The following is a 57,527-nucleotide window of genomic DNA, read 5'->3' on the forward strand; positions in this document are numbered from 1 at the left end:
CCGGGGCGGTCAGAAGAGCGGACGCAGCCAGCGAAGCATTGGCCCGAGCATCAGGGACTCGGCAGTCCGCCCACCCATCAGCCGTGCGGTTTGCCTTCGTCGGCGATGCTGCGACTGCGCAGTGTCCTTTCGACGGTGAAGCCGAGTTTCTCGGCGGCGGCACACGAGCCGGTGTTGCCGGCCATGGCCCACCGCTCGATGCGGTGCACGTCGAGCGCTCGTGTGCCTGTCTGTGATGTCAACGTGCACACTGACGGTTTCCCGTTCGACCGAAGGACTGAGCCGTGCCCGACCGACCTGAGATTGTGTGCATCTGCGGCTCTACCCGGTTCGTGGACGAGATGCGTGCGGCGAACCGTGCTCTGACCTTCGCAGGTGTCATCGTCGTCGCGCCAGGCGAAGCAGACGAGTTGATCACCAACGAGCAGAAGACCGCGCTGGACGCCCTCCACCTGCGCAAGATCGACCTGGCTGACCGGGTTCTGGTCGTCAACCCCGGCGGGTATATCGGCGAGTCCACGACCAGGGAGATCGCATATGCCCACGCCACCGGCAAGCCGATCTCGTTCACCGATCCCGTCTGACCAGTAGACGCTTCGCGGTCCTCGGCGCCAACATTCCGCTTCACCACGATCATGGCCGCAGGCCGCCGGCGCGGTGCCGGGCGGCCTGCTTCTGGGGATGTTCCCGAACCTGGTGCTGATTCCGCTGCTGGCCGGGATCCTGCTCGTCTCCGCGGTCAAGCTCGCCCGTCACGACTGACATCGGGCGGTAGCACAGCACCGCATTGCGCAACTTCTGATAGCCGGAACTACCAGCAGCGCTTTGGACGCCGTTTGCCGAACCGGCAACGGGAGTGGCATGACCGGGACGCGGTGGGCGACGGTTGGCGGATGAGCAACGACATCGCAGCGGGATCGCCCGCGTCCGGCTTCCCCTTGCCTGCCGACGGATATGTAGGAGACCCCGAGGTGCGGGCGGAATGGGACAGCCGGTACTCCGACCGGCACCAGTTGTGGAGCGGCCGGCCCAACGGAGCGCTCGTGGCCGAGGTCGCCGGGCTCACTCCAGGGCGGGTGCTCGACGTCGGCTGTGGCGAGGGTGCGGATGCCGTCTGGCTCGCGGGCAGCGGCTGGGAGGTGACCGCGCTCGAGGTCTCGGGCGTGGCGCTGGAGCGGGCGGCCGGGCACGCGCGGGACGCCGGCGTCGCCGTTCGCTGGGTGCACGCCGCACTCACCGAGGCGGTGCTTCCGCCGGCCTCCTTCGATCTGGTTTCCGCGCAGTACCCAGCGCTGCTGCGCACCCCGGGCGCCGCGGCCGAGCGGGCGCTGCTCGCGGCCGTCGCGCCTGGTGGGGTGCTGCTGCTGGTTCACCACGCGGGGATGGACACTCAGCACCCGCACGACGGCGGCTTCGACCCGGCTGACTACGTCTGGCCCTCGATGGTCGCCGATCTGCTCAACGACGACTGGGAGGTGGAGGTGGACGAGCAGCGACCACGGGTGGCACCCGACGGTGGCGCGGGCGCGCACCATACCGACGACGTGGTGCTGCGCGTGCGTCGGCTGCGCTGAGGTCCTTCGGCTCGCGGTAGGCCCGGCAACCGGGCAGGCTCGATGACCGCTCCATTGACAACGGGCTGCGGTGGTGACGGCTGGCCGGCACAGGTTACGTACGCGCCGGTGGGCGTCGCCGCTGGAGAGCCCGGTGGGGTGGTGCGTGAGGATGACGAGGACCTGGGCGGCGTTGCCGGACCGGCGCGGGTGCCGCTGGGGGCCGCGCCGGTCCGCGCTATCACGGCCGGGCTGCGGGAGGCGATGGACGAGGCCCGCCGTACGGGCGCCGTCCTCGCCGCCCGGGGCCGCGACGCCCGCACGGCCCGGGTCTGGACACCGCTCGGCCACCGGGGTGGGGAAGCGTGTCGAGTTATCGCTGTTATCGCTGTTGTCGCTTCGCCTTTTGGCTTGCACCGGTTGTGGTCAAGACTCGCCGGGTTACGGGTCTGTCCCAGCCGGCGGCGACCGCGTACAGGTGCGCAACGGTGACGGGAACCACCCTCCCGGCCCGTCGGCGGCGCAGTGCGTCGGGGCCGGTTTTGCGCACGGGACGGCGGCAAGGGAGGGGCTCGGCCGGGGTGCGGGAGGGGCGATGGGGGAGGGGCGTTGCCCGGTGGTGGTGGCAGTTGTGCCTGAACCTCCGTGTAACAGGGGTGTATTGGACGGCAGTTGGACACAACGGCTCGCCCGGCCGGGAGGCTCCTAGTGATCGAACCGCCCGCCTGTACCGACTCGTACAAAGCAGCCGGTACCCCCATCGATCCTGAGGAAGAAACGATGCGCGTTCACAAGCTCACCTCCGCTGCACTGGCCGTCGCCGCCGGTCTCTCGCTCGCGGCCTGCCAGAACGACGACGCCGGCACGAAACAGAGCGACCCGTCGTCCCCGTCCAGCGCGTCGTCCTCGGCCGGTGGTTCGGGCTCGGGCGGTTCGGGGGGCGGCGCGAAGAACTCCGCCGGGGCGGGCTCCGGCGCAGCCAGTTCCGGCGGGACGGGTTCGGCTGCCAAGCCCGGCTCCGGCGCGCACGCCAAGGTCGGCAAGTGCCGCACCGACGGGCTGGAGATCACGGCGAAGAACAACACCATCGACGGCGACCCCGACGCCACCGTCGTGGTCGAGCTGACCAACCACAGCGGCGGGGACTGCACCCTCTCCGGGTACGCGGGCGTCGACCTGAAGACCAGCGCGGGGGTGCTGTCCGCGAGGCGCACCGGCCAGCAGGCCGACTCGGCCGTCCTCAAGAACGGGAAGTCGACGTACTTCCCCATCAACTACCCGTTCAACAAGTCGGGCGGCTCCGGTGTCCGTGTCACCGGGCTGGTGGTGACCCCGCCGAACGAGACGAAGTCGGTCACCCTCAACTGGCCGGGTGCCGCCACGCTGCCCGTCACGGACGGCTCCGGCTCCCCGGTGAAGGTCGGCCCGGTCGGAAGCGCCGGCCAGGGCGGCTGACCCGCACGTCCCGGAATGCTCATGCCGTACCCGGACGGTGGGCCGGTTGAGCAGTTCCAGCGAGACGATGCTGGCGCCGTCCTTGGGCAGCAGGGCCACCGCGACGAGCGCGATGAGCGCCCCGAGGAACACCATGGTCAGCATGGTCCAGCGCGCCAGTTCAGGCCGCTGGTGATGAGGCCGCCGCCGACTGGCGCCTGCCCCCACCAGGTGCAGGAACCCGCAGCGCGTCATCCCTGGCTGGAGCGGAGTTTTCCAGCGGCCCCGGCACAGGTCATCAGGCGGTGTGCATCGAGACGCTCGTGGTCGTGGCCAGGACGACCGCCACCCCGATGGGGCAGATCGTCGAACGCATCGAGAGCTTGCAGACCGAGCGCGGCCGGGCCGATTCCGAGTAGCGGCCGAGAGGAGACTCAGTGCCCTGGCGGTGGCTTCAGTCGTTACGGGTGACCGGCTCGGGATCGGCGTCGAGCGCATCGAGCACTGCGTCGCCGTTCGCTCTCGCCCACTCGGTCAGCATGTGGATCGGATCGATCAGCGTCGCCCCGAGCGGGGTGAGTTCGTACTCGACGCGGGGCGGCACCTCGGCGTAGGCGTGGCGGCGGATGAGTCCGTGCGCCTCGAGTCGTCGGAGTGTCTGGGTGAGCACCTTGCGGGAGATGCCGCCGATCAGCTCGATCAGCTCGCCATGGCGCACCGGGCCCTTGCTGAGGCCGTAGAGCACAACCGCCGTCCATTTGTCGGCGATCAACTCGACCGTCAGACGCGCCGGACAGTCGGCGAGAAAGGAGTCGCCGGGACCGAAACCGCTCATGGCGCCTACGGTACCTGCTGGTTCCTATCGGAAGCCTAGCCTGGGTTCTCTCCCCCCTTCCCAAGCCAGGAGAGTCATGCGAGTCATCACCCAGCAGTCGCTCGGCGGTCCCGAGGTGCTCACCATCGTGGACGCGCCCGAGCCCCGGCCCCTCCCGACCGAGGTTCTCGTCCGAGTCAAGGCGATCGGGCTGAACCCGCTGGAGGCGCGCCTGCGCGCCGGCGAGTTCCCGCTGCTCGGTCGGCCACCATTCGTCCTCGGCTGGGACATCAGCGGTGTGGTCGAACAGGCGCCGCAGACGTGGCGGTTCAGGCCCGGCGACGAGGTGTTCGGCATGCCGTTGTTCCCGCGGGCGGCGAGCGCGTACGCCGAGGTCGTGGCGGCGCCGGCGTTGCACCTGGCACGCAAGCCGGCTTCGCTCTCGCACGTCGAGGCGGCGGCGCTGCCGATCGTCGGGCTGACGGCGTGGCAGGGCCTCGTCGACCTCGGCGGCGTGAGCGAGGGCGACCGCGTCCTGGTCCACGGCGGAGGTGGCGGGGTCGGCCACGTCGCGATCCAGATCGCGAAGGCGCTCGGCGCGCACGTGATCGCGACCGCCGGCGGGAGCAAGCGGAAGTTCGTCGAGGGGTTCGGCGCCGACGAGGTGATCGACTACACGGCGGTCGACTTCACCGAGGCGGTCCGCGACATCGACGTCGTGCTCGACACGATCGGTGGCGACACCGTCGAGCGGTCGCTCGAAGTGCTCCGCCCCGGCGGTCATTTGGTGACGGCGGTGGCCGAGGAGGATGCGGAGCTCGTCGCCAAGTACGCGGCGGCGGGCATGCGCTTCAGCGGCATCGGGGTCGACCCTGACCCGGTCGCCCTGCGAGGCCTCGTCGAACTCGTCGAACAGGGCAGACTCCGGGTCCACGTGCAGGAGACCTTCCCGTTCGAACGCGTCGCCGACGCGCACCGGCTACTCGACGGCGGTCACCTCCAGGGCAAGCTCGTCCTCACCGTCTGATCCCGTCATTGGGGCCTCGTGTGAGCGAGGCCCCAATGAGACCCCAGCGAAGGGAAAACTGCACGTCGCGGCTCAGGTCACGATCGATCATGGCGTCGTGGTGGAGATGCGCGACGTACTCCGGCAGATGCACGGTGACAGGGCCCTCTGCCTGTGGAGAGGAGTCCGGCTCCAGGTCTTGAGTGGGGGCCACCCATCACCATGCACTGCTCTTTGCTATCAGGTCTGAGCATTGCTCCTGCCGGGCCGTATGGGTGGTGGTTGGGGTGGTCAGAGGGGAAACGGAGTCGGTCTGTCCATCTTGGGGGACGGCGGGTCTTTCCGTGCCAGCCCGGTCCACTGCGCGGCAAGTAGTGCCAGGTAGTGCGGATTGAGAAGGAGGTACCGCCGCCACAGCCGACCCGGTTCCAGCGCCAGCCGCCCCAGCCACTCCAGTCCGTGCTTCTGCATCCAGACGGGTGGCCTGCGCAGGATTCCGGCGTGGAAGTCGAACGCGGCACCGACCGCGAGCAGAGGCATCGGCAGCAGCGGACGCATGGCGTGCACGAAGACTTCCTGGCGTGGGCAGCCCAGTCCGACCAGGACGATCCGTGCCCCGGATGCGGTGATCCGGGCGGCAAGTTCCGCGTCCTCGTCGGGGCGGGCGGCGCGGAACTTGGACGCTTCGTGACCGGCGATCTTCAGGGCCGGCAGTGTGTTGTGCAGGTTCAACATCAGGCGGTCCAGCGTCTGCTGGGTCGAGCCGTACAAATACACCGACAGGCCCTCTTCGGCCGCTGCGCGCAGGACGTGCTGGGTCAAGGTCGGGCCGCACACCCGGTCGGTGAGGGCTGCGCGGTGCAGCACGTTCAGCGCCCAGCGCACGGGTTGTCCGTCAGGAGTCACCAGGTCGAAGGAGTTGAGGCGGGCGCCGTGCTCGCGGTCCAGTACGCCCGTCATCACGCCGTGGACGGCCAGGGCGGTCACGGCGAACGGGCGACGTTCCCGGGCTGCGGCGAGCACGTCGTCCACCGCCCCGGCGTAGCTTGTGACGTCGACGAGGACTCCGAGAACGTTCCTCTTCACCGGGTGGGGATCCATCTGTCCACGTTGGCCTCGTAGGTCTCATGCATGATCATTGGCACGTCGTACGTCAACTGCCACTCCGGATAGTGCTGCTCGAAACGGGCGTTGGAGCTGATCCACCAGACGTGGTCGCCGGTCCGGGGAGTGTCGACGTGCTCGACGAGCATCTCGTTTCCGGAGATCTTCTCTGCCAGCGCGATTGCTTCGAGATTGGAGGCGTTGGAGTGCCGGCCACCGCCCAGGTTGTACACCTCGCCGCTGCGTGGGTTGCGGAAGAAGGCTTCGAACGCGGTGACCACGTCATGACTGTGGATGGCGTCCCGCACCTGCTTGCCTTTGTACCCGATGAGTTTGTACGTGCGCCGCTCCATGGCGCAGCGCATCACGTAGGCGAGGAAGCCGTGCAGTTCTGTGGCGGAGTGGCCCGGGCCGGTGAGAGTGCCGCCGCGGAAGCAGGCTGTCCTGAGTCCGAAATAGCGGCCGTACTCCTGGACCATGACGTCCGCAGCCACCTTCGAGGCGCCGAAGACCGAGTGCAGGCAGGCGTCGATGGACATGTCCTCGCCGATGCCTGCGGCGTAGCGGTGCCCTGGGGCGATCTCCCAGCGCGTCTCCTGCTCCACCATCGGCAGGGAATTGGGGCGGTCGCCGTACACCTTGTTGGTGGAGCAGTGGATCAGAGGGGCCTCGATGCAGTGCTCACGAACGTTCTGCAGCACATTGAGCGTTCCTGCGGCGTTGATGTCGAAATCCAGGAACGGGTCGCGTGCCGCCCAGTCGTGGGACGGTTGCGCCGCTGTGTGGATGACGACCGCGATGTCCCGGCCGTAGCTCCGGAACAGGGGTGCCAGCGCGCCCCGGTCGCGAATGTCCACGTCATGGTGCACATAGGACGTGCCGAGGTCCACGGACAGACGTTCCACGTTCCATGCGGTCGACGCCTCCGGTCCGAAGAACTGCGAGCGCATGTCGTTGTCGATGCCGACGACGTCGAGTCCCAAGTCGGCGAAGTGCCGTACCGCCTGGGACCCGATCAGACCGGCCGACCCGGTGACCACCGCGACACTCATACCATCGCCTCCTGAGGAGAGTTGACCTTGACTTGTCGAGGGCTTGGAGCCCGACGCGAGCGTTCGCCCGCGAGCAGGATTCCGGCCGCCCAGTAGAAGGGAGCGGCGCCGAATGGTGATTCGAGGATGACGCCCAGCATGGCGACGACAAGAAGAGCGATCACCAGCAGCACACACAATGACGTCAGTTCGTCGGGCGGTCCTCTGCGGATTGTCCGGGCCGCCGCGGTCAGAAGAGTGACCAGCAGGCCGACGACAATGGTGAGGCCGACGAAGCCCAGTCGGGCAAACGAGGTGATCAGGTAGTTGTGGGGTGAACGCACCCCCATTCCGCGACCGATGGGAAGGTCGCCATTGGACAGTTGAAGAAAGTCCGGTCCGAAGCCCACGCCGACGGCCGAGCGCACCGGATCGTCCAGGGTGTACGTCACGACCCGCTCCCACGCGATCAACCGTGCGCGCTTGGTGCCCTGAGCGTTTTCCACGAGTTCCGAAGAGGCTGTCCCAGGCGCATTGAGCGCAAGGAGACGTTGGCCGGCCGGAGACATCGGAAGCACCACGAGCACGGCAAGGACCGCGACTGCTCCGAGCAGTACCGCGCGAAGGGTGAGACGGCCGTTACTGCCCGCCCGGAACATGACGGCCAGCAGCACGCAGGCACAACAGGCGATGATGCCGGCTCTGTTCACCTGTGCCAGAGCCGTCACGAGCGCGGCGCTTGCCACCGACGCGTGAAGCCAGGTCCTTCCTCGCCTGAAGCGCAGGACCGACATGCCTGCCAGCACGCCGAGGACCGCCACGTCGAAATCGGTCCTGATCTCGAAGATGCGCGTACTGCCCACCTCGGGCAGCGTCGCGGTGAATTCCGGTGCGAGTGTCGCCACCACCATCCATCCCAGGTGCAACAGCAGCCCGCCGTGGATCAACCGGACCGTTCGCTCTCTGCCGCGATCACTCACCTTCTGGTAGCTGCCCGCAGACAGATAGGCGATGGCGGCATAGGCGAAGGGAGCTGCGTCGCGGGCGGCAGTGTGCACATCGTCCCGCACGGCGAGCAGTCGGAACCCCGTCAGGAGCAGCAGCAGTCCGACCAGGATTCCCGGCCCGTAGAGGCGAGCGTGCCGTTTGGCGGAGAGCGCGCTTTTCCAGATGGCCAACAGGAAAGCCGCACCCAGCAGGGCATCGCCGATGTAGAGCGGCCCCGCCTGCATGTGCGAAATCCAGCGGCCTCCGGTGAGCAGAACGGCGACCGCCACCACTCCGGCGATCATCCGGTGGTCACCGGCGGGTTTCCCACCGGGCGGACGGCGGCCCATGTTCGCGCCCACGGCCATCTCGTTCCTGTGCCATCTCGTTTCCACGAATCACTCGCCCTTCCAAGCCGTCGCGCCGAGCCGCCCTTCCTACGTCGGCACCTCGACGTGGTTGCCTGCGACGCGTGTCGCCTCCTCGTACGCCCTGGCAATGCGGGTGATCCAGGACCGCTCCGTGAAGTGGTCGGCGTACACCTGTCGGCAGTGGTCGCGGAGCGACGGGAAGCGGGTGGCCGCCTCTGCCACAACCGGGGCGAGCGGCTTGCTCCACTGCGTGACCAGGCCGGTGCCGTGTTCCCGCACCGAGTCGGCCACCGACGAACCCTCGAACGCCAGGGTCGGAAGCCCGGCCGCCAGAGCCTCGATCTGCACGCAGGGCTGGACCTCGTACCAGCGACTGGGGAAGATCAGGCCGCGCCAGGAAGCCATCCGCCGGCACAGTTCGGCCCGGTCGAGTTGGCCGAGGAAGCGGACCGAGGAAGGGGCGGCTGCCTTGCAGTCGGCGAGGAGCTCGCCGCCGCCGACGACGTCCAGCGGTTCGTGAGCCGGCCACTGACGCAGCAGTTCCAGGACGCCCTTCTCGGCCGAGAGGCGCCCGGCGACGAGCCAACGGCCCGTGTCGTGTCCCGGCGTCTGGTCGGACTGGGGGGCGTCGACGAAATTGGGTACGAGCATCAGGCGCTCGGCCGGGACACCGGCACGCCGGTACGTCCGCTCGGACAGCCCGGAGTTCACGACGATCCGGTCCGCGCGGGCCAGCAGCGGGTCCCGAGCAGGGCCGTGGCGTCCGGCCCACGCCAGTGGCAGCGTCGCGGCCCGGGAGCCGCGGTAGCAGCCGTATCGCAGGGCCGCCCAGGGGTCGCCGTCCGGGCAGCTGGTGCACACGGCGCCCGCACGGTAGAGCGTCGCCGCAGCGCACATGGGCCGGTAGTTGTGCAGGGTCGCCACGAGCGGGCCGACCCAGTGCCTCACCCAGGAACGCCCGAAGTTGGGAAAGAGGTTGTGGACATGCACCACGTCGGGGGCGAACTCACGCAGCCGGGCGAGCGGGCTGTTGCCCCGGCCGGACGCCACGCGCGCTGCTGCCCGCAGCGGGTAGAGCGGATCCCGTGCCAGTTCATCGGTGTGGGCGGCGAACAGCTCCACCGTGTGGCCCGCCGCTCCCAGCGCACGCACCTGGTCTCGTACGAGCGCGTTCTCTCCGCTGGGCTTGCCGGCGGTGTAGAAGCTGTGTACTACCGCGATCTTCATGACAGGTCGCCCTTGGTCGTCGTCAGCCGCAGCCCGCACGCTCCACGGGCAAGAGCTAAATTCGCGCAACCGGCGACCCCTGCCGGTGCTTTGGGGAGGGCGGTGCCGTAAGCCCACCCGTCTGGCGCAGCGACGGGCGTCATCTGGACCGCATTGGGCGAAGAACGGTGCGTTTCTGACCGGTTCTGCTCATTGGGTGAGAGTTCCGCGCGGTTGAGCGTCGCGACCCGACCCATCGAGCACACGTCGGACACACTCGATTGCGTCCCCAGCCTGCCGCACCCCGAGTGATGACCTGATCATGACGAATACCCTTCGTCGGCTTCATCCCGCGGACAGGTGCACGGACCCACAGTGATCCTTGGAGCCGGTTGGAGATGACCGTGACCATTCGGGAAGACGTCCCCCATGTGCCGCTGACAGGGCGTACACGGAGGCAGCCCGACCGGGCTTCGCCCCGCACCAGACGAAGACGCCACCACAAGCCCGCCTGGTATCTGCCGACCGCGGTGGCCGTTGACACCGCGGGCTCGGCCGTGCCGGTGTACACGGCCTTCCGACTGGCAGGGGAAGCACACGCGGTGTGGTACGCGGTCGTGGTGGCCTCGATCTGGGTGCTCATGCGGGCCACGCGCACCCGGTACGCATGGCGCAACCTGGGAGAGAGCGGCAATGCCGACCTCCTGCTGCGGGACTGGCTGATTCTGCTGGGGCTGCTGATCGTGCTCCGAGCGGTCAGCGATGAGGATTCCGTCCTTCCTCTCGCGTTGACCGGCCTGGTCGCGTGCCTCCCGAGCACCGTGGTCTGTCAAGGGCTGACGCACCGTCACCTGTTGGCCCGGCGCCGTGACGGACGAGCCGTCAGCCGGGCACTGGTGATCGGCGAGGCATCCGCTGTCGACGGTCTGGTGAGCCGACTCGCGCGCCGTACCGACCACGAGTTCGTGGTGGTCGGGGTATGCCCGATCGGCGAGGGCAACCCCGACCCGGTGGCCCCGGTCGCGGCACGGCTGGACGAGCAGGGCCCGGCGAACCTGTCCGGTGACGCCTTGCCGGCGCTGGCGGCGGCTCGAAGGCTGGACGTGGACCTGGTCCTCGTCATCTGCGGGCCGAGCATGGCGGGTGAGCGCCTGCGACGGCTGTCCTGGGCCGTGCACGAGGACGGGCGTCCGCTGGTCGTCGTGCCCGGTCTGACCGAGGTGACGCAACGCCGGGTCAGGGTTTCGTCCGCGGCCGGTGTGACGATGCTGCGCGTGGCCCCGCCCCTGCGCCGTGGCACTGCCGTGCTGCTGAAGGCGGTGACGGACCGGGTGGGCGCCGCGTTGCTGCTGATGGTGTTGGCCCCCGTATTCGTCGCGTTGGCGATCGCCGTACGGTGGGATTCGCCGGGAGCGGTCCTGCACTGCCAGATCCGCGTCGGCCAGGGCGGCCGCCAGTTCAACCTGGCGAAGTTCCGCACCATGGTCGCCAACGCCGAGCAGTTGAAGAGCCGGCTTGCCCGGACCAACGAGCACGACGGGCTGATGTTCAAGATCCGCAGCGATCCCCGGATCACGCGCGTGGGCCGGGTGCTGCGCCGCTTCTCGCTGGACGAGCTTCCCCAGCTGTTCAACGTGCTGATGGGGCACATGTCCCTGGTGGGTCCGAGGCCGCCGCTGCCCGAGGAGGTGGCGAGGTACAACGACGTCGAGCTGCGACGACTGAGCGTCAAGCCGGGGCTCACCGGTTTGTGGCAGGTCAGCGGGCGCTCCGACCTGTCCTGGGACGAGACCGTCGCACTGGACCTGCGCTACGTCGACAACTGGTCTCCCTCAGTCGACTTCGGCATCCTGCGCCGCACACTGCGGGCCGTCGTCGAGGGCAACGGTGCCTACTGACTGCTGATACGCCGGCGGCCGCCGGGCGGTCGGCGAAGCAAGCGGGTCAGCACGCCTCTTTGAGATCCTGGCGGGACAGCTTCCCGGGCAGCAGGCCGCGTTCCCGAGCGACCCGCACACCGTGCAGACCCGCCCCGTAGCGCAGGCAGCCCAGCACCAGCGCACCCGCGGTCGCCGCCTTGGCCGCGAGGACCAACGCCACGGGGCATCCGCCCTCGAGCGCTCCCTGAACGGACCACAGAGCCACCCAGATCAGCACGGTGAGACCGGCAGCCTGTGCGTACGCCTCCGCGACCGGCCGCCGCGTGGCCGGGAAGAGCCGGTTCAGCCACGCATGGAACAGAGCCTGTTTGACGAGCTGACTGGCAAGCACCACCACCATCAGCCCGTGAACCCCGCAGCCGAGGAACAGCGCAAGGGCCGTTCCGGCGACGAGAACCAACAGCTGCACCACGGAGATGACCAGCTTGCGCCCCACCGCGCCGATGGCTTCCACCAGCGTGCCCGAGAACTGCGTCACCAGACTGAGCGCGCTGACCAGGCCCAGGATCGGGACCAGCTCCGCGCTGCCTCGCCACTGGCTGCCGAGGAGCAGTGCGACCAGCTGCTCGCTGCTCGCGCCGATCACCGCCCACAACGGAAAGAGGACCAGCGTGGTCAGTGCGGCGCAGTCGGCATAGGAGGCGCTCAGCCGGTTGCTCTCGTTCTGGATGCGGCTGAAGGCGGGAAGGAGAACCTTGCCCGCCGCCGCTTGGATCTGTTGCAGTGGAAGCGACGCCAGGAGTGCGGCGCGGTCGTAGAGCCCGGCGGCGGTGACACCCACGTAGCGGCCGATGACGAGCTTGCCGAAGTCCTCCGTCAGGTATTCCAGGAAGCCGTTGACCGACACCTTGCCGCCGAACCGCATGACCTCATGCATGGCACGCACGTCGAACAGGGGAAGCAGCGAGTGCCGGACCATGAGATAGGGCAGCAGCGCCTGCAGCAGGTACCAGCCGAGCGTGCCGTAGACGAGACTCCACACGCCCGCGCCCAGCAGGGCGGAGGAGATGCCGATGACGCAGTAGCCGACGACGAAGGAGAAGAAGTCGGTGAAGGCGATGGCTCGGTAGCGCATGCCACGGCTGAGCAGTCCGGTTGCGGGGGCGCCCAGGGCCATGAACACCAGAATCAGCGCGGCCGTCCGGATCAGGCTGGTCAATTCAGCGGGGCCGCGCAGCAGTTCGGTGGCGCACGGCGCGATCAACCAGATCACCGCGAAGGAGCAGCTGCCGGCGGTGAGAGCCAGCGCGAAGATCACCCGCACGTCGCGGCCGGTGAGGGACGGGCGCTGTACCACCGCGGAACGCAGACCACCCTGGGCGAAGTTGTGGGCGAAACGCAGCACCAGGTGAGCCAGTGCCATCAGCCCGAAGTCCGCGGGGGTGAGCAACCGGGCCATCGCTGCCGCGTAGGGAATCTGGACGGCGATACCGGCCGCGCCAGCGAGATAGGTCCAGCGCACGCCTTTGACGGTGACGGAGGTCAGCTGCGTCACGGGTGTACCTCGGTGGGGGTTTCCATGGGGCTCCTCGTGTCCGCCTCATGCGGTTCAGGCGAGGACCTTCTCACGGTGCTCAAGAGCCGCCCTGGCAGGCACGCGAGGGCCGCGGCGAAGTAGCCCCAGAGGCCTAGCGGCGCGCGGCGCGCGAAGTGCCGAATTCACACGTACGAGTGATCGGTTCGTACGTGGTGGCGACCGTTCTTCACCGTATTACCGAATTCCCGGCTCCCCTGCCGTACCGCCAAACAGTGCACCGCTCCAGTTGTGCATGAAAAGTGAAGCAGGCGTGCGCTCATATCATTTTCGGTGTTTTGGAGAAACTTCTCCACCTTCCTGTTGAATTCATGGAGAAAGTCATGCGTGTTGCCGTGACCGGTGGGGGCGGTTTTCTGGGTTCGCACCTGTGCGAGGCATTGCTGCGGCGTGGAGACGCCGTCGTATGTCTGGACAACTTCAGTACGGGCCGACCGAAGAACATCGCACACCTGCGGAATTACCCTGCGTTCGAACTCATCCACACCGACGTGAGCGTGACCGCGGACGTTCCCGGTCCGGTCCACGCCGTCGCCCATCTCGCAAGTCCCGCGTCGCCGCCGGACTATCTGCGTCTGCCCCTGCAGACCCTCGCCGTGGGCAGCAGGGGCACCGAGAACGCCCTGGAACTGGCCCGGGTCAACAACGCCCGTTTCCTGCTCGCCTCGACGAGCGAGGTCTACGGCGATCCGCTCGTGCACCCTCAGGACGAGGAGTACTGGGGAAACGTCAATCCGGTCGGACCGCGCAGCGTGTACGACGAAGCCAAGCGGTACGCGGAGGCCGTCTCCCTGGCCTATCGGCGCAGCCTCGGCGTCGACGTGGGAATCGTCCGGATCTTCAACACATACGGCCCGCGCATGCGCAAGCACGACGGCCGGGTCGTGTCGAGCTTCATCGCCCAAGCCCTGGACGGCGAACCGCTGACCATCTACGGCGACGGAAAGCAGACCCGCAGTTTCTGCTACGCGGACGACCTGGTCCGCGGCCTGGTCGCGATGCTGGACTCGTCCGAGACCGGGCCGTTCAACATCGGGAACCCGGAAGAGTGGACCGTGTCCGATCTCGCCGAACTCGTCCTCGACATCACGGGTTCGGATTCGCAGATCCAGTACCACCCACTCCCCACGGACGACCCGGTCCGCCGTCGCCCGGTCATCACTCGTGCCCGTGAACACCTCGGCTGGTACCCGGAAGTTCCGGTGGCGGACGGAGTGCGCCGGACCGTGGAGTGGTTCAGGAGCCGGCCGCAGGATGACGCCGCCCAGACCGGCCCGATCGCGGCGGCTCAGAGCGACACCTCCCACCTCCCCCCGCCGCACGGCGACAGGCCGCTCCCGACCCCCACGGACTTCGCGGTCTGACACGTATTCGAGAAGGACGGGAGGTACCCCATGCCGGATCGCACCACCGTGCTGGTGACCGGCGGCGCCGGTTTCATCGGCAGCCACACCTGTGTCGAACTCCTCGGGCACGGCTATGACGTCGTGGTCGTCGACGACTACTCCAACAGCTCGCCCGGCGCGCTGGAGCGCGTTGCGAAAATCGCCGACCGCCCGCCGATCGCCGTCCACGAGATCGACGTCCTCGACCGGCGCGCCCTCTCCCGGGTGTTCGACCAGCACGATGTCGACGCGGTCATCCACTTTGCCGCGAAGAAGGCCGTCGGGGAGTCCGTCGAACTGCCCGTCGAGTACTACGACAGCAACGTCGGCGGCACCACGGCACTGCTGCGCGTCATGCGCGACCACGGCGTCCACCGCCTGGTGTTCTCCTCGTCCTGTTCGGTGTACGGCAACGCGACCAGGGTGCCGCTCACCGAGCAGGACCCGGTAGGCCCTACCAACCCCTACGCTGCGTCGAAGTGGCTGTGCGAGCAGGTGCTCGCCGACATCTGCCGTCATCTGCCGGAGTTCTCCGTCCTGGCTCTGCGCTACTTCAACCCGGTCGGCGCGCACCCCGGCGGACTGCTCGGCGAAGTCCCCCGGGGTGCGCCCAACAACGTGATGCCGTACCTCGCCCAGGTCGCCGCCGGGCGGCTTGCGAAGCTCAGCGTCTTCGGTGACGACTACCCCACGGCCGACGGCACGGGCGTGCGTGACTACATCCATGTGATGGACGTCGCCGAAGGCCACCGCGTGGCGCTGGAGCACCTCGACGACGAGAACGGCATGCGCGTCTTCAATCTCGGTACGGGGCAGGGCACTTCGGTGCTGGACCTCGTCGCCGCCTTCCAGCGCGCCTGCGGTACGCCGATCCCGTACGAGATCACCAGCCGCCGCCCCGGCGACGTGGCCGCCCTAGTCGCGGACCCGGGCGCCGTGGCCCAGGCCTGGAACTGGACCACGAGCAGAGACCTCACCGCGATGTGCGAGGACGCATGGCGGTTCCAGGAACTCAACCTGTCCGGTTATCCGGACTGACACGGAATTGGGGCGAGCAAGATGCGGCTGACCGTCATCGGAACGGGGTATCTCGGCGCTGTGCACGCTGCGTGCATGGCAGACATCGGACACGAGGTGCTCGGCGTCGACATCGACGCCGAGAAGATCGCGGCGCTCAACGAAGGCAGAGTCCCCTTCTACGAACCAGGGTTGCAGGACGTGCTCGGCAGAGCCGTCGGTTCGGGGAAACTGCGCTTCACCACCTGCCTCGGCGAGGCAGCCGAGTTCGGCGATGTGCACTTCGTCTGTGTGAACACCCCGCAGAGCCGGGACTCGTCGGCCGCCGACCTGCGGGCGGTCGACACCGTCATCGACGCGCTGGCGCCCCGGCTGCGCCGCCGCTGCCTGATCGTGGGCAAGTCCACGGTTCCCGCGGGAACGACGGCCCGACTCGCCGCGCGCGTCCAGGAGGCTGCCCCGCAGGGCACGGCCGTCGAGGTCGCCTGGAATCCGGAGTTCCTCCGGGAGGGCTTCGCCGTCCAGGACACGCTCCGCCCGGAACGGCTGGTGGCCGGCGTTCTGTCGCAGCGAGCGGACCAGATTCTGCGCCAGGTCTACGCACCGATGCTGCGCGCAGGTGTGCCCTACATCAGCACGAACCCGGCAACCGCCGAGCTGGTGAAGGTCGCCGCGAACTCCTTCCTCGCCACGAAGATCTCGTTCATCAACGCGATGGCCGAGGTCTGCGATGCAACAGGCGCCGACGTGACGACCCTGGCTGACGCCCTGGGCTACGACACCCGAATCGGCCGCCGCTTCCTGCGCGCAGGACTCGGCTTCGGGGGCGGATGCCTGCCCAAGGACATCAGGGCGTTCACGGCGCGCGCCGACGAACTCGGCGTCGGCAGCGCTGTGTCGTTTCTCCGCGAGATCGACGAGATCAACGCACGGCAGCGACGGCGCACCGTCGACATCGCCCGGGACATGGTGGGCGGAGAGTTCACCGGCCGCCGCATCGCCGTCCTCGGTGCCACGTTCAAGCCCGACAGCGACGATGTGCGCGACTCGCCCGCTCTCGCCGTTGCCGTCGCGCTCCACCGCGAGGGTGCGGACGTACAGCTGCACGACCCGCAGGGAATCGACAACGCCCGGGCCGCTTGGCCCATGCTCGGATACGCCCCCGACGTGGACAAGGCTTGCCTGGGCGCCGATCTCGTCCTGCATGCGACCGAGTGGAGCCTCTATCGCCGGATCGACCCCGTCGCGCTCGCCGCCGTGACACCCGCGCGAAGGATCCTTGACGCGCGCAACGCCCTCGACGCGTCGCAGTGGCGGGCCGCCGGATGGACTCTGCGGGCGCTGGGTCGGCCCACGCCGCCCGCCCTGCCGAGCCAGCAGGCGGCCGCCGACCACGTGCTGTCCGCCGACCTGGGCTGAACCCCGCGGCCCGGCTGAGGCCACGGGACCGAGGGGCTCCCCGAATCGGTCCCTGGTCACAGCAGGGCACCCTCACCTCTCCCCGGGCAGAATGGCGTGGTAAAGCCTTTCGGCGATTTCCGCTTTCGCCGTCCATGTGTGCTTGCGAGCCCACGACAGCGCGGCTCGTTCCATGCAATGGCGTGTCTGTCGCTCCGTGAGCACACCGCTCAGTGCCCATGCAATGCGCTGGGGCAGATCTGCAGGGTTACCGAGCGGCACGGAGATCGCACCGCCCGGCGCCGAGAAGTCACTGATGCCGTGGTGGCCGAGATGGACGACGGGAAGACCTCGGGCCCACGCTTCCAATGTCTGCGTGCTGGAGGAGTCCCGCAGGCTGGTCATCAAAAACGCATCGGCGTCGTCGCAGGCCCGAAAAACCTCTTCCCGGGGCAACAGGCCACGGAATTCCACTGATTCACTTACGCCCAGGCGGTGAGCGAGTCGTTCCAGAGGCAGTCGCAGCGGCCCGTCGCCGAGGATCACGAGGCGGGCCTCCGGAATTTCCGACCGCAGATGTGCGACCGCCCGCAGCGCCAGTTCGGGAGTCTTGCGCGGGTGCAGTCTGCCGACCCACAAGACGGTGGGCGGACGGACGGGGCGGGTCTGCTGGTCCTGCGCCGGCTCTCGGATCAGTGACTCCTGGATGCCGTCGGCCAGCATCAGATGAGTGACAGCACGGCTCAGACGGCGGGCCAGTCGCTCGGTGTCCCGGTTGGTGGCCAGGACCACCGCAGCCTTGCGCAGAGTGCTACGACACGACGGCCGACGGCTGAGGCAGCGAACCCACACCAGCGTTCGCAGCGCCTCCTGCCAGTACGCGGCGCCCATGAAGCGCCGATGACTGTGCGGTGCGGTCTGGCCGCCGCCGACGGGGCCGAACACCAACGGCGGACCCAGGCGACGCAACGCACTGCCGCCCTGCAAAGATCCGTAGGAGACGTGGTGCACAAGGTCGGCCGCATCGAGCCCGTGACTGCGGGCGTAGGCCAGAGCCCGACGCTGCCAGCCGTCATAGCACTTGACCTCCTGGGCCATGCCGCGCAGGAAGCCCGGCAGCAGCCCGGTCCACGCAGGGGCGGCCGGCGGCGGGACAACGTGCACCTTGATGCGTTCGCCCACCGCCCCCAGGTCCTCCACTCGGCGCGTGATGTGCAGCACGTTGTCGAACTCGTGGTGCGTCAGGACCTCCACCGTGTGCCCGTGTCTCGCAAGCGTTTCGGCCCAGCCCCAGCCGATGGCCGGCTCGCTGCCACGCGTTGGATCGCAGGCGAACGCGACCAGCACGATACGCAGTTTGCGTGCCGTCTTTTCAGACCCAGGGTCGGCTTCACCTACGGTCTTCGTACGCATAGAACCCCTACCTCATTCGCCGTGCCGTCCTGCCGCCAGGCATATTGCTTCGGCTGGGGTGGGAATTCATTGATGAAACGTTTCTCTCGATGCGTTTTCGTGGCCATTTTCCCCCGAACGGCTCACGAATTCCCAGTCCTGGTATACCCGCGCTGTCGTGGCTACCGGATACAGGGAACCGTGGCACCTATTCTGTGCGGGGCATTCACCGCCGAATAAATTGGATGGGGCATCTTCTGCCCTGTGAGGGGTGCACGTTGGACCTTCGTGGATATCTGAAAGTACTGGCCAGACGCTGGCCCACCATCCTGATCTGCCTTGTACTCGGTATCGGCACTGCCGAGACGGTGATCGCCCTGAGCACGCCGGTCTACGCGGCCCGCACCCAGCTTTTCGTAGCCACCCGCTCCGGTGTGGACACCGCCGAACTGAACCAGGGGCAGTCCTTCTCCCAGGCGCGTGTCCAGTCGTATGCGGCCATCGTCGCCACCCGCCAGGTGACCGAGCCCGTGGTGCGCGAGCTACGGCTGAAGTACACGCCGGAGCAACTCGCCACCCGCATCACCGCCGAGGCTCCGCTCAACACCGTGCTCATCAACATCACGGTTCGTGACACGGTTCCGGCGCGCGCGGCGCGTATCGCCGACGCCGTCGCGGAGCACTTCGCCGCTGTGGTCGAGGAGTTGGAGACGCCGAAGAAGGCCGCCGCCTCACCGAAAAAGGCATCCGGCCACCCCGCCTCGCCCGTCTCGCTCGGTGTCACCGAGCAGGCGAACGTCCCGAAGCGTCCCATGTCACCGAACAAGCTGCTCGACCTCGCGGCCGGAGTGCTCGGCGGACTGCTGCTCGCCGCCGCACTCGTCGCGCTGCGCGAGGCGCTCGACACCACGATCAAGACGAGCGACGGCCTGGCGGAGCTCACCTCGTTGCCGGTCCTCGGTTCCATCCCGTTCGACAAGGGCGCGGCACAGCGGCGGGTTGCGATGGACACCGCCAGCACCTCCGCGCGCGCCGAGGCCTTCCGCAAACTGCGCGCCAACCTGCAGTTCACCCAGGTCGACGACAGGCCGACGGTGATCGTCGTGACAAGCCCGGTGCCCGGCGAAGGAAAGACCACCACTTCCGTCAACCTGGCGCTCTCGCTCGCCGACGCGGGAATGCGGACCTGTCTGATCGACGCCGACCTGCGCCGCCCCTCCGTCGCCCCCACCTTCGGGCTGGTCGAGGCGGCCGGACTGACCACCGTGCTCATCGGCCAGGCCCGGGTCGAGGACGTGACGCAGCAGGCCGGCGGACGGCTGGCGGTGCTCACGAGCGGTCCGGTGCCTCCCAACCCGACCGAGCTGCTCTCCTGCGGCCGGATGGCCGAGGTGTTGCGGGAACTCGCCGAAAGCTACGACGTGGTCATCGTGGACAGCGCTCCTCTGCTGCCGGTCGCCGACACCATCGGCCTCGCCCCGTTCGCCGACGGCGTGCTGCTCGTCGTACGCGCCTCCAAGACCGGCCGAGACCAGATCCGCGACGCCGCCGAGTCGCTGAGCCGGACCGGCGTACGCATCCTCGGCGCCGTCTTCAGCATGTCCACCGCCTTCAAGAACAAGGGGTACGGCTACGGCTACGCGCCGGCCGAAGTGCCCCTGCCCCGTCCGCCGGCCGGCGGCGAGGAGCCCGTCGAGGCGACCCTGCGATCTCCCGCCGACGAGCAGTGAGCAGTCCTGCACCGAACGGCCTTCGGGGCCGGATGCATGGAGAAGCCCCATGAGTACCGACAGGCTCCGCCGCCACCGCGAAGAGGGCCCGGCGACTGCCTTCAAAGTGCTGTTCGTCTGCACCGGCAACCTGCATCGGTCGCCGGTGGCGGAACGGTTTCTGGGCGCAGTACTGCCGGAGCCAGATTTCAGGGTCCGCAGCGCGGGCACCGCTGCCCGGCCGGCACCGCTGGACGCCGTGACGCGCACAATCCTCGGCGAAATGGGCGGTGACGTACGGGAGTTCACGGCCCGACGGCTGGACGTCGGCCACATCGAACGGGCCGACCTGGTGCTGGGCCTGGAGCGGTGCCACCGGGAGGCTGCCGTACGGCTCTGCCCGTTGGCACTGCGCCGCTGTTTCACCCTCCGGGAGTTCGTCCGGCTCGCGGAGGGGACCAGCGCCGACACACCACGCGAGACGGTCCGGCTGGCAGCGTCCCGGCGCGGTGTGGTGGTTCCCCCGCCGGGCGAGTCCGACGGCATCGCCGACCCTTACGGCGCCTCCCCGGGTGTGCACAAGGCGCGGGCCCTGGAGGTCCGCGATGCGGTGTTGACGCTCGCCGGGATCCTGGCCCCCTGACGCCACCGCCTCAACCGAGACCCGGAGGTGGTCCGGATGACGAGGCAGCCGCTGCCGCCGCTCCCGTACACCTGGCGCGGCGGCAGCGACCGCTCCGCCGGCTGTTCACGGGGCAGCCGCTGCGCCGATTGCTCAGCGATGACAGGCAGCCGCGGGGCGCACCGTCGACCGCAGCGGTGTCACCAGGGCCTGCCGCCAGATGGTCGGGGCACGGTCGGCCTCCGGTTCGCGCAGGTGCAGCACAAGCGTGCGGCTGGACTGCCGGGGAAGCTCCAGGTCGACGGTGTACGCCGGATGGCCGCGTTCTGCGCCGGGGATCATCTCGACCGGGTGGCCGTCCAGGGTGGCCCGGGTCAGGCTCGCTCCCGTGCCGGCGTAGTACGTCACGAGCAGCCGGTTGTCGCCCGGGTGGGTCCGGTAGGGCGGGGTGTCGACCCGTTGGGTGACGTAGTGGGGGAGGCCGGAGGACGGTGCGCGGTTGGTGAGGGTCACGGTCGCGGTGACCGATCGGCCGTCGTCCGTGCAGGCACCCGGCGCCCAGATGATGCTGCGATCGAGGTAGTAGTCCAGCTTGGTGCCGGCCGCGTTGTTCACGACGAGCCCCGCGAAGGGGCCAGGAGAATCGGGGAGCGCGCCTGAGAAGGGTCGCGACTCCAGCAGCCGCTGCTCGCCCTTGTGCGCGCTCCACACCTGCAGCCGGCCTTCCCGTTGCACCTCGTGCACGGCACCCAGCAACGCGGGGATCAGGTGCGGGTCGTCGGTCGCCTGCATCAGCCGTCCGGCGGCGGCGCGGGCGGCCTCCGCGAAGTACGCCTTGCGCTGGGCGACGTCGTCGTACTTCGCATACGCGGCCCGCTCGGTGACGTCCACGGCGTTGTCGGCCGTCAGCGAGGTGCCGTCGGGCAGCCGGGCGGGGCCGGCAGCGCGCAGCAGCAGGCCGAGCGCACCGGGGTCGATGGCGATCGCGCCGTCGAGGCGCTGACCGCTGTGACTGTGCCAGTCCGCGGTCCAGATGCGGGCCGCATACGGAAAATGGGGACTCATGTTGGAGTTGGCCCACAGACTCTGGGGTCCGTTGTTGCCGTATTGGGCTCTGAACTCGGCTCCGAGGTCGATGTCCGCGTGGCTGCCGTCCATCTCGATGTTGTTGCCGAAGTGCTCGAAGGACAGGCGGCCACGGTCGGCCCGCAGTACGGCGAAGGCCCCTGGGAGGCCTCCGGTGCCCCGGGCCTCGGCCGTGTTCTGGAAAGCGAGGATGTAGCGCCGTTGCCCATGCGACCCGAGCATGGACGGCACCACACGGGCCGCGACGGCGACGTCTCGGGTCTGTGGGACGAGGCGGTCCAGCCGATCCGTCAGCTGCGCTTCGGCGCGGTCGGCGGCCGGCAGCCACGTGGACTCGGGGAGGTGGTGGACATCGTCCCGTACCTCGGCCGCGATGTGCGCGGCCCGGGTGAACGCGGACGCCTGGCCCTCCAGCTCGGTGAGAACGTGCGGGATGCCGCCCGCGCGAGCGCCAGCCGAGAAGCGGGGGACGGCCCGCACGAGCGGCGGCAGCACATCGCCGGCCAGTCTGTCCGATGCCGCTGCGATGCCGCGCACGGTCTCCAGGGGGCTGCCGGCGAAGGGTAGGTGGGCGGCGGTGTACCAGGCCGGTCCGGTGGTCAGGCTGTGTGCTTTCGCCGCGTGTTCGGCTGCGGAACGCACCAGTCGCTCCGGCTTGGATTCTGCCGGGGCCCCCGCGGCAACGGCCTCGGTGGGATGGGACCCGGCCGAGGCCGCGACCGATTCCCGCAGCGCGTTGAGGTCGGCCTGGGCGGCGAGGAGTTCGCGGTGGGCGAGCACGCCGGTGCCACCGATCCAGGCGGCCGCCGCCGCTGGAACAGCGGCGGCGGCAAGCAGCACGCTCCTGGCCACAGGGCCGTGAACGCGTCGGCGTACCCCGCGGACGTCCCGGGCAGACCCGGGACGCCGCAGAGGGAAGGACAGACGTGCTTTGGGCACCGTCATGAGTTGTTGCGACGACGCATGACCAGCATGGTGCCGGCACCCGCCGCGACCAGAGCGGCCGCAACACCACCCAGCACGATTTCCTTGGTGTGGTCGTCGGAACCGGTGTCCGCGAGGTGGCCGTGGCCCTGGTCATGGCCCTGGTCATGGCCATGCTCGTGGTCGTGAGGGTGGTGCGGCTTCGGTGGGTAGGGCGGGTAGGGGGTGTGCGACGGTTGTGGGGGGTAGGGCGTGTGCGACGGATGCGCGGGATACGGGTTGGTCTGGGCGTGGGCGGCAGCAACGCCTGCCAGGGGTGCTGCGAACAGCGCAGCAGCCACGGCGGCCGACCCCACAACAGATCGCCATCTCGGCGATGTCGTCATCTCTTCCACTCTCCTCGACTTGATTAGGCCCGTGCGGCGAGGGCAGCGCTCAGGACCCGGATAGTGGAATGAATAGGACATTGCGGTCGTAAATAACATCATCTAGCGCATTAATCACCGGATGGTGTAGCGGCATCAGGACGCAGCCGCAGCCGCAGCCGCGCCGCCCGGAAGCGTCGGCGTGCCGCGTAGGGCCGGTTACTTCACCGGCACGATCGCGGGAAGTCCTGTGCGTTGCGGGCAGTGAGCCTTTTCCGTCCTCAGCTTGAGCTGGCCAGATGGAGGGTGGGGACGGCTTGGGCGAGGCTGGTGATTTGGGTTGTCGAGCAGCGGAGCTTGCGGAGGATCCGCCAGGACTGGCGGAGGATCCGCCAGGACTTGAGGGTGGCGATGGCCTGTTCGACCTGGGCCCGGACCTTTGCCTGGGATCGGTTGACGGCCTGGTGATCGGCGGAGAGGCGGTCCCACCGGCCGGGGTGCGGGAGGCGGACCGTGCTGCCTGCGCACTGGTAGCCCTTGTCCGCCCAGCAGGTGATGCCGGTCTCGGCGAGAGCGTCGATGATGCCGTGCTCGCGGGGTGAACCTACGTATTCGATTACGTAGTTCTACTGGCCCCTCCGGAAGGCAGCGTTGGGAGACTCGCCCCATGAGCTTCCTGGCGGGGCCGTGGTGTCACGCCGGGGAGCTTGCTGCCTCCCTGCTGGGCAACCGTCGCCGGCGGTCCGACGGGGAGCGAACGCTGTCCAGTCAATAGAGCCCAGCTGAACGTTGGAGAGTCCTCCGTTGGTTTCCAAGATTCGTGTCCTTCTGGGCATGCTCGTGCTCCTGGCGCTGGCCATCGGCGCCATCGCCCTGCTCGCGGCCATGAAAGCCGGTGCCGTCTGGTTCACGATCGTTCCTCTCGGCATCCTCTTTGTCGGCGCGTCCGTCGTCCGGTCGCTCGGATGGTTCGACAAGAAGGCCGGTGGCTGACCGGGCGGCTCGCAGGTGAGGGTGGATGGTCTCCGAGTGGATGACCACGCGGTGGCTGGATCTTGAATCGTGTGGGGAGCGCGGGGGCGTGGGGAGTGAGAGCGCGGTTTCCGTTGGCTGGATGAGCTCGGGGGAAGAATGATCACGCGCGTGTAGCGTCCCTGCCACGAGTGATGACTGGCGGATGGACCGGATCGGAAGCGCACTGCGAGGAGAGAATCCCGCCGTGCTCAGGCGTCTCGAATCGGCTTTCGCGGTGATCGGAGACGTTCAGTTCCTGCCGGGCTATTCAGTGCTCCTGGCGGATGACGCGAGTGTGCAGCGGCTGTCGGACCTGCCGAGGGCGAGGCGATGGGCGTTCTTGTCCGACATGGATCAGCTGGGCGAAGCAGTCGAGCGCGCGTGCAGGCGGTTGGATCCGGCATTCCGGCGGGTGAACCTGGAGATTCTCGGGAATTCCGATGGCTTTCTGCATGCGCACGTGTGGCCGCGGTTTGAGTGGGAGCCGGCGGAACTCGTGGGTAGGCCGTTGTGGCCGTATCCGCGCGAGAGGTGGAGCGACGAGCGGTTCGCGCTCAGTCCGCAGCACGATGTGCTGCGGGAGGCGATCGGCGAGGAACTGGACCAGTTGCAGTTGCGCGCTAACGGAGCGGTGCGGATCAGGTGTCGGCGGTGAGCTGTGCGGGCCTGTGCTTGGTTTGCCGCCGCGGCGCCTCCGCCAGGTCATCGATGTCCTCGGCGGTGCGGCCCGGGCTGGTGGCGGGCCGGGGGAGTGGTCGAGCAGGCCGTTCTCGCCGTGCGCGCGCCAGCGGGCGTACCACTGGCCGGGCGGCGGCGCGATGGTCCGGCCTCGGCAGCAACGTGCGTGATCGGCCGGCCGGCGTCGATCCGCAGGCACGACCGCAGACGTCGCTCGGGGGTCAGCGATGCGTTCCGGTGCCCCCTGCTGTTGGCGCTCCTGACTCGGCGGACGCGTTCATCGGAGCCCTGGGATCTCTGGGCTCCCGCGTGAGTGACTGTGCCTGGCGTCAGCGTGCGAACTTTTCGATGGCCGCCGGGGTGGCGGGGGTGAAGAAGTTGACAAGGTTGCCGTCGGGGTCGCGGAACAGCAGCGACCGATTGCCCCAGGGCATCGTGGTGGGTTCGTTGACGAAGTCGGTGACGAAGCCGGTCAGGTTCTCGTGAAGGCGGTCCACGTCGTCGACGCGGAACTCGGTGATCACGCTGTGATTGTCCGCCGGGCGGGCAGAGCCCGGGGCGAACAGCGGGACGGTGCGGGTGCCGGCGATCGCAAGGGTGGCGCCCGCGGTCTTGAGTTCGGCGAAGTCCTCGGTGGCCCACGTCGCCTGCACTCCTGTGGCTCGCTCGTAGAACTCGACGAGGCGCGCGACGTCGCTGGTGATGATGCGGATCGAGACGAAGTCCATGGGAATCTCCTTGGCTGCGGGGAGGCGTGCACGTCGCAGGCTAGAAGAAATAGTGGACAGAATCGGTCCTGTATTCACGTTAGGCTGCGGACATGCCTCGACCCACCGGCCGCGTGCTGACACTGCTGGAGCTGCTGCAGTCGGGCGGCACCCGGACGGCGGCCGAACTCGCCGACCGGCTCGGCGTTGAGGGGCGCACCGTGCGGCGGTATGTGGATCATCTGATCGACCTTGACGTGCCCGTGGAGTCGGTGCGTGGCCGCTACGGCGGGTACCGACTCGCCCCCGGGTACCGTTTGCCCCCGCTCATGCTCAGCGATGACGAGGCGCTGGCCGTGCTGCTCGGCTTGGTCGCCGGCCGCCGAGCAGGGTTGACGACGGCGGAGCGCACGGCGAGCGAGACGGTATCGGCGAAGATCCGGCGGGTGCTGCCCAAGCATGTCGCCCGCCGGCTCGCCACACTCCTGGAAGCTCTCGCCTTCACGGATCAGCCCGGCGAGTTCGCCACCCCGGACGCTGGGGTCTTGCTCACCATCGCCGATGCGGTGCGCCACCGCCGACCGGTCTCGATCCGTTACACCGACCGCGACGGCCGGCGCAGCGAACGCACGCTGCACGCGTACGGGATCATCGCCCATTCAGGCCGGTGGTACGTCACGGGCACGGACCCCGAGATCGGCGAGGCCCGAACCTTCCGGCTCGATCGCATCGCAGACGCGAGGACCCTGCCCGGCTCATTCGAGGCGCCCGTGGGTCCCGGTCCGGCACAGCGCGTGTTGTCAGGGTTCGCCACGGCTGAGTACCGGCATGAGGTGACCTTGCGGATCCACGGGACCGTTGAGCAGATCCGCGCGCACCTTCCCGCCAGCGTCGCGAGCCTGGAGGAGCACGCGCCCACGGCAGGCAAGGACCGGGCGACCGAGCGCTGGGTGCGCGTCGAACTACGGGCGGAGCGGCTTGACTGGTTGCCTCCGGTACTCGCCTCACTCGACCGGCCGTTCGTCATCGAGCGCCCCGATGAACTGCGCGACCTCGTCATCTCGCTAGCCGATCGCCTCGCGTCCTACGCCCGCCAGGCCTGACAGCGAGGAACCAATGTCATGAGATGGCACACCTGGCCTTCAGTCCGCCTGCCGTGCCCGCTGCGGGTACGCACGCAGGTTGTCCTGCATGCGGCACACGGACGTTCCCACGCGCGTATCGCTCAGTTATTCGATGTTGACTCCGTGGGCGCGGGCGAGTGCGTCGAGTCCCTCTGCCCAGCCTTGGCCGAGGGCGCGGAGTTTCCAGATGGGCTGGCCGGCTTGGGTGTGCCGGTACAGCTCGGCGATGACCATGGCTTTGATGTGGGGGTCGGCGGGCGGCTCAAACGTCCACGCGTCCCCTGAGAGGCAGTTGATGTCCAGGGCGGCGTGGGTGAGGGATGCGCAGGTAAGGCCGGTGTCGACGTCCATGTTGATGGCGATGGTCAGGCGCCGTACCCGTTCGGGCAGGGCGGACAGGTGGACGGTGGCGCGTTCGACGGTGTGCGGTCCTTCCTGCTGTTTGCCCAGCAGGAGTGCGGCGCCGTCGGCGGTGGCGGGCTGGTTGTAGAAGACGAAGTCGGCGTCGCCGGCCACTCGGCCGTCGTCGGCGGTGAGGAAGAGAGTGAGGTCGGCGTCCGCGCCGGCGAAGCGGAAGGAGATGCCCAGCCCCTGCCAGGCCTCCTCGGGCAGGGGGAGGGTCTGCCCCGCCACCAGCACGGCCGCAGCGGCCGGCGGGGGCACAGGTGCAGGCGACGGCGCATTGAGGTGGGTGTGCTTCCACGCGGCGAACGGGGTGATGCGGTAGGGGGCGCCAGCCGGGGCCCCGTTGTCGGGCGGGGTGTTGGCGCCGAGGGTGCGGTCGAGGTCGGCGAGGGAGGGTTCGCCGGCGTCGGGTTCGTCCTGGGCATGGTCCAGCAGGTCCTGCAGGCCGGGCACTCGGCTCGCGTCGAGGGGTTTGATCGTGCTGGAGAGGTTGCCCGAGGCGGTGGTGGTGACGGAGCAGGCGACGTCCTGCCCGATGTCCAAGAAACGCAGCGCGTCCTCGTTCTCGCGCCAGGGGGTGGACTCGGTCGCCTGGCGTGTCCAGCGGCCGTAGGCGACGAAGCCCAGGCGCTGGGTGTCGGGCAGGCGCGTGATGACGGCGAGGTCGATGGCGGTGATGCCGGGGGCGGTGGCGAAGCCCTCTTTGAGCGTGGCGACGAGGTGGGAGCCCAGGGAGGTCAGCCACCACAGGATCCGGTCGCGCCTGGTCAGGTTCTTTAGCGTCGGGCGACCGCTGGAGGTCAGGCCGGGGGTCTGGGTGGGCATCGCGTCGAGGTCCTGTTGCCGCATCAGCACGGACAGCACTGAGCCGTCCACGCCGACGGCGCAGCCGGCGGCCGGATTGTCGGAGAAGGCGGTGTTCACGGCCTCGCAGACGGTGTCCTCGTCGTTGGCCAGCAGGGCCTGCCACCACTGCGTGGCCTCGCCGGCCATCCGGTCGTGGATCGCGTGAAGCCGCATTGTTTCTGCCGCCAGGTAGGCAGGAGCGTCCTCTTCGGCCCGCCGTTTGGCGGCGGTCCGTTCCGCACGGGCCAGCTGGCTCACACCCTGGAGGTGGAAGGTCCGGGCTTCGGCGAGCGCCCAGGGCAGACTCAAGTCCGGGGGCTGCGGGATCACGGGCAGATGCGCGGCGGGGAACGACTGCAGATGGACACTGGTCATCTGCTGCCGCAACTCGCGCAGTTGGGCGATCGCGGCATCGCGTTCGGCTTCTTGCTGGGCTCTTTCCGCCTGACGGCGTGCCCGATCCAGCTGCGTGGCCGACGGCGCGACGGCTCGGGGCCGCGGATTTCGACGGGTGCTGGTCCGCCGCCGGCCGCCGCCGAGGGAATTCGACGCATAGAACGGGCCGAGCCCGGACGAGACCCGGGCGCCGCCGCTGCCGACACTGATCCGCGCCGCACGCGGACCGACCGAGGTACGCACCCCGCGCGTCGAGACCCGCACACTCATCCCCGGAACACCCACACGGAAACCGAACCCCATGCAGCCCACCCCTTTCTCCGGGAAAAGTGTGACACCGACATCCATCCCGGGAGCCGCTGTCCGAGATATTCACCGGGGGAGCGCGCGGGCAACGCGTGGAGAGCCTGACGGGCTGCCTGGGCACGTGGCGCAAGATCGTGCGTGCAGCTCGTCGCCAGGCGGGTTTCAGTACGTCGACAGGCTGGCCTTCGAAGACTCATGGTGTCTGTCCCGCCACGGCAAGCGGAGCGCCATGGCAGGCCGTGGGCCTCTCTGGCCTCCCTGGCCGGTCGGCCGTTGTGCGTGACTTCTGAGGCGTGCGCGGACGGTGCTGGTATGGGTCCGGTGGGTTGTGTGGGTGTCTGCGCTGGGTAAAGGCCTTCCTCGGCCAGCACCCGGAGCAGAGTGTGCATTGAACCGTTGACTTATCCGGTGGGAGCAGTTCGTGGTCGGGCTGGCTCCCCGTAGTGTGCTGGAGGGTGCCGGTCGGGGTGACTCGTGAACCGTGTGCCGAACTCTGGCTCTCCCGGGATGTGTTCCTCCTCCGGCGCCCGTCCGCGGCTTGACTCAACAGAGGCGTGACCTGGGCCTTGGCCCCTTCCGAAAGCCGACGTGTCGGCCGTGGCCGTCTTGGCCAGCTCGCCTGGAGGTACCAGCCTGATCCTCCTGATTGGCGTCGACCCGCAAAACCACGCACACGGCGACGGCAACGGACCCCACTTGGGTGGGCCCGTTCCTCGGTGGGGAGATGAGACGTTGAGGGGGCGTTGCTACACGACGCGCGCGGCGCGGGCGGCGGCCATCCACGCGGGGAACTCCTGGAGCAGCCGGTCGAAGAGGAACTCGTCACCGACGGTCAGCGGAGTGCGTCCGGCGTGGAAGAAGCCGGCGTTGTCGACGACGCGGCGGGCGGGGACCGCGAGAGTGTCGAGCTTGCGCAGGAATGCGAACTCGTTGTCGGCGGGGTCACCGAAGCCGATGAACTGCCAGAACAGGGGCAGACGGGCGGCCTTGCACAGGTAGCGTTCGGCGGCAGACTTGCTGGTGGGCCCCCCGTCCGTCTGGAAGATCACCAGAGCGGGGGAGTCACTTGCGGAGTCGATGTAGTGGTCGATGACCTCGTCCATCGCCCAGTGGTAGTTCGTGCGTCCCATGTGCCCGAGGTTCTCGTGCAACTTGTTGATGCGGCCGCGGTGCCCGCCGAGCATGAGATCGGTGGATCCGTCGACGTCGGTGGAGAAGAAGACCACCGGAACGGTGCCGTCGTCGTCGAAGTGGGCAGACAGTGTCAGTACCTGCTCGGCAAGGTGCTGCATGGTGCCGTCCGCGTAGTAGGGCCGCATGGACCCTGAGCGGTCCAGCACCAGGTATACGGCGGCGCGTACTCCCTCCAGCCCGTGGTTGCGGATGCTGGCGCCTGCTGACTTGTAGAGGCTGACCAGGTCGGGGGCACGTTCTTGCACCTTGGACAGGCTGATTGCAGAGGTGCCCGCACTGCCATTGATCTCGATCACCCCTCCAGGATGTTCTGAAGTCGCCGGTCAGTTCCTGGGTTTGCCGAGTTTTCTTCCGCGGCACGTCCTGTTGTTGCGTGGCGACGTGGGGACCTGCCTGGCATGGAAGGACGAGGGGAGCGGGCACCAGGTGCAGTGCGGCATCCCGGCTGATCCTTGCTGTCAGAGGTCTGTGGTCACTGAACACCCGGTCCGAGCCCGACCCAGAGGTCGTCGCTCTCATGGATGACGTAGATCGGATCGGTCTTGGCCTTCCAGTCAAGTGGAACTACGTAGTAGCGACCGTTGCGTTCGATGAGGAGCCGGAGTCCCGTATAGCGGTACGGCAGACGTAGGTCCTTACGGCGCAGTGTCTCCTCTTGGACCCCGGGTGGGGGCAGGCTCAAGGGCCGGGAGCTGAGGAGTATGACGCTGGGCCAGCTTTGGACATGACTGGCGCGGGCCTTGGCGTCGCCTTCCCCAAGCTGTAAAGCGGTCTGTGTGAGTGCCCAGAACGTGCAGACAGCGGCGGCGAAGAAGAGCACTCCTGGACGGCGTGCGCCCTCTGGGCGGCGGCCATGTGGGATCTGGCTCAGCAGGAAGCCGACTGCAAGGGTGACAGGAGCGGCCCACTCGTACGGCTGGATCTGGGACCAGAAAATGAGCAGCACCAGTCCGGCTGCCACGACCACCGGGTAGTAGCGCGCCACCGACGCGAGGGCCGTGGAAATGTGAGCACGCTGCCCGGACCATGGACGACCCGTGGAATGCCGGACACCAGTCGTCGCGACCAGGATGACGACGGCAGCCACCAGAACCGGAGACCGCACCAGCTTCAGGCTCTGCAGCACCAGCGGGGCGAAACCGAAGTCGAGGGAGTAGACGGAGATGTGGAAGTAGCCGAAGTACTGGCTGCTGTACATGGCTCCCAGATAGAACATGAGCGCGGCGATGACGGATGCCTGCGCGATCACGGTCTTGAGGAGAGCGGTCTGGTTTGCCGCTCGACCCTCGACGCCTGTCTGCTCATAGGCCGGCCGCGGGCCCTCCGCGGACTCACTCACGTGCTGTCAGGGGGAGTGACTTCGGGGGCGTCGGGAGTAGTCCGGGGAGTGGCCGACGGGGCGAGGCTGACATCGCCGTCGTGGCCGCAGCCGGTGCACGTTGGGGGAGGCGACGGCGAGGGGACAAGGGTGGTGTCGGATGGGGATGACGAGGTGGGCGTCGGTGACGGGACCGAGCCGGTGCCGGACGTGTGCGGTGACGACTCCGGAGCCGTGGCGGAGCTACTGGTCTGCGGCTCGGGATGGGAGGAGCGGCATCCAACGATGACGGAAAGGGACGAGACGGCGAGCATGCCGACAACGACCATTCGTCCTACCCTGCCCGACATGCGCCCTCCTTCGCCGCGTGCGAGCGTAACGCCGTCCAGACAGCCGCACGGGCGACCCGCGGACGGAGCCGGGCAACGTCATCCGAGCGGCGCACACGCGAACTCATCCATAGCGGGAGCATCCCAGCCGCTCCGGGCCTGCCTCACGGCGCAGGCCTGACAGGTCCGTTGCGTCAACTCCTGTATCAACTCTGCGCCGGCGCTGCCTTGATCGCCCCGGCAGTCAGGACACCGGAACCGGCGGTACGGACAGATCCGCCCCCGTGCTCCCGGCCCCCTGCACGCGATACCGGCCGCCGCCGATCGGCACGGACCGCTCCCGCATCACCGCGGCAACGGCATCAGGCCAGCGCGTTCGCTCCGACCACGTCACGTTCACCAGGTCAGCGTCGTCCAGGATCGCGCCGTCCAGGTGTGCGGCACTCAGGTCCGCGCCGCGCAGAACAGCACCACGAAGCACCGCGCCGGTCAGGTCCGTGCCGGTCAGATTCGCACCGTCCAGGGTCGCGCCACTCAAGACGGCACCGCTCAGGACCGCGCGGGGCAGGTCCGCTCGGGTTAGGTACGCGCCGTTCAGGTTCGCGCCATTGAGGCGCGCGGCGCTCAACTCCACGGCACGAAGATCTGCGCGGGCTAGATTCGCGCGGGTCAGGTCCGCAGCGATCAGGTACGCGCCACGCAGGTCCGCGCGGGTCAGGTCGGCAGCGATCAGGCGTGCGCCACGCAGGTCCGCACCGCGCAGGACAACGCCGCGCAGGTCCGCACCCGTCAGGTCCACGCCTCTCAGATACTGGTTGGTGAGGTTCGCGGTGCGCAGGTCCGCGCCGGTCAGGGGACGGTGCTGAGCGCCGCCGGCCAGGAGCACCCGGGTCCACCAGTTGGAGGCCTGAATGCGCAGCGCGGGGCGGGGAGGGCGGACCGCCGCGGCGAGGCGGCCAAGCAGGGTGTCAGGGCGCGTCTTCACGGACCTCACCCTCCTCGGGTACGGGCGGAAGCGACGATGCTGCGGCTGCCCGACGGCCCTGCGCCGGCGTGGATGAGGGCCGCGGTCCGACCTCCACACCGGAGAGGATGCCGCGGATCGTGGCTGGGGCACCAATGCCGAAGATGAGGGCCGGCCATGGCCCACTGATCTGATCATGCGCAGCGGTGGCCACAACGGATCCCAGCACGAGCCCGGCGGCCAGCACGAAAAGCCGCGGCCACAGCTCGCCCTCCTTACGCCACGGCCAGGTGTACCCGGCCGACACCACGGCCGCAGACAAGGACAGCACCGAGGCCGCTCCTCCGCCGGCCAAACCCCACAGCGCCGCCTGCCACCACGTCATCCCCAGACGATAGCTGCTCAACACAGCTATTCACAGGGCAAGTTGGAGACCGCGCCGGCGTCCAGGCCACCGCGTGCCAGCCGCAGATGCCTTTCCGCAGGACCCGTCATGAGGTTGTGCCTCGCCGGAGTGGCTCAGGGGGAGCAGTGGCCACGGCATGGCGAGGGGGCGCACAGGCGGAGGGCATCGTGCGGGTGTGCGCCGGGCGGACGTGGGGGCGTGCACGATGGACCGGATGAACTGGGACGCGGACTTCGCACGGCCATAGAGATGGCAGAACAGCCGCTCAGCAGAGCACGGCGCGTCGGAGCGGAGCCACGGCGAGACGTCGACGGCCAGGACCAGCCGCCCATCAGGGAACCGCGGCAGCGGCAGGCTGGCCAGCACAGTCCGCAGCTGCTCGACATCGATGTGACCGTTGTTCAGGCCGCCGTACATCCCGCCGTGACCACGCCGGTGCTCAGGCATCAACGTCAGATCGACTGGCGACTTCACCGGGCCGTTCGCACACAGCACTGCGTCGGCAAAGCTCGAACCGTTCATCGCGCCGGGCGGTCAGACACACATAAAAGTCGCCCCGGAACCGGGACACGTGGGCCAACGCATCCCGTCCAGGCCCGGACCGGGGCAGAGCCATGTTCACAGCCTTCGCGCTGATCTGATCCCCATGGCCCGCATCACCGCGGCTCGCGCGACGCCGGCCGGTTCCTCGTTGCGGGGGAGGAGTTCGAATGCTGCGGGTCCGGACAGGCCCGCCGCGTCTACGTCACCGAGGTGGCCGGCAGGCGGCGGAACCTGACCCACGAGGAGGAGGCGGCGTTCTGGTCCTGGGCGACGGTGGAGGTGCTGCGGCACACCGGCATCCGGATCGAGGAGATGCTGGAGCTACGGGACATGGACGCCGTCGCGGACCTGTTTCGTGCCCGACGTGCGGGTGGGACGCGACGAATTCGGCCGCGCGGCGCTGCACCCCTGGTACACCGAGGCCATGCGAGCCTCGAGAACCACGATCCACCAGGTGACCAACCACATCGTGGACTTCGACGACGCGACCGCGCCAGAGGCGTCGTCTACTGCCGGGATCAGCTCGAACGGCTCTCCACCGGTCATTGGGAGGCCGGGTAACTGCAGCACTGGGACGACTACCTGCCCGTGGACGGCGAGTGGTGCTTCCGGCGGCGGAAGTTTCACCGCTGGTAGCTGGCGGACGCACTGTCCAGACCCGCACACGGCACCGGCGTGAACGACGGCAACGACCTGCTGGGCGCCCGCCAGCTGCCCGAGTCCTTCCCGACCTGGGCACCGTACTGGGGCTCCGCCGACAGCCACTCTCCCCACGCCTGACCGCCCATGCCTCCCGACGCGCGGATGACACTGCGCGGACCGCACCCGCCGGGCCGGGTCCGGAGGTGGCCCGGTCAGATCCCGCACCTCAACCAGTGCCCGACCCGCACGACCGCCTCAAAGCCCTGATCGAGGCATGGGAGCGCAGGCGGGCGAGTGCAGATGGGTCGATGCCGGCCAGCAGGCGCCAGGCGGTCGGTGTGGAGGCGACGGGGCCGAACACCGCCGCCTGGTCACGCAGTAGGGCCAGGGTCGCTATCGCTTCACCGCCGTCGGCGAGCTTGACCGCGAGATCGACCGCGATCCGGCCGGGATCGTGTCCGGTGCCACGCGGTCGTAGCCGGCGCAGTGCGTCCGTGAAGGCGCTGGTCAGGCCGGTGACATCGGCCAGCAGGCGGGATCACGGCGTGGCTGACCACCCCGTGACCGTCGGCCGACACGACGAGCTTGAGGCGCGACCGGGTAGGGGGCAGGCAGAAAGTGCCATCCTGCTGTGATGACAGAGACTTTCGACAAGCCTCATCTTCCCAGTTCAGAAGGCACTTTCGCCTTTCCGATCACGACTCGAACACTGCCGCAAGTGAAACGCGCAGGCTAGTGCCTTCGGAGCACCTCATGAGCCAGCCGCCCCCTCCCGGACAGCGTTTCGACGAACTCGGCAGCCTGCTGCAAGCCTATGCACAGACAGGCTTCACCTTCGCCGACACGGCGGAGACCCCTGGTCCCGGCCTGGCCTCGTATCTCAGGATCGCCGCGAGGGACCCTGAACGCGCGGCAACGGCGCTCCGTCAAATTGATGACCTACTCTCCGTCGGGCTCTTCTCCGAAGAGACTGCAGATGAAGTGGAAAACCTGCCGCACATCCGCCCGCCAACGGGGGCGAGCGTGGAGGATTGCCTGCGCATCGTCAGAGGCCATCTCTACCAGCTCCTGCAAGACCCATCCCGCGTCCCTTATGCGAACCCGCAGAACTCGTGGGAATGGAACAAGCGATTCCCTGCATTGAGTCAGCTGCTCGGAGCCTACTTTCATCGGGACTTCTCGTACATCTACGATTCACGCGATGAGGCTCTCGATGAGTACGTCAGCGAAGCCCTACCAGAAGACCGTGCACAGGCAGTGCAGGAGATGAGTGAACTCCTGGCCATGGCGTCCTCGGATCAGGAACTCGACACGGCAACTGAGGCGCTGGGGCTCGACCTTCTGCCGCCGCAAGGGATGTCACTCCGGCAATGGCTCGAGATGATCGGCCGCAGGGTCGCTTCGGCGTAGCAGCATGTCCCACCAGCCCCCGTAGCCTGCGCGTTCGAATACGCACAACGGTCGACGTCATCGCCGCCGCCTTCAACATCACCCAGCGCAAGGGTCGGCGGGCCGGTCTCCGTACATGCCCAGGGCTTCGGCGTAGTCGCGGCTTGAGTGGGTTTGCCCGATGCGTGCCGACGGTGGCCCGGACGCGGGACAGGCACGAGCTTCCAAGATCATGTGAGTGTCGAGTCCAGTGATCCCTGCGGAAGTCCGTGCCTCCGCCGTATCCTTTCCCATCCCGCCCGCCGTGGAGCGCGTCATGCCCGGCCCGCCGTTCTGCGACGAGGCGGAGACGGGGCGGCACGCGCAGGGCCGCTCCTCCTCACGCCAGTGCGTCGAGCCAGCCGTCGCCGGGTGGGGGGACGAAGAAGTATCCGCCTCCGACGGTGAGGGTGTATTTGGCCATGGCTTCGTCCTGCAGCCGGTGTTGGACGGCCTCGAAGCCTTTCTCCAGGTCGCGTTGGAAGCAGGAGAAGATCAGGCCCTGGTCGTCGGGGCTGCGTTGGTAGTTGTAGCCGCGCCGGACCAGGGGCGGGGGATGGCGTCGGTCGGGTGCTGCCCTGCGGACGTGGGCGTCAAGTGGTGTGATCTTGCCATCGGGGTCTGAGGTGAAAACCGCGCGCTCGTCGGCGGGGGTGCCATCGAGCCAGCGTCCGTCTCTGCGGCGGCCGATGATGTGTTCCTGGTCGTGGAGCGTGTCCCGGTCCCAGAAGTCGGTGGCGAGCCGGATGATCCGGATCACTTGGTAACTGCCTCCCACAGCCCAGGCCGGCTCGCCTTGGCCTGCCTGGACGGTGGCTCGTTCGGCGATTTCGGCGGGGGAGGCGGGATTTCCGTAGCCCTCGGTGAAGTGGAACGGGTTGCGGGCCAATCCTCTGCCACTCTCTGTGCGAATCTCAGGGCGCACGCCTTCCATGCGCCATCGCACTCGCCACTGGGGCAGCTTGCGCAGCATCTACTTGGCCGCTTCTTGCGCCGCATCGGCCGACGTGGCTGTGATCTGAATCAGAAGGTCGCCGTGGGACTGGGCCGGATCCAGAACGTCGCCGCCGAACACCGGCATTTGCTTGAGATGGCGGGGTCTGTCCGCAGATGCTGATAGTGCGCTTGCCCCCAGCGCCAACCAGGCAGCGATCTTGCCGCTGTTGACCGCTGCGACAACCGGGTGCGCAGCGTGCAGTGCCCGACCTCGCTGGTCTTCCCCCATCGCGATGTCGAGGGCTATCACCTGCGCATGCGGCAGGGGTGCTGCGCCCCGCAGATGGGCTGGCGCCTGGTCGGGATGCGTGGATTCGCTGCGCAGGGGTGCGATGCCGGCAACGGTGAGGCCGCCGGTACCGACTGCGGCAGCGGCGATCGAGGCGCGCAGCATGCGCCGTCTGCTTGTCGCGGTCACCGTTCAGCCTCACCCCGAAGAGGCCGACCGTCTAATCTCCGCCTGGTCAGCTCTGTGGTGACCTCAAGCAAATTACTCCACCCCCGCCATCAGAGCCTGTCGGACAAACCACCGTGTCCAGGAAGAGGCTGTAGGCCCACATGTCCTGGCTCTCGGGCGCGGCCCCGTCGCCCGAAATGATGCCTCGCAGGAGCCAGCCCGGTCCGTCGCAGCCCAGCATCCTGACCTTCATACGTCCGGACGGCTTGGCCACCGGGAGGTCGACGCGAAGCTCGACTCCCGCTGGACCGGCCCATTCCTGGGCCTGCCCGCCCGATGCCTTGATGCTGTCGCCCAACTCGCCGCGTACAGCACCCCAGTTCCGGCTCGCGCTACTCCTGAACGCCTGAAGCTGAAGCGCGGTGCTCCCGTGAACCACCGTCACAGCAACCGGCGCTCCACCGCCTCCCGCCTCCATCCGGATTTGGTCATGACTCGACGGCATAGGGATCCTGAGTCCTCCCAGGTCCATCAGGCTGACACCGGCCGGACCGACTTCACTCACATCCCACGGTCCCGTAGCTGTTCCTCGCGCTATCGGCATGAGCGGATCTCGAGCCTCCAAGACCTGGACCGACACAGACTCGGCATCTTCAAGCAGTTGATCGACTTGAAGATCCGTCAGCCCCGCCCTTTCGATCGCCGCGCGCAAGCAAGCCAGCACCTCCTCCATGGAGAAGCTCTCCTGCCCCATGGAACGATGGGCCGCCCCTATATCGCCCAGCAGAGCCGCCGTCAGGTTTTGGCTGCCAGGCTCGGCCGCGGTCCGCCTGTTGTGCGCAGCGGCTTCGAGATGGAGCAGGAGCTGGCACGCGGAGAGGATCACTCGGCCAGGTGTGAGTTCATTGCGGAGCGACAGGTCCGGATGATGCCCGTCGCCGACACGGCCGTCTCGACGGAAGTCCTCGATAGCACGCTTGGCCAGAAGCCGGACGCTATCCTCCATATTTTCTGGCATTCTGAATAATCCTCGCGATCACAATTGCTGCGGCGATGGCTACTTCTGCCGGTCCGTGTGCACAAGGAGCCACCGCTCCGTCGATCATCTTCTGACCCACCCCGGGACCCCGGGAGACGGTACTGGAACGTGTCCGCGCTTCGTCGATCATTTCCTCCGCAGCCTGCTGAGTCTTCCCGCCCTCCACGGAGCTGGGCTGGCGTCCGGTCGCGGGTGGAGGTGTCGCGCTGAAAGGCGACACCCGTGGTGGCCAGGACACCGGTACCCAGGGCAGCGGCGGCGATCGCGCCGCCGATAACTCTCCGTGTGCTGACCTGCTTCCCAGAAGGGGTGGCCGTCGGTGGCGGTGATGGTGCCGGTCTTGGTTCCGGCGAGCCCGTCGGTGTCGAGGGTGATGTCGACGAGTTGTTTGTCGCCGTCTCCCTTGATCAGAGCGGTGACTTTGCGGGGTCCTGTGTCGCCGGTTTCGGGGTCGGTGGCGAGTATGGTGTCGCCGACTTCGACGTCCTTGATGGGTTTGCGGGTGCCGTCAGCCATCAGCACGGGGGTGTCGCCGGTGAAGCTGTTCGGCAGAGAGCAGCTGCCGAGCTTGGAACCGAGTCTGCCCTCGAACATGGCGCCGAGGCCTTCGCCGAGCATGCCGGACAGGCAGCCGATGGCGGCGGATTGGCCGACCTGGCCCCAGTTGACCTTGCGGCCCGACAGGCGCTGGGTGAGCCAGTCCAGGCCGCCGTCCATGAGGCCGCCGGCGACGCAGCCGGCGATCATGGGGTTGTTGCCGGTCGGGTCGGTGTAGGTGGTGGGGGAGGCGAGGGCGTACTGGACTGCCATCAGCCGGGTGCGGTCCGCGTTCGCGGCCACCGGCACACTGCGGCGCGCATGCCGGAGCTCGCCGGGGGTGGCGGGCCTGGCCAGAATGATCTCGACCGCGTGCGGCATCACCGTCGACCCCCCTGTCGTGCACGGTTTGCAGGCCCGGGACGTCGGCCGGGGGCGGGCAGGCGGGCGTGGATGTATTCGTGGTGGCGCAGCGGGTCGAAGGGCTCCCACTCGGCCACCGCCAGGTCAGCGGCCGTGGGCGGAGCCGCATGCTGCGGGCAGCGCTGGGCACGCCAGCGCAGCTGCTCGGCGTAGGGGAGGGGGCCGAGGTCGTAGACGGCCATGACGTCAGCGGGCAGGGCCAGTTGACCGTTTTCCGCGGTGGCCGGCATGAGCGTCCAGGTGCCGCCCGGGGTGCCGGGGGTGAGCAGCCTGGAAAGAATCACCCAACCCCGACCCCGACCCCGACCGCGAGGCGAAGCTGGACCGGATAGAGGAGGTCCTGCACCGTTTCCCGGACCGGGTGTTCGCCTTCGACGAAGTTCGGCCCGCTCGGAATCCGGCCGACCGCAGGCTCGTGCTGGGCCAAACGCAAACACCCTGACCGGCAGCCGGCCACCTACCACCGCACCCACGGGGTGCGCTACTTCCACGGCTACTACTCGGTCGGCGACGACCGCCTGCGGGGCGTCAACCACCGCAAGAAAGGTGCCGCGAACACGCTGGCCGCGCTGAAGCCGATCCGCGCCGCCCGGCCCGACGGCGCACCTATCTACGTGATCATGGACAACCTGTCTGCCCACAAGGGCACCGACATCCGTCGCTGGGCGAAGAAACACAAGGTCGAGTTGTGCTTCACCCCGACCTACGCCTCGTTGGGCGGCGGTCAGGGAGTGTGGGTATGCGTCTTTCTGCATGAAGTTCCGGAATGCTGCCGGTGGGTCGCTCAGTGCGGGGGCGGGTGTCCGGTCAGGCTTTCTGGTGTGCAAGATCCTTTCGATTGGGCTGTCTTCTCCTGGCCGGGGCCGTTTCTGCCTCTAGGGGTGGAGGTCGGTGGCTTGGGTGAGGAGGTGGGCGGCGGTGTGGTGGCGGCTGTGGGGGCGCAGGAGTTGGCGCATGGTGTCCAGGTGCCGGGTGGCGCGGGCGGAGTGCAGCAGGGGGTAGGTGTCGAGGAAGGCTTGCCAGTGCACGGTGGCGGCGTCGAGGTGGCCTTGGGCGAGGAGGGTTTCGGCGAGGCGGGCTCTGGTGAGGGTGGTGGCGCGGCGTTCGTCGGGGGTGCGGTGTCTCAGTGAGGCGGTCAGGGCCTGGACGGCCTCCCTGTGGTCGCCGAGTGTGGTGAGGATCTGGGCGCGCTGGTAGTGCAGGGCCCCGGTGGAGTAGGTGGTGAAGGGGCCGGGCGTGGCGTGTGTCTTGTCGTGGAGGCGTTCGGCGATGGTGAGCGTGTTCAGGGCGGCGTAGCGGTCGTGGTGGGCGCGTGTGACGGCGAGGTGGGTGTGGGTGTAGGCGCGCACCGCCGCGGGTGCGTGGCGGGTGGCGTCGGCGGCGCGTTCGGCGACGTGGTGCACGGCTGGGGTGTGGTGGCCGAGCTCGTGGGCGTGCGCGGACAAGGCGCGCAGGGCGATGGCGAAGGCGGTCATGTCGTCGGCGTCGGCGGCCAGGTGGGCGGCGGTGCGGTAGCAGTGCTGGGCGAGCGCGTCGGCGCCGCAGTCGGCGCCCATCAGGCCGAGGAGTGTCGTTAACTGCGATGCCTGGGTGAGTAGTTGGCGGTGGATGGTGTCGGTTGCGGGGGCATGGACCCAGCCGGTGACGCTGTGGCTGAGGTAGTAGTTCAGGACGGGCTGGACGTGGCCCGCGCCGTGGTCCTCGGCCGCTTGCGCGAAGAGGCGGGCCATGGTCTGCATGTGGTCGACCTCCGCACGCCCGACACGGCCATTGCGGCCGGTGCTCGACGAGGGGCCATGCCGCGTGGCTGCCTTGGGGCGGGCGAGGTCTGCCGCCTCCGGGACGGCGAGAGCGGTCAGGGTGAAGACGCCGGCGGCCAGGTGATGGCGTCGGCTGGGGCCGGTGTCCGTGCTGGTGAGGATGGCGAGTTTGCGTAGCGGGTCGGCCTCCCAGGAAAGGCCGCTCATGGCGGTACGGGCTGGGGCGGAGGTCAGACCGGCGTCGTATGCGGTGATGGGCCTGCCCAGCCTTCGGGCCAGCGCTTCGAGCAGGAAGGCCGGTACGGGCGGCCGGGGTGTGGTGCCCGACAGCCAGCGGGAGACCGTCGACCGGTCGCAGGCCAGCTGCTGTCCGTGTTCGGCGGCTACCACCTTGACGGCCGCGGCGAGCTGAGCCGGACTCCAGTCGGCTTCCTCCATGAGGTGACGCAGACGGGTGTTGGGTGTTCTGGGCACGTCCTGCCTCTCTGGCTCCGGTCGGCCAGAGAGGCCCCCGTTTTCACAAAGGTTCAAAGTTGCACTGGTTGCAGCGGATCCACCGCCTCGCCCCCCTGTGCGGCCCAAGCCCGGGTGACTGTACTGGATGTACCCGGCAGCCAAGCGCCCCCAACAACGGGGTGTGGCTTGCTGGGTTCGTTCTGGCCGTACCTGACCTGGACCCGGCGATAGGGAGGTGCCCGATGGGCGCTCCGGCACGTGACCGCTTGGGCGTCACGGATCTGGCCGGCCTGTACGGCCCGGACGCGGTCCGGGACACACCAGCCGCAGAGCTCCCCGCTCTGGCCGCGCGGATCCGCCGGTTTCTGATCGAGAAGGTGTGTGCGTCGGGCGGGCATCTGGGCCCGAACTGGGGGTGGTGGAGCTGACCCTCGCCCTGCACCGGGTGTTCGACGCGCCCCGGGACACGCTCGTCTTCGATACCGGGCACCAGGCGTACGTACACAAGCTGCCGACCGGCCGCGCCAAGGAGTTCGACGGTTTACGCCGGTCTGGCGGGCTATCCGGATCCCCGTCCCGAAGTGAATCGGTGCATGACCTGGTGGAGAACTCCCATGCCTCCACCGCCCTTTCCTACGCCGACGGCCTGGCCAAGGCGCGCGCCCTGAACGGCCAGAGGGAGCGGGCGGTCGTGGCGGTCATCGGCGATGGGGCGATGACCGGCGGCATGGTGTGGGAGGCACTGAACAACATCGGCGGCGCTCCCGACCGGCCGGTGATCGTGGTCCTCAACGACAACGGCTGTTCCTACGCCCCCACCACCGGGGCCCTGGCCCAGCACCTCACCGCCCTGAAGCAGAGCGGAGGAGCCGAGGCGTGCCAGAACCTGTTCACCGAGCTCGGCTTCACCTACTTCGGGCCCATCGACGGGCACAACACCAGCCAGATCGAGGCCGTTCTGCGGCGGGCGCGCGCCATGCGCCGTCACGTGGTGGTGCATGTGATGACCGTCAAGGGCAAGGGCTACGATCCGGCCGAGCACGATGAGGCGGACTGCCTGCACGGGGTGGGCACCGTCGATCCGGCCACCGGTCGCCCCGCCGCCCTGAGTTCCGCCGAGCCACGGTCGTGGACGAGTGTGTTCGGCGAGGCTCTCGTGGAGGCGGCGGCCGAGCGTGAGGAAATCGTCGCGATCACCGCTGCGATGCTGCGGCCCACCGGCCTGCACCCGATGGCCGAACGCTTCCCCGACCGGGTCTTCGATGTCGGCATCGCCGAACAGCACGCGGTCACCTCCGCGGCCGGTCTGGCGATGGGCGGCTTCCACCCCCGCTTCGCCTTACCCCGGCAACTGACCGCCCCCGACGGCCAGACGGGCACCACGTGAACGGCCGGGACAAGGCCGAAGAGGCAATCGAGCGGGGGCTGAGCTACCTCTCCCACCAGGTCGAAGGCAGGGGTATGCCGGCTGCCCAGCTTGCCACCGACCGTCTCTTTCATCATTGCTGCTCAGGCACCGAGGCCCGCGCGCGCGTGCTGCGACAGTTCGGCATCGACCTCGGGTTCAATCCGGCAGACGAGGCGTTCTCGGCCATGCTCGCCTTGTCAGTGCTGCCGGCACCTTGCCTGAGTCCCACGGCTGGTGCTGCGCTGGTCCGGCAGGTCGACAGCAGCCGCTGGCAGCACAGGTTCCGGTTCTTCCCGGCCGTCGGCCAATTCGCCGCCGATACCGACTGTACGGCTCACGCCGCCAGCGGCCTGTCCGCGCATGGCGCCATGCCCCGGCACAGGCTGCATGCCGTTGTGCGGGAACTGGGCGACGCAGCCGCCCCGCCCGCAACGGGATCCACCGAAAGGGGCCGTCGCCCCGGCCTGCATCCCGGGGTTGTGATGGTCTACTGGGACGATGGGGCCGAGCCGGGCGCCACACCCAGGGGACGCAAGCACGACCCCGTCGTCTGCGCCAATGCCCTGCACACCATGAGCCTGGCCACACCATCAGCGCTCACCGAGAATTGCCACCGGACCATGGCAGCCACCCTGGACTACGTCAGAGAGCATCTCGACTCCGGACGCTACCGGCACGGAACGCGCTACTACCCCTCACCCGACGCCTTCCTCCACGCGGCATCGCGCCTGTGCCTGCACACCACCGCACACATCGCCCCACTCACCGACGCCTTGCGGACCGCCCTCGTCCAGCGTGAGGCATACCTCACCACCCAGGAGGCAGCGGATGATCCACTCCAGTTGGCCCTGCGAACCATCGCGGCCAACAACCTTGCCCACACACACGCACAAGACGAACGGCGCGCCGCTCTCGTACGCCACCAACGACCCGATGGCTCCTGGCCCGCCCGCCCCTACTACCGCCTCGGTCGTGTGCCCCTGTACTTCGGCTCGCCACAGCTGACCACTCTCTTCGCCCTCGCAGCCCTGCACCCCCACAACCCACCACGCCGTGCCGCCGCCCTTCCACACACCGGCCAGACCAGTAAGGCACTGACACAATCTGAGGAGCCGCGATGAGTACCGATCTGCTCGCCCCGTACCGCATGATCAATCAGCGGCACCGTGACCTCACTCGGGAACTGCTCGCCTGGTCCCTCCGGCTGTGCTCTTGCGGGCAAGGCGCCGCCTGGCATGCCCAGACGGCCTACGTTGCGGCCACCTTCGAGACTTGTGGCGCACCATCCGATGCGACCCTGGACGAGAGCCTGCTCGGCGGGAAGTACATCGTCTTCTTCCTGTGCCTGGATGACGGTCCGACGGACCAACTGGCCAATCTGGAGCAGGAGCTGCGCAGTGGTCGCCCGGCGGCGAGTGGTGAGTGCGGCGTCCTGTGTCATGCGCTGCTGGACGAGATGAACAAGCGGGCCCTGGACACCCAGCAGTTCACGACTGAGCTTGCGGACTTCTGCTCCGCCATGGCCACGGAAGCCCAGCACGATGTCCGCACCATGACCGAGGAGCAATTCCATGCCCTGCGGCGGCAGACCATCGGCAACCAGCCGTACATCACCTGCTGGCGGGCTATCCGCGGCTTGCCCGTTCCCACCCCCGGGTCCGAAGCACAGGAGTTCAACGAGCTCGCGGTGGAGGCGGTCTACCTGGTCAACGATCTGGCGTCGATCACCAAGGATGAGGAGGAAGTACTGAAAGGAGCCGCTAACGCCTACGTGACATCCAACTGGGTCCTCTTCCACGCCCGGTCTCCAGGCGAACTGCATACCGCAATTGACACGGCCATCACGCGATACAGCCGCATCGTCGACACATTCGTCCACGCACCCCAAACGCCATTCGCATCCCTCTTGTCCAGCATCGTGGACGGCAACCTGGACGCACACCTCAGTCTGACCAGCATGCGCTACCCCGGATCGGCGCAAATCTTACGCGTACTCCCACATATCGGATCCTGAAGGCACCTCAGGAGCCCCGCCGAAGCGCGCCGGGAAGGCAAGAGGGGCTTGCGCACCGCTCACGACGAAGCACGTGCAGGACGGGCGTCTGCCATCGCCCAGGAACAGCGGGCTGAGGGCTCACCTCCGGCTCATCCACGTGAAAGTGCAGTTCAGTGCCATGCTGCGACCCGATGGGGGCGCCCTCTCAAGACGCGGCCGGCCGTCCGCCGAGTGGCGGCAGGGTAGCAATACATCCCAGGTCTTAGGGAGGAGCGGAACCAGCCGTACGTCGGAAAGGCTCACGTCGATTCGATGTAACCGCAGATAATCTCTCTGATGGAGATCCTTGCTGTGTGAAGTATGGACAACGCCGCCTGCGCACCCTATAAATACATCCCATGTTCCAGGTCCTTGTTGTTACAGGCCGGACATCTCCTCGACGCTTCAAGGCAGGGGCTGACATGGCCATGACGGATCAACGTGGCTTCGCAAGCAGAAAGCGCGGGGCGGGATGGCCGAGTTGACGACTGCTGGAGACGTGGGCGACCAGGACGGCGATGCCTGGCCGTACTTGAGTGAGCGGGAACTCGCAGCCGGGGAGGCTTCGATGTCGAACTCGGCGATCGCCCGAGTCCGAGTATTCCAGCGCCGCGAATCGGCCCTGGGCACTCCTTCCGGGCGCAAGCCAATTGACTCAAAGGCGGCGTAACCAGGCCTAACCGGACGCGCCTTGCTCCCCGTGGTGGCGAACGTGCCGGCACATGTGGGCGAGCTTACTTTCATCGCCGGCTCATTTAGTGACGACATGAACTGCCAGGTGTCCGGACGGAAGCAAGTCGGTCGTCGATCGCATTCGCCACTCCAGCGTGCACAACCAGGCCTTGCCCGGCCGGCGGATGGGAGCGCTCTCATTTTCAGATCCGACACCGAGAGGTACTCATGCACGAGCACAGGCCACCACCGCGCCGGAGACGGTTCGCGCAATTGTTCGCATCTGTCGTAGCGCTGCTCGCCGCGGCCCTTGCGGCGCCGCAATCGGCGTCCGCCACGACGGTGTCGGACATCAACGGGTCTACCGCGGGCAACGCCGCGATCAGGTCGGTCGACCTGGCCGGAACGTGGAGCTTCACGCCGAAGGGCCGCGCGGCGACGTCGATCACCGTGCCCGGCGGCGGTTGGTACAAGCAGGGCTTCACCGACGTGAACGAGGCGACGTACTCGCGCACCGTGACCGTGCCGGACACGGGGCAGCCGCAGTCGGTGTGGATCGAGTTCGGCGCGGTGAACCATCAGGCGACGCTGTCGGTGGACGGGCAGGTGGTCGCCACCCAGACCACCTCCTTCACGCAGTCGAACTTCGACATATCCGCCTTCGCCGCCCCTGGCACCACCCACACGATCAGCGTGAACGTCAAGGGCCGCTATGCCCTGATGAACGGGAGCCGGACCCTGGTTCCCGACGCCGCCCAGTGGTCCGAGGCGATCCCCCAGGGCATCTACCGCTCGGCGTTCCTGCGCGTGTATCCGGCGGTGTACGTCAGCGACGCGTTCGTGCGCACCTCCGTGGCCAACCAGACCCTCAGCTACGACGTGTCCGTGACGAACAGCTCCGGCAGTTCGCGGTCGGTGACGCTGACCGGCACGCTGGCCTCGGACAACAGCACGTCGTTCAACTACCCGTCGCTGCCCAGCAAGACGGTCACCGTGGCCGCCCACTCGACCGCCAAGGTGACGGTCGGCCCGGTGGCGTGGAACCTCGGCTCCTCCTCCTACTGGTGGCCGAACGTGCCCTACCGCTCCGGGTACCGCGCCCAGCTGCACCAGCTGTCGGTGCACGCGTCCACCGACGACGGCCGCACCAGCGACGCCTCCTACCGGTTCGGGTTCCGGGAGACCACCCAGAACGGCGAGTACTACTACCTCAACGGCGTGCGCGTGAACTTCCGCGGTGACAGCCTGCAGGGCGCGGACTACGACCGGATCGACAACGGCGGCAAGGGCGACGCCTATGACACGCTGCCCGGCTTCCTCCCGCCGTCCACGGGCAACGGCGGCTGGCCGCAGGCGGTCGACAACTATCAGCGGCTCAACTACAACGTGGTCCGCATCCACCAGGAGCCGGCCAGCCCGTACATGCTCGACGTGGCCGACGAGATGGGCCTGATGGTCATCGACGAGACCGCGATCCGCGGCACCTGCAGCTGCCAGGACTTCGTCGCAGGGCACGACAACATGGTCAACCACGCCCGGGCGCTGACGCTGCGTGACCGCAACCACCCGGCGATCATCCGCTGGAGCCAGAGCAACGAGGCGGACTACAGCAGCTTCGACTCCGAGTCGTTCGAAAAGGACCTGTACGCGGCGATGAACGGCAACGACGGCACCCGGCCGATCAGCGTCGACACCGGCTCGGCAACCAACCCGTACCCCAACATGCTGAACGGCAACTTCGCCGTCTACTCCCACTACATCGACGGCATCGGCAAGTACGGCGAGGCGCGCGCCAACCTGACCGGCCGGCCCGACGGTGAGGGCGAGTACGTCTGGGACAAGTCCAACACCAAGCAGGGCTTCGAATGGTTCGCCACCGCGACGATCGCCAAGCGCGCCAAGGACGCCAGCGACCTGCGCCCCTACACCCTGCTGTCCGGCTGGGCCAGTTTCGTGCCCGGCGTGAAGAGCACCGACTTCGTCCCCGAAGAGGGCGGCCATCCCGTCTACGGCGCGGACAACCTGTCCGACCCGTGGAGCAACCCGCAGATCCAGCGGATCCAGGCCGCGTTCAACCCGGTCGCCGCCGTCGACCTGCCGTACTGGTCGGCCTCCGGCCAGTCGGACACCAACGGCACCTTCCCGCTCCCGCAGGCGGTGGACACCTACTCCTTCAACAAGACCGTCACCCGGAACATCACCGTCTTCAACGACGATCTCAGCGGTACCTCCGTCGGCCTCAACTGGAAGGCGCGACTCGACAAGCCCGACGGCACGGTCATCGCGTCCGGAAGCGAACCCCTCACCATCCCGCTCGGCTCCCGGGTCAGCCAGCCGATCTCGTTCACCACGCCCGCCAGCGGTAACCGCGTCTACCTGGAGCTGTCGACCACGAAGTCGGGCAGCACCACGTTCACCGACTCGGTCGAGTACCTCAACCTGGGCAACCCGACGACCAGTGTGGACGACGCCGCCACCGCGGTGACCTACACCGGCAGTTGGAGTCACGCGAGCGACGAGAGCGGCCCGTACGCCGGCACGAACTCCTACAGTGACGTCACGGGCGACAAGTCGACGCTGAGCTTCGTCGGTACCGGCGTCACGCTGCACGCCGTGACCGCGCCCAGCCACGGCATCGTGGGCATCTCCATCGACGGCGGGGCGGAGACGCTGGTCGACGAGTACTCGGCGGACCGTACCGGCGACGTCGCGGTGTGGACCAGCCCCCGGCTCGCCTCCGGCACGCACACGATCAGCGTGCGTGTCACTGGCACCCAGCGGGCCGCTGCGACGCACGACTGGGCCACCGTTGACCGCTTCGAGATCGCCAACCAACCCAAGGAGGGCACGAACTACCGCATCGTCAACCGCAACAGCGGCAAGCCGCTCGCCGTGGCCGGCGGGTCGACCGCGGACGGCGCGCTGGTCGTCCAGACGGCAAATGGCGGCGCCTGGACCATCGACGCCGCTCCCGGGGGCGCGTACACACTGAAGTACGTCAGTAGCGGCAAGGCGCTCGATGTCGACGGCTACTCCTCGACCGTCGGGCTCCAGCTCCAGCAGTGGACACCCACCGGCGGCACCAACCAGCAGTGGTACCTGCGGCCCACGGGCGACGGGTACTTCACCGTCGTCAGCCACGACAGCGGGCTGGTGGCGGACGTGTACGGCTGGGACACCGGCGACGGCGCCAAGGTCGTGCAGTACACATCCGGCGGCGGCGCCAACCAGCAATGGAAGCTGATACCGGCGTGATCCTTTCACGACCATCACCCGCATCCTGACGGCTGCGGAACCCGACGTGCGGTCGGCCGGGCACCCGGCCGACCGCACGCCTCTGTCCCCGTGGACATACAGCAACGACCCGAACAGTGTGGGGCGGCCCCAGGGCCAGGGGTGTTGCAAAGTCCGGTGATCTTGTAGTTGCGCTGGTCAGGCGATGCCCAGGAGGGCGAGCGGGCGGGTGAACGGCTCGTAGGAGACGTGCCGGATGCCAGCGGCGATGTTGCGGTGTCCAGCGGCGCGGAGGGTGTTGATCGCCAGGTTGCGCAGGGCCGCCATGTTCTCGGGTCCATGGCCGGTGCGGATCTTCGAGGCGTCCTCGGCGAAGGTGGTGTCGCGGACGAAGTGCAGCCGGTTCTCGATGGTCCACTGCGACCTGGCGAGTTGGCCCAGGCGCTGGGGCGAGGCCTGATGCGAGGTCAGGTCCGTGATCGCGTAGACGGCCTGGCGGCTGATGACACCGGTCGTGAGATTCGTGCGGTAACGCAGGATGCGCACGGCCTGGGCGGCGTGCGGGAAGTCCAGGCCGAGGTCGGTCACGGTGAGGGCTCTGGTCGCCCGGGTTTCCCGGCGGCCGTGGCCGATCTCGCGGTCGTAGCGGCGGGCGGTGACGTCCTTCCACGGCAGCGATCGCAGCCGGCGGTGCAGCTCGGGCTGGTTGGCCTTGACCACCAGCAGGTAGTGCGCCTTCTTCTCCTCCACCAGGAAGCACGCGTGGGCGCGCTGGGTGTGCAGGGCAACGGCCGTGACCGTGACCCCCGTCAGGTCGAAGGGCGCCAGTAGCGCGGCGAAGCAGGTGATCTCATTAGTCTTGTCAGGCACCCGCAGTTGGGTCACGGTCCGGCCGTCGCCGGTCATCGCGGCCAGCAGGTGGGCCGCGGGCGTCTGGCCGCGTCGGGAGCCGCGGGCGGTCTTGCCGTCGATCGCCACCGAGTCCGAGCCGGCAGGGGCAGCGCCGGTCAGATCGGCCAGACCACCGGGGCACACCAGACCGACAACCCTCCGAATCGTGGCGGCACTCGGCGCGACGCGTACGCTCAACGCCCCCGCGACCCGGGCACCCAGGCGGGCCAGGGCATGCTGCGGCGCGTTCGCGGACCACTGGCCGATGGCCGTATATGAGCGTGCTCCGGCGACCACTGCCGAGGCGGCAACCAGCAGCACCGCCACGAACGGGTGACGCACCCCTCGGCGCCGACGCGGATCCGGCAGCAGCCGCAACCGCTCCACCAGCGACAACCCCGCCATGCCCTCCAGGGTGGGCGACTTGACCAGACAGACGGTGGCAGACTGACGACACATCGAAGCTCCGGCGGTACGAGGCGACTTGGGAAGGTCACCCCGTTCAACCGGAGCTTCGTTGCGTTTGTGACGGCCTGGCCCGCCCCCCCCTTGGACCGCCGCGACCTACTGACTCACGTGATCACCGGACTTTGAAATGCCGCTCGGTTGACAATTGGCGAGAGCCGGGATGCATCCGAGCGATCGGCTCCGCGGTCAGTCCGTGACCGCTCGGTCAGGTTTCGGTGGGTCGCGCGTCACTCGGCGTCGGGCCCGGCGAGGGGTGGACGGCTTCACGCTCGGTGGCGGCCTGGTGGAGGAGCATCACCTGGTAGCCGCCGACCCGCTCGGGTTCCTGGCCGGTGAACCGTGCGACCACGGTGCCGTCGGGTGTGGTGAGGGTGCGGCTCGTTCCCGATTGGCGGTACTCGCCGCTCCCCGACTCCCAGGCCTCGCTGGTGATGGTGATGTCCGACCAGCGGATGGGGCGCATGGTGTGGCTACTGCCGATCACGAGGCCGTCTTCGAAGCAGTAGAGGCGCTCCAGGCGGCCTCCTCGGCGTCGCTCGAAGCGGGGCCACAGGGCGAGGCCGGCCATGCCCAATCCCATGAACAGCCCACCGGTGATGAGTACCTCGTCGGGCCAGAGCGGGGCACCGAGGACCAGCAGGTAGCTGGAGGCTCCGAGGAACAACAGGCCCATCGTCATGAAGAACCCGTCGCCGACTGTGGACTTCGGGACCGCGAAGCCCTGGTAACGGCCCAGGGCGCCGGCGGCTCCCACCGCCAGCGCCGCCTCGTGTTCGCTCATGTGCCCCTCCCCGCCTCCACGGCCCGCCCCCGTCGTGCGGGGTCCCGCCCTTTCCTGGGGAGACGATGGGGAACGCGTGGGGGTTCCGCGACCAACGTGGCACGCCCCGCCGCGGAGGTGGATGCCTCCACCGCCATGTTCCCCGGCCCGGGGGCGCGCAGCAGGCCCTACGCTACGGGACAGCAGCAGGACGCGACCGGGGGCGACGTGAGGAGTACGCAGAAGGGCATGGCCGAGTGGGGCTATGAGCTGTTCATGGAGCGGTACCGCGAGCGGCGCTACGGCCTCGCTCGGGAGGGTGATGCCGGAAAGGGCGTCCTCCCGGGCGGATTCGCACCGTGTTTGGTAACCCTGTTCCGGTTGCTGGCGTCACGGGACGCGGATGGTGCCCGCGAGCCCGTTCCGTTGTGGCATCTCAGGGCACTCGCCCGGACCGGTCACCTCGCGCGTGCGGCCGAGCTGGCGTTCACGATCAGCGACGAGCCCAAGCAGGGCGAAGCGCTGCTGGCGCTGGTGGAGGAGGCGGCCGGCGCGGGAGACCTGCTCGGGGCCCAGGCGCTGGTCGACTCGATCCGTGTGAGGGACTGCCACGATCGTGCCCTGGTCGCGCTGGTGCCGGCGTGGGCCAGGGCCGGTGAACTCGACCGAGCCCTCGCGCTGGCGGAGCGGGTCCGCTATCCGCACAACTGGAGCATCACCTGGGCCCTCCTGGCGAAAGCACTGGCGGACACCGGGGACTTCCGCCGCGCGCTCGACTTCGCCGACCGCGCCGCGGGCAGTGCGTCCTCACGGGTGCTCACCCTCCTTCTCGACGTGGCCACCGCGGCCGGCGACCACGTCCGGGCCGGTGACCTCGTCGACCGTCTGGAGGACCTCGCCCGGGGACCCGACGCTCGGGGGTACGACCGGGGCGGGCCGCGGCCGCTGACGGCGATCCTGGTCCCCGAGGTCGGCCGCGGCGACCTGGACCGGCTCGACGCCCTCCTGCGCCGTCCGGGCATATCGCCCCTCTACCCCGCAGTCATGGTCGACGTGCTGGAGGCGGCTTCTGAGACCGCCGAAGTGGACGTGGTCCTTGCGCTGGTGGAGCGGACGCAGACACTGCTCGACGCCTGCAGCCCCACCTCCTGGCACGCCGACGACCTGCGGACGGCGGCGGCGCTGATGCTGGCCCGGCACGGTCGGGTCGAGTGGGCCATGGCCTTCGCCGACGCGATGAACGCCCCCCACCGCCGTGCGGGTTGGCAGGCGGAGATCGTCGGGGAGCTGGCCCGCGGCGGGGACACGGGCCGGGCCGAGACGCTCGCCCACGCGATCACTGACCGACGGGCACGAGCCAGAGCACTGATCGCCGTGGTCGAGGAGTTGGCCCGGCGCGGGGAGACGGACCGAGCCCAGGCGCTCACCCGGGCGATCCCCGACCTCTGGGCGCGGGGGCACGCACTGGTCCCCGTGGTCGAGGAGTTGGCCCGGCGCGGGGAGACGGAGCGGGCCGAGGCGCTCGCCGACACGATCGCCTTCCGCGAGACACGGGACCGCGCCCTGTTCGTCGTCGCGGGGCTGGCCGCGCCGTCCGACGCCCGCAGGCTCGCCGCACGACTCGCCGCGCTCGGCGGCTGGTACGGGATCACCGGTCTCCTGGAACAGTTGGCACCCCAGGGGATAACAGCGGTCACCGATGCCTTGACCGCGTGACCCGTGACGGCGTAACGGTGGGCCCCCGGGACCGGTCACCCTGGGCCGCGGCAGGAGAGCGCCTCGCACGCTCCTGGGCATCGCCTCACCAGGGCAACTACAAGATCACCGGACTTTGCAACACCCCTGGCCCCAGGGCCCTCGCCCCGCCACGCACCTTGCCCCCGGCAAAAGAGGCCGTATCCGGCCCAAGGGCGACACTTTCGGAAAGCTGAAGCGCTTCCCGCAAGAGAGTTTCGATACTACGGTCGCGCAAGATCCAGATCTTATTCCCGATCATCCGGAGGGTCGCGCATGTCCGCGCGCTACTTCGAAAGCTTCGCACCCGGCAGCGGCAGGCTCACGCCTCGCTCGGCCCTCGACTCCGACGCCCCCAGGCTCGACCTCGACGGTGCGTGGGCATTCCGGTTCTCGACGACGCTGCGTCCGGAACCGGACGGGTTCGAGGACCCGGAGTTCGACGACGGCTCCTGGGACCGGCTGCCCGTGCCCTCGCACTGGCAACTGCACGGCTACGGGCGGCCCGTCTACCTCAACATCTCCTACCCGATCCCGGTGGACCCGCCCTTCGTCCCGGACGAGAACGAGACCGGGGACTACCGCCGGGTCTTCGACCTGCCCGCCTCCTGGGAGGGCAGCCGTGCCGTGCTGCGCTTCGAGGGGGTGGACTCCTGCGCCCGGATCTGGCTCAACGGCCGCGAGCTGGGCGTGACGTACGGCAGCCGCCTGCCCGCCGAGTTCGACGTGACCGCGGTGCTGCGGCCGGGCCGCAACGTGCTTGCGGTCCGGGTGCACCAGTTCTCCGCGGGCAGTTACCTGGAGGACCAGGACACCTGGCGCCTGTCGGGCATCTTCCGGAACGTCTGGCTCCAGGCACGTCCCGCCGGCGGGGTCCGGGACGTGTTCGTGCACGCCGGCTACGACACCGTCACCGGCGAGGGCCGACTGCGTGTGGAGGCCGACGCGGAAGCGCCCGTACGGATCAGCGTTCCCGCCCTCGGCGTCCACGACCGACCTGTCACCGACGAGTTCGTCTTCCCCGCGGTGCGTCCCTGGAGCGCGGAGGACCCGCAGCTCTACGAAGCGGACCTGGCCACCGACAGCGAGCGGGTGCGCATCCGGTTCGGGTTCCGCACCGTCGCCGTCGGCGAGGACGGCGTGCTCCGGGTCAACGGCCGCCGGGTGGTGCTGCGCGGGGTCAACCGGCACGAGTTCGACCCCGACCACGGCCGCACGCTGTCCCTGGACACCATGCGCCGCGACGTGGAGCTGATGAAGCGGCACAACATCAACGCCGTACGCACCGCCCACTACCCGCCGCATCCGGCCTTCCTCGACCTGTGCGACGAACTGGGCCTGTGGGTCATGGTCGAGTGCGATCTGGAGACCCACGGCTTCGAGCATGCCGACGAGGAGCGCTGGCAGCGCAACCCCTCCGACGACCCGCGCTGGCACGACGCCTTCATGGACCGCGTCGAGCGCACCGTCGAACGGGACAAGAACCATCCGAGCGTCATCATGTGGTCGCTCGGCAACGAGGCCGGGGACGGCCGCAACCTGCGCGCCATGGCCGAGTGGGTCCACCGCCGGGACCCGTCCCGCCCGCTCCACTACGAGGGCGACCGGCTCGGCGAGTACACCGACGTGCACGCCGAGATGTACCGTCCACCCGCCGCCGTCGCGAGGATCGGCCGCGGCCTGCTGCTGCCGGGTGAGATCTCCTACCCGGCCCGCCCCGGCTCCGGCGATCCGGCGGACGACCCGCGCAACCGCAAGCCATACCTGCTCACCGAGTTCGCGCACGCGATGGGCAACGGCCCCGGCGGACTGGCCGAGTACGCGCAGCTGTGGGACGAGTACCCGCGGTTGCAGGGCGGCTGGGTCTGGGAGTGGATGGACCAGGGGCTGCGTACCCGCGACGCACAGGGCCAGGAGCACTTCGGATACGGCGGCGACTTCGGCGAGGAGCTGCACGACGGCAACTTCATCTGCGACGGCCTGGTCTTCCCCGACCGCAGCGCCTCCCCGGGTCTGCTGGAGTACGCCAAGGTGATCGCGCCCGTGCGCATCGGCCCGGGCCCGCAGCCGGGCACGCTCGCGGTGGAGAACCACTACGACGTGCTGGACCTGTCCCACCTGCGGTTCACTTGGTCGCTGGAGGGGGACGGGACCGAGCTGGCCCGAGGGGTGCTGCCCACTCCCGAGGTGACGGCCGGGGAACGCGGCCGGCTGCCGGTGCCCCCGCTCGACCCGTCGGCGCGGGACGAGGGCGGCGAGCTCTGGCTGACCGTCCAGGCGGAGCTCGCCAAGCCCGCCGACTGGGCGGCCGAAGGGCACGCGGTCGCCTGGGGCCAGCTCCAGCTCTCCTCGGCCGGCCGCCGCCGCCCGACCGGCGCTCCGGTCGCGGCCCGCATCGCGGGCGAGCACGTCCTGCTCGGCCCCGGCCGCTTCGACCGGACCACCGGCAGCCTGCTGCGCATCGGCGCGGCGGCTGTGCGAGGACCGCGGTTGAACCTGTGGCGGGCCCCCACGGACAACGACCTGGGCTGGAGCCAGCGCGATGCCGCCTACTGGAAGGGGCGGGGCCTGGACCGGCTGCGGCACCGCACCGTCTCCGTCGAGACCGGCCCGGACGGCCTGACCGTCGTCGTGCGCAGCGCCGCCGCCGCGGCCGTCTGCGGCTACCTGACCACCTACCGCTGGGACAGCGACGGGGAGCGCCTGCGGGTGCGGGTCGAGACCGAGCCGGTCGGCCACTGGCCGGAGCGGGGCGACGACTTCGCCGACACCATGGTGGACCCGGAGCTGCCCCCCGAGGAGTACGCGGAACAGGTACGCCGGGACAAGTCCCGCTCCCTGGCCCGTATCGGCCTGGACTGGGAACTGCCCGAGGACTTCTCGCACGTGGAGTGGTTCGGCACGGGCCCCGGTGAGGCCTACCCGGATTCCCGGCAGGCGGTCCGCGTCGGTCGTTTCCGCGCCACGGTGGACGAGATGCAGACGCCCTATGTACGCCCCCAGGAGAACGGCAACCGTGCGGACGTCCGCTGGGCGGCCATCGGCGACGGGGCCGGCCGCGGGATCCGCGTCGAGGGCGGGGAAGTCTTCCACCTTGCCGCGCGACGCTGGACCGACCGTCGGCTCGACGCCGCCCGGCACCAGCACGAGCTGATCCCGGACCCGGTGGTCCACCTGCACACCGACCACGCCGTCCAGGGCCTGGGCACTGCCGCGGTGGGCCCCGGCGTTCTGCCGCCGCACCGGCTGGAGCTCGGGCCGGCCCGATTCACCTTCGTACTCACGCCCCTCGGCTCGGTGTGAAACCGAGAACAGTACGCCGTACCTGCTCACCAACGACTCAAGATCACGATCTACGGCTGGAGTACTTACTCCAGCCGTAGATCGTGATCACGGATGGGAAGGTCAGGCCCGGGACGCTCCGAGGAACCGCAGCACGGCCAGGACGCGGCGGTGGTCCGCGTCGACCACGGGCAGGTCAAGCTTGGCGAAGATGTTGTTGATGTGCTTGGCCACGGCGCTTTCGCTGACCACCAGCGCCTGCGCGATGCCGGCATTGGAGCGCCCCTCGGCCATCAGGCCGAGCACCTCCCGTTCGCGGGGGGTCAGCCGCGCGAGCGGGTCGCTGTCGCGCCGCAGCAGTAACTGGGCGACGACCTGCGGGTCCAGGGCCGTGCCCCCGTCCGCCACTCGCCGGACAGCCGCCACGAAGTCGGCCACATCGGCTACCCGCTGCTTGAGCAGGTAGCCCACACCGCTGGTGTTCGCAGACAGCAGGTCAGCCGCGTACCGTTCCTCCACGTACTGCGAAAGCAGCACCACCGGCGTCCCCGGCCAGCGCCGACGGATCTCCATCGCCGCCCGCACCCCCTCGTCGGTGAAGCCGGGCGGCATCCGGACGTCGATCAAGGCGAGTTCGGGCCGGTGCTCCGCCACTGCCGCCAACAGCCCCTCCGCGTCGCCGGCTTCCGCGGCGACCTGGAACCCGCCCATCTCCAGCACCTTGATCAGGCCGACCCGCAACAACACCGAATCCTCGGCGATCACCGCGCGCACGGCAGCTCCGCGGTGATGGTGGTGGGCCCGCCAACGGGGCTGCTGACGTGGAAGGCCCCGTCGAGGGAGCCGACCCGCTTGGCCAGCCCGGTCAGCCCCGTGCCGGCGGCGGCGTCGGCACCGCCCAGCCCGTCGTCGGTAACGCGCACTCGCAGCACCTCGCCGACCTGACGGACTATCACCTCTGCACGCATCGCGTTGGCGTGCTTCGTTGCATTGGTCAGCGCCTCAGAGATCACGAAGTACGCGACTGACTCCACGTTGGGCGCCACCCGCTCCTCCAGATTGACCCGCAGCCGCACCGGCAGGGGCGTGCGGGCGGCCAGCCCGGACAACGCCGCGTCCAGACCTCGGTCTTCGAGCACGGCCGGGTGCAGCCCCCGCACCAGGTCATTGAGTTCGGCGATCGCCTCCTTCGCCTCCAGGTGCGCTCTCGCGATCACCTCGCGGGCATCACTCGGCAGGTCCGGGCGGGTGGCAATGGCCAGACCCAGGTTGACCGCGAGAGACACCAACCGCTGCTGGGTGCCGTCGTGCAGGTCGCGCTCGATCCGGCGGCGCTCCGCGTCGACGGCCTCGATCAAGTCGGTCCGGCTCACGGCCAGCTGATCGACCCGCTCCTGGAGCCGCTGCGCCCGGCTGGGCCCGAGCAGGCCCAACGCCAGCCGCGCCTCGGCCCGGGCTACTGCCCGCGCGGTCCAGGGCAGGGCGCACAGGAGGAGGAGTCCAGCCGCTGTGTAAGCCGGCAGCTGGGTCAGGTAGCCGAACCAGTCCTGGCGGATTGCGGTTGGCAGCGCCCATGACCAGGCGTAGGCGATGACGCCCGCCAGGCACGCCGCTGCCACCGCGAGCACCAGCAGCTCCAGCAGCGCGAGCAGCGGGCCCAGCAGGAGGTGGTAGCCGATCTTGCGCCAAGGCCGCGTCGCCGCGAGCCACCGGGCGGTCGAGGCCCACGTCCATTGTTCCGGCGCGGTGGGGGTGAGCCGGGGGACGTCCACACCGATGAGTACCCGGTGGCGAGCCCGCTGAACGGCCGTCAGCACCGGGGTGCCGAGCAGGACCAGGGCGGCCGACATGGAAACCGTAAAGAGCCAGTTCCCCGTCCTGGCGGTAGTCGCCGCCGCCCAGGCCCACACGGGCACCAGCGCCAGGTGCGGCAGCACACCAGCGGCAAGAAAGCCGGTGTCCCGCTGCGCCCGGAGGACCGTGCGTCTCAGTCCAGCTGGAATCGTCACGGCACGACGCTAGGGCACCGCAGGAGGACGGTGCCATGAAACCTGTACCCGATCTCATGGTGAACCTAGTACCAGCTGTAGATCTTGATCTTGGCCTGTGGGCGGACAGCATCTCGGGTCGGTAGGTCGGCTTCTGCCGGCCGCTGGCAGGTGGACCGGGCCCGGTGGAACAGGCACTATGCCCCGGTGAGCATCGTCATCAAGTTCTTCGTGGCACCGGACGCCGAAGCTGCCGCTGCTGTCGCGGA

At 68.8% G+C, this 57,527-nt stretch carries 50 protein-coding genes and 5 pseudogenes (1 of these 55 running past the window's edge); 25 read left to right on the forward strand and 30 right to left on the reverse strand.

Features of this window, described 5'->3' with window-relative positions:
* Positions 1-77: 77 nt before the first annotated feature.
* Complete coding sequence (locus tag OG870_RS46675; RefSeq protein ID WP_266528401.1) at positions 78-242, reverse strand: GNAT family N-acetyltransferase; 165 nt, start codon at positions 240-242, stop codon at positions 78-80.
* A 42-nt stretch (positions 243-284) separates the two neighbouring features.
* On the opposite strand from OG870_RS46675, the gene OG870_RS46680 reads away from it, so the two are divergent.
* The 4 genes from OG870_RS46680 to OG870_RS46695 all read left to right on the forward strand — a co-directional run bounded on the left by OG870_RS46680 (position 285) and on the right by OG870_RS46695 (position 3,183).
* Positions 285-584, forward strand: a complete 300-nt coding sequence (locus OG870_RS46680) for a hypothetical protein (RefSeq protein WP_266588171.1) — start codon at positions 285-287, stop codon at positions 582-584.
* Positions 585-893: 309 nt separating this feature from the next.
* Positions 894-1,574, forward strand: a complete 681-nt coding sequence (locus tag OG870_RS46685) for a class I SAM-dependent methyltransferase (protein WP_266528410.1) — start codon at positions 894-896, stop codon at positions 1,572-1,574.
* Between the two features lie 759 nt (positions 1,575-2,333).
* The gene (locus tag OG870_RS46690) at positions 2,334-3,008 is read left to right on the forward strand and encodes a DUF4232 domain-containing protein (RefSeq protein ID WP_266928043.1); all 675 of its coding nucleotides are present in this window, start codon (positions 2,334-2,336) and stop codon (positions 3,006-3,008) included.
* Positions 3,009-3,054: 46 nt separating this feature from the next.
* A complete protein-coding gene (locus OG870_RS46695; protein ID WP_266528416.1) occupies positions 3,055-3,183 on the forward strand; it encodes a hypothetical protein in 129 nt (42 codons plus the stop codon).
* A gap of 258 nt (positions 3,184-3,441) precedes the next feature.
* Here the strand turns inward: OG870_RS46695 and OG870_RS46700 are convergent, their stop codons facing one another.
* A complete protein-coding gene (locus tag OG870_RS46700; RefSeq protein ID WP_266528419.1) occupies positions 3,442-3,822 on the reverse strand; it encodes a winged helix-turn-helix transcriptional regulator in 381 nt (126 codons plus the stop codon).
* A 76-nt stretch (positions 3,823-3,898) separates the two neighbouring features.
* On the opposite strand from OG870_RS46700, the gene OG870_RS46705 reads away from it, so the two are divergent.
* Positions 3,899-4,828 (forward strand): NADP-dependent oxidoreductase, encoded by a 930-nt coding sequence (locus OG870_RS46705; protein WP_266588179.1) that lies wholly within the window; start codon positions 3,899-3,901, stop codon positions 4,826-4,828.
* A gap of 270 nt (positions 4,829-5,098) precedes the next feature.
* Here OG870_RS46705 and OG870_RS46710 read toward each other — a convergent pair whose 3' ends face one another.
* The 4 genes from OG870_RS46710 to OG870_RS46725 all read right to left on the reverse strand — a co-directional run bounded on the left by OG870_RS46710 (position 5,099) and on the right by OG870_RS46725 (position 9,527).
* A complete protein-coding gene (locus tag OG870_RS46710; protein WP_266588181.1) occupies positions 5,099-5,893 on the reverse strand; it encodes a WecB/TagA/CpsF family glycosyltransferase in 795 nt (264 codons plus the stop codon).
* Entirely contained in the window at positions 5,890-6,963 is a 1,074-nt protein-coding gene (locus OG870_RS46715; RefSeq protein ID WP_266528428.1) for an NAD-dependent epimerase/dehydratase family protein, read from the reverse strand. Before OG870_RS46715 ends, OG870_RS46710 begins: the two co-directional genes overlap by 4 nt.
* Positions 6,960-8,291: an O-antigen ligase family protein gene (locus OG870_RS46720; RefSeq protein WP_266528431.1), complete on the reverse strand. Its 1,332-nt coding sequence runs from the start codon at positions 8,289-8,291 to the stop codon at positions 6,960-6,962. Before OG870_RS46720 ends, OG870_RS46715 begins: the two co-directional genes overlap by 4 nt.
* Before the next feature lie 75 nt (positions 8,292-8,366).
* Positions 8,367-9,527, reverse strand: coding sequence for a glycosyltransferase family 4 protein (locus OG870_RS46725; protein WP_266588185.1), 1,161 nt, complete (start codon positions 9,525-9,527; stop codon positions 8,367-8,369).
* Positions 9,528-9,910: 383 nt separating this feature from the next.
* Between OG870_RS46725 and OG870_RS46730 the strand changes: the two genes are divergently transcribed.
* Positions 9,911-11,404, forward strand: coding sequence for a sugar transferase (locus OG870_RS46730; protein WP_266928039.1), 1,494 nt, complete (start codon positions 9,911-9,913; stop codon positions 11,402-11,404).
* Between the two features lie 46 nt (positions 11,405-11,450).
* On the opposite strand, the gene OG870_RS46735 is transcribed toward OG870_RS46730, so the two are convergent.
* Complete coding sequence (locus tag OG870_RS46735; RefSeq protein WP_266588189.1) at positions 11,451-12,941, reverse strand: oligosaccharide flippase family protein; 1,491 nt, start codon at positions 12,939-12,941, stop codon at positions 11,451-11,453.
* A gap of 362 nt (positions 12,942-13,303) precedes the next feature.
* On the opposite strand from OG870_RS46735, the gene OG870_RS46740 reads away from it, so the two are divergent.
* The 3 genes from OG870_RS46740 to OG870_RS46750 are packed head-to-tail and all read left to right on the forward strand — an operon-like array spanning position 13,304 to position 16,801.
* Positions 13,304-14,344, forward strand: a complete 1,041-nt coding sequence (locus OG870_RS46740) for a UDP-glucuronic acid decarboxylase family protein (protein WP_266588191.1) — start codon at positions 13,304-13,306, stop codon at positions 14,342-14,344.
* Positions 14,345-14,374: 30 nt separating this feature from the next.
* Positions 14,375-15,403: a UDP-glucose 4-epimerase GalE gene (gene galE, locus OG870_RS46745; RefSeq protein ID WP_266528446.1), complete on the forward strand. Its 1,029-nt coding sequence runs from the start codon at positions 14,375-14,377 to the stop codon at positions 15,401-15,403.
* A 21-nt stretch (positions 15,404-15,424) separates the two neighbouring features.
* Positions 15,425-16,801 carry a UDP-glucose dehydrogenase family protein gene (locus OG870_RS46750; protein WP_266588193.1) on the forward strand — a complete coding sequence of 459 codons (1,377 nt, stop codon included), beginning with the start codon at positions 15,425-15,427 and terminating at the stop codon, positions 16,799-16,801.
* A gap of 72 nt (positions 16,802-16,873) precedes the next feature.
* Here OG870_RS46750 and OG870_RS46755 read toward each other — a convergent pair whose 3' ends face one another.
* Entirely contained in the window at positions 16,874-18,193 is a 1,320-nt protein-coding gene (locus OG870_RS46755) for a glycosyltransferase family 4 protein (RefSeq protein ID WP_266928034.1), read from the reverse strand.
* Between the two features lie 257 nt (positions 18,194-18,450).
* Between OG870_RS46755 and OG870_RS46760 the strand changes: the two genes are divergently transcribed.
* Together OG870_RS46760 and OG870_RS46765 are read left to right on the forward strand one after the other, a co-directional pair.
* Complete coding sequence (locus OG870_RS46760; RefSeq protein ID WP_266588197.1) at positions 18,451-19,902, forward strand: polysaccharide biosynthesis tyrosine autokinase; 1,452 nt, start codon at positions 18,451-18,453, stop codon at positions 19,900-19,902.
* Positions 19,903-19,951: 49 nt separating this feature from the next.
* A complete protein-coding gene (locus tag OG870_RS46765) occupies positions 19,952-20,524 on the forward strand; it encodes an arsenate reductase/protein-tyrosine-phosphatase family protein (protein ID WP_266528460.1) in 573 nt (190 codons plus the stop codon).
* 132 nt (positions 20,525-20,656) lie between these two features.
* On the opposite strand, the gene OG870_RS46770 is transcribed toward OG870_RS46765, so the two are convergent.
* From OG870_RS46770 to OG870_RS46780, 3 genes and pseudogenes are all read right to left on the reverse strand, one after another.
* On the reverse strand, positions 20,657-22,429 hold the full coding sequence (locus OG870_RS46770) for a DUF4012 domain-containing protein (RefSeq protein ID WP_266528463.1): 1,773 nt from the start codon (positions 22,427-22,429) through the stop codon (positions 20,657-20,659).
* A gap of 101 nt (positions 22,430-22,530) precedes the next feature.
* Positions 22,531-22,899 (reverse strand): LAETG motif-containing sortase-dependent surface protein, encoded by a 369-nt coding sequence (locus OG870_RS46775; RefSeq protein WP_266528467.1) that lies wholly within the window; start codon positions 22,897-22,899, stop codon positions 22,531-22,533.
* A gap of 260 nt (positions 22,900-23,159) precedes the next feature.
* Positions 23,160-23,486: pseudogene (locus tag OG870_RS46780) on the reverse strand (transposase family protein); the annotation flags it as partial.
* 226 nt (positions 23,487-23,712) lie between these two features.
* Between OG870_RS46780 and OG870_RS46785 the strand changes: the two are divergent.
* On the forward strand, positions 23,713-23,871 hold the full coding sequence (locus OG870_RS46785; RefSeq protein ID WP_266528471.1) for a hypothetical protein: 159 nt from the start codon (positions 23,713-23,715) through the stop codon (positions 23,869-23,871).
* 184 nt (positions 23,872-24,055) lie between these two features.
* The gene (locus OG870_RS46790) at positions 24,056-24,547 is read left to right on the forward strand and encodes an HIT family protein (protein ID WP_327692270.1); all 492 of its coding nucleotides are present in this window, start codon (positions 24,056-24,058) and stop codon (positions 24,545-24,547) included.
* A 352-nt stretch (positions 24,548-24,899) separates the two neighbouring features.
* Here the strand turns inward: OG870_RS46790 and OG870_RS46795 are convergent, their stop codons facing one another.
* The gene (locus OG870_RS46795; protein WP_266588201.1) at positions 24,900-25,298 is read right to left on the reverse strand and encodes a VOC family protein; all 399 of its coding nucleotides are present in this window, start codon (positions 25,296-25,298) and stop codon (positions 24,900-24,902) included.
* 92 nt (positions 25,299-25,390) lie between these two features.
* Here OG870_RS46795 and OG870_RS46800 point away from each other — a divergent pair, with 92 nt between their 5' ends.
* The gene (locus OG870_RS46800) at positions 25,391-26,380 is read left to right on the forward strand and encodes a helix-turn-helix transcriptional regulator (protein WP_327692271.1); all 990 of its coding nucleotides are present in this window, start codon (positions 25,391-25,393) and stop codon (positions 26,378-26,380) included.
* Positions 26,381-26,506: 126 nt separating this feature from the next.
* Here the strand turns inward: OG870_RS46800 and OG870_RS46805 are convergent, their stop codons facing one another.
* The 8 genes and pseudogenes from OG870_RS46805 to OG870_RS46840 all read right to left on the reverse strand — a co-directional run.
* On the reverse strand, positions 26,507-28,318 hold the full coding sequence (locus tag OG870_RS46805) for a TerD family protein (RefSeq protein WP_266588203.1): 1,812 nt from the start codon (positions 28,316-28,318) through the stop codon (positions 26,507-26,509).
* Between the two features lie 782 nt (positions 28,319-29,100).
* Positions 29,101-29,844, reverse strand: coding sequence for a VWA domain-containing protein (locus OG870_RS46810; protein ID WP_266528486.1), 744 nt, complete (start codon positions 29,842-29,844; stop codon positions 29,101-29,103).
* A gap of 176 nt (positions 29,845-30,020) precedes the next feature.
* On the reverse strand, positions 30,021-30,797 hold the full coding sequence (locus tag OG870_RS46815) for a hypothetical protein (RefSeq protein WP_266528489.1): 777 nt from the start codon (positions 30,795-30,797) through the stop codon (positions 30,021-30,023).
* Positions 30,798-31,439: 642 nt separating this feature from the next.
* Positions 31,440-32,180 carry a pentapeptide repeat-containing protein gene (locus OG870_RS46820; RefSeq protein WP_266528492.1) on the reverse strand — a complete coding sequence of 247 codons (741 nt, stop codon included), beginning with the start codon at positions 32,178-32,180 and terminating at the stop codon, positions 31,440-31,442.
* Entirely contained in the window at positions 32,164-32,544 is a 381-nt protein-coding gene (locus tag OG870_RS46825) for a hypothetical protein (RefSeq protein ID WP_327692272.1), read from the reverse strand. The genes OG870_RS46820 and OG870_RS46825 overlap by 17 nt, the downstream gene beginning before the upstream one ends.
* A 234-nt stretch (positions 32,545-32,778) precedes the next feature.
* A pseudogene (locus OG870_RS46830) lies at positions 32,779-33,181 on the reverse strand (transposase); the annotation flags it as partial.
* A 124-nt stretch (positions 33,182-33,305) separates the two neighbouring features.
* Positions 33,306-33,440 (reverse strand): hypothetical protein, encoded by a 135-nt coding sequence (locus OG870_RS46835; protein WP_266528498.1) that lies wholly within the window; start codon positions 33,438-33,440, stop codon positions 33,306-33,308.
* Positions 33,441-34,027: 587 nt separating this feature from the next.
* A pseudogene (locus tag OG870_RS46840) lies at positions 34,028-34,361 on the reverse strand (IS1380 family transposase); the annotation flags it as partial.
* A 142-nt stretch (positions 34,362-34,503) separates the two neighbouring features.
* Here OG870_RS46840 and OG870_RS46845 point away from each other — a divergent pair.
* On the forward strand, positions 34,504-35,160 hold the full coding sequence (locus OG870_RS46845; protein WP_327692273.1) for a contact-dependent growth inhibition system immunity protein: 657 nt from the start codon (positions 34,504-34,506) through the stop codon (positions 35,158-35,160).
* 358 nt (positions 35,161-35,518) lie between these two features.
* On the opposite strand, the gene OG870_RS46850 is transcribed toward OG870_RS46845, so the two are convergent.
* The 3 genes from OG870_RS46850 to OG870_RS48375 form a co-directional block, all read right to left on the reverse strand.
* Positions 35,519-36,151 (reverse strand): Dyp-type peroxidase, encoded by a 633-nt coding sequence (locus OG870_RS46850; protein ID WP_323178522.1) that lies wholly within the window; start codon positions 36,149-36,151, stop codon positions 35,519-35,521.
* A complete protein-coding gene (locus tag OG870_RS46855; RefSeq protein WP_323178523.1) occupies positions 36,152-36,568 on the reverse strand; it encodes a Dyp-type peroxidase domain-containing protein in 417 nt (138 codons plus the stop codon).
* Positions 36,569-36,638: 70 nt separating this feature from the next.
* Complete coding sequence (locus OG870_RS48375; RefSeq protein WP_443063476.1) at positions 36,639-37,325, reverse strand: DUF3710 domain-containing protein; 687 nt, start codon at positions 37,323-37,325, stop codon at positions 36,639-36,641.
* Between OG870_RS48375 and OG870_RS46860 the strand changes: the two genes are divergently transcribed.
* The gene (locus OG870_RS46860; protein ID WP_327692274.1) at positions 37,233-37,598 is read left to right on the forward strand and encodes a hypothetical protein; all 366 of its coding nucleotides are present in this window, start codon (positions 37,233-37,235) and stop codon (positions 37,596-37,598) included. The genes OG870_RS48375 and OG870_RS46860 overlap by 93 nt on opposite strands.
* A 138-nt stretch (positions 37,599-37,736) precedes the next feature.
* On the opposite strand, the gene OG870_RS46865 is transcribed toward OG870_RS46860, so the two are convergent.
* Both OG870_RS46865 and OG870_RS46870 read right to left on the reverse strand, forming a co-directional pair.
* Positions 37,737-38,528, reverse strand: a complete 792-nt coding sequence (locus OG870_RS46865) for a Hint domain-containing protein (protein WP_266528507.1) — start codon at positions 38,526-38,528, stop codon at positions 37,737-37,739.
* Positions 38,528-38,854: a hypothetical protein gene (locus tag OG870_RS46870; RefSeq protein ID WP_266528509.1), complete on the reverse strand. Its 327-nt coding sequence runs from the start codon at positions 38,852-38,854 to the stop codon at positions 38,528-38,530. Before OG870_RS46870 ends, OG870_RS46865 begins: the two co-directional genes overlap by 1 nt.
* Here OG870_RS46870 and OG870_RS46875 point away from each other — a divergent pair.
* Positions 38,842-39,283, forward strand: a pseudogene (locus OG870_RS46875) (transposase); the annotation flags it as partial. The gene OG870_RS46870 and the pseudogene OG870_RS46875 overlap by 13 nt on opposite strands.
* 162 nt (positions 39,284-39,445) lie before the next feature.
* On the opposite strand, the gene OG870_RS46880 reads toward OG870_RS46875, so the two are convergent.
* Positions 39,446-40,804: a helix-turn-helix domain-containing protein gene (locus OG870_RS46880; protein ID WP_266528512.1), complete on the reverse strand. Its 1,359-nt coding sequence runs from the start codon at positions 40,802-40,804 to the stop codon at positions 39,446-39,448.
* A 224-nt stretch (positions 40,805-41,028) separates the two neighbouring features.
* On the opposite strand from OG870_RS46880, the pseudogene OG870_RS48380 reads away from it, so the two are divergent.
* From OG870_RS48380 to OG870_RS46900, 5 genes and pseudogenes are all read left to right on the forward strand, one after another.
* A pseudogene (locus tag OG870_RS48380) lies at positions 41,029-41,735 on the forward strand (1-deoxy-D-xylulose-5-phosphate synthase N-terminal domain-containing protein); the annotation flags it as partial.
* Between the two features lie 54 nt (positions 41,736-41,789).
* The gene (locus OG870_RS48385) at positions 41,790-42,173 is read left to right on the forward strand and encodes a hypothetical protein (RefSeq protein WP_405664146.1); all 384 of its coding nucleotides are present in this window, start codon (positions 41,790-41,792) and stop codon (positions 42,171-42,173) included.
* Entirely contained in the window at positions 42,170-43,315 is a 1,146-nt protein-coding gene (locus tag OG870_RS46890) for a hypothetical protein (protein WP_266588211.1), read from the forward strand. The genes OG870_RS48385 and OG870_RS46890 overlap by 4 nt, the downstream gene beginning before the upstream one ends.
* Positions 43,312-44,208 carry a terpene synthase family protein gene (locus OG870_RS46895; protein ID WP_327692275.1) on the forward strand — a complete coding sequence of 299 codons (897 nt, stop codon included), beginning with the start codon at positions 43,312-43,314 and terminating at the stop codon, positions 44,206-44,208. The genes OG870_RS46890 and OG870_RS46895 overlap by 4 nt, the downstream gene beginning before the upstream one ends.
* 966 nt (positions 44,209-45,174) lie before the next feature.
* Positions 45,175-48,156 (forward strand): RICIN domain-containing protein, encoded by a 2,982-nt coding sequence (locus OG870_RS46900; RefSeq protein ID WP_327692276.1) that lies wholly within the window; start codon positions 45,175-45,177, stop codon positions 48,154-48,156.
* 177 nt (positions 48,157-48,333) lie between these two features.
* Here the strand turns inward: OG870_RS46900 and OG870_RS46905 are convergent, their stop codons facing one another.
* On the reverse strand, positions 48,334-49,485 hold the full coding sequence (locus tag OG870_RS46905; RefSeq protein WP_266588217.1) for an ISAs1 family transposase: 1,152 nt from the start codon (positions 49,483-49,485) through the stop codon (positions 48,334-48,336).
* 214 nt (positions 49,486-49,699) lie between these two features.
* A complete protein-coding gene (locus tag OG870_RS46910) occupies positions 49,700-50,275 on the reverse strand; it encodes a hypothetical protein (protein WP_266588219.1) in 576 nt (191 codons plus the stop codon).
* Positions 50,276-50,371: 96 nt separating this feature from the next.
* Here OG870_RS46910 and OG870_RS46915 point away from each other — a divergent pair, with 96 nt between their 5' ends.
* A complete protein-coding gene (locus OG870_RS46915) occupies positions 50,372-51,970 on the forward strand; it encodes a hypothetical protein (RefSeq protein WP_266588221.1) in 1,599 nt (532 codons plus the stop codon).
* 294 nt (positions 51,971-52,264) lie between these two features.
* Positions 52,265-55,291 carry a glycoside hydrolase family 2 TIM barrel-domain containing protein gene (locus tag OG870_RS46920; protein ID WP_266588223.1) on the forward strand — a complete coding sequence of 1,009 codons (3,027 nt, stop codon included), beginning with the start codon at positions 52,265-52,267 and terminating at the stop codon, positions 55,289-55,291.
* A gap of 102 nt (positions 55,292-55,393) precedes the next feature.
* Here OG870_RS46920 and OG870_RS46925 read toward each other — a convergent pair whose 3' ends face one another.
* Both OG870_RS46925 and OG870_RS46930 read right to left on the reverse strand, forming a co-directional pair.
* On the reverse strand, positions 55,394-56,044 hold the full coding sequence (locus OG870_RS46925) for a response regulator (protein WP_143600460.1): 651 nt from the start codon (positions 56,042-56,044) through the stop codon (positions 55,394-55,396).
* On the reverse strand, positions 56,032-57,279 hold the full coding sequence (locus OG870_RS46930) for a sensor histidine kinase (RefSeq protein ID WP_266928013.1): 1,248 nt from the start codon (positions 57,277-57,279) through the stop codon (positions 56,032-56,034). The genes OG870_RS46925 and OG870_RS46930 overlap by 13 nt, the downstream gene beginning before the upstream one ends.
* Before the next feature lie 186 nt (positions 57,280-57,465).
* Here OG870_RS46930 and OG870_RS46935 point away from each other — a divergent pair, with 186 nt between their 5' ends.
* Positions 57,466-57,527, forward strand: the 5' end (the start) of a protein-coding gene (locus OG870_RS46935) for a hypothetical protein (RefSeq protein ID WP_266588229.1). 376 nt of this gene lie beyond the right edge of the window; only the first 62 of its 438 coding nucleotides appear in the window; the start codon lies at positions 57,466-57,468; its stop codon lies beyond the right edge, outside the window.

Source organism: Streptomyces sp. NBC_00461, from assembly GCF_036013935.1.
Taxonomy (GTDB): domain Bacteria; phylum Actinomycetota; class Actinomycetes; order Streptomycetales; family Streptomycetaceae; genus Streptomyces.

Excerpts from the sequence above, each read along its gene's own strand:
- OG870_RS46700 (WP_266528419.1), bottom strand. The coding sequence starts at position 3,822 with ATGAGCGGTTTCGGTCCCGGCGACTCCTTTCTCGCCGACTGTCCGGCG.
- OG870_RS46790 (WP_327692270.1), top strand. The coding sequence starts at position 24,056 with ATGGACCGGATCGGAAGCGCACTGCGAGGAGAGAATCCCGCCGTGCTC.
- OG870_RS46715 (WP_266528428.1), bottom strand. The coding sequence starts at position 6,963 with ATGAGTGTCGCGGTGGTCACCGGGTCGGCCGGTCTGATCGGGTCCCAG.
- OG870_RS46895 (WP_327692275.1), top strand. The coding sequence starts at position 43,312 with ATGAGTACCGATCTGCTCGCCCCGTACCGCATGATCAATCAGCGGCAC.
- OG870_RS48375 (WP_443063476.1), bottom strand. The coding sequence starts at position 37,325 with ATGGGGCAGGAGAGCTTCTCCATGGAGGAGGTGCTGGCTTGCTTGCGC.
- OG870_RS46685 (WP_266528410.1), top strand. The coding sequence starts at position 894 with ATGAGCAACGACATCGCAGCGGGATCGCCCGCGTCCGGCTTCCCCTTG.
- OG870_RS46850 (WP_323178522.1), bottom strand. The coding sequence starts at position 36,151 with ATGCTGCGCAAGCTGCCCCAGTGGCGAGTGCGATGGCGCATGGAAGGC.
- OG870_RS46690 (WP_266928043.1), top strand. The coding sequence starts at position 2,334 with ATGCGCGTTCACAAGCTCACCTCCGCTGCACTGGCCGTCGCCGCCGGT.
- OG870_RS46785 (WP_266528471.1), top strand. The coding sequence starts at position 23,713 with ATGCTCGTGCTCCTGGCGCTGGCCATCGGCGCCATCGCCCTGCTCGCG.
- OG870_RS46800 (WP_327692271.1), top strand. The coding sequence starts at position 25,391 with ATGCCTCGACCCACCGGCCGCGTGCTGACACTGCTGGAGCTGCTGCAG.
- OG870_RS46795 (WP_266588201.1), bottom strand. The coding sequence starts at position 25,298 with ATGGACTTCGTCTCGATCCGCATCATCACCAGCGACGTCGCGCGCCTC.
- OG870_RS46765 (WP_266528460.1), top strand. The coding sequence starts at position 19,952 with ATGAGTACCGACAGGCTCCGCCGCCACCGCGAAGAGGGCCCGGCGACT.
- OG870_RS46705 (WP_266588179.1), top strand. The coding sequence starts at position 3,899 with ATGCGAGTCATCACCCAGCAGTCGCTCGGCGGTCCCGAGGTGCTCACC.
- OG870_RS46905 (WP_266588217.1), bottom strand. The coding sequence starts at position 49,485 with ATGTGTCGTCAGTCTGCCACCGTCTGTCTGGTCAAGTCGCCCACCCTG.
- OG870_RS46865 (WP_266528507.1), bottom strand. The coding sequence starts at position 38,528 with ATGCCGCACGCGGTCGAGATCATTCTGGCCAGGCCCGCCACCCCCGGC.
- OG870_RS46725 (WP_266588185.1), bottom strand. The coding sequence starts at position 9,527 with ATGAAGATCGCGGTAGTACACAGCTTCTACACCGCCGGCAAGCCCAGC.
- OG870_RS48385 (WP_405664146.1), top strand. The coding sequence starts at position 41,790 with ATGACCGTCAAGGGCAAGGGCTACGATCCGGCCGAGCACGATGAGGCG.
- OG870_RS46920 (WP_266588223.1), top strand. The coding sequence starts at position 52,265 with ATGTCCGCGCGCTACTTCGAAAGCTTCGCACCCGGCAGCGGCAGGCTC.
- OG870_RS46755 (WP_266928034.1), bottom strand. The coding sequence starts at position 18,193 with ATGCGTACGAAGACCGTAGGTGAAGCCGACCCTGGGTCTGAAAAGACG.
- OG870_RS46750 (WP_266588193.1), top strand. The coding sequence starts at position 15,425 with ATGCGGCTGACCGTCATCGGAACGGGGTATCTCGGCGCTGTGCACGCT.
- OG870_RS46845 (WP_327692273.1), top strand. The coding sequence starts at position 34,504 with ATGAGCCAGCCGCCCCCTCCCGGACAGCGTTTCGACGAACTCGGCAGC.
- OG870_RS46835 (WP_266528498.1), bottom strand. The coding sequence starts at position 33,440 with ATGTCCCGTAGCTCCAGCATCTCCTCGATCCGGATGCCGGTGTGCCGC.
- OG870_RS46775 (WP_266528467.1), bottom strand. The coding sequence starts at position 22,899 with ATGACGACATCGCCGAGATGGCGATCTGTTGTGGGGTCGGCCGCCGTG.
- OG870_RS46855 (WP_323178523.1), bottom strand. The coding sequence starts at position 36,568 with ATGCTGCGCGCCTCGATCGCCGCTGCCGCAGTCGGTACCGGCGGCCTC.
- galE (WP_266528446.1), top strand. The coding sequence starts at position 14,375 with ATGCCGGATCGCACCACCGTGCTGGTGACCGGCGGCGCCGGTTTCATC.
- OG870_RS46825 (WP_327692272.1), bottom strand. The coding sequence starts at position 32,544 with ATGACGTGGTGGCAGGCGGCGCTGTGGGGTTTGGCCGGCGGAGGAGCG.
- OG870_RS46910 (WP_266588219.1), bottom strand. The coding sequence starts at position 50,275 with ATGAGCGAACACGAGGCGGCGCTGGCGGTGGGAGCCGCCGGCGCCCTG.
- OG870_RS46740 (WP_266588191.1), top strand. The coding sequence starts at position 13,304 with ATGCGTGTTGCCGTGACCGGTGGGGGCGGTTTTCTGGGTTCGCACCTG.
- OG870_RS46805 (WP_266588203.1), bottom strand. The coding sequence starts at position 28,318 with ATGAGTGTGCGGGTCTCGACGCGCGGGGTGCGTACCTCGGTCGGTCCG.